This window comes from Actinomadura sp. RB99, assembly GCF_014706005.1.
Lineage (GTDB): Bacteria > Actinomycetota > Actinomycetes > Streptosporangiales > Streptosporangiaceae > Spirillospora.
In genome coordinates this window covers 1-56,341 of the sequence record NZ_JABMCA010000022.1, presented here as the reverse complement: position 1 = coordinate 56,341, position 56,341 = coordinate 1, and the positions used below count along the sequence as shown (strand labels likewise).

Below are 56,341 nucleotides of genomic sequence, written 5' to 3'. Positions count from 1 at the left end.
ACGCCGCTCCGGCACATCGGAACCCGGTCGGGACCCGCCCGTCCGACCGTGCTCCGAGACCGCGCCGCCGCATCGGACCCAGGTCTGACGTCCGCCGGCACGACGCGCCCGGCCGCACCGTCCGGCTACCGTCGTGACGTGCACGAATCCGAGCCGGCCTCCCCGCACGCCCGGCGGACCGGCCCGCGGCGACCGATCCGCCTGGACATCGCGGTCGCGGTCCTCTACACGCTGTTCCTGCTGCTGTTCTCCGGCGGGCACGAGACGTCGGCGCTGCTCGCCGTGCCCGTCGCCGCCGCGATGGGACTGCCGCTCGGCGCCCGGCGGATCCGGCCCGTCCCGGTCTTCGGCGCCGTCCTCGCCGCGTCCACCCTGGCCCTAGTCCTCGACCTGCCATGGGACTTCTACATCGGGGCGGCGTACGCGCTCTACCCGCTCGCGCTGGAACTGCCCCGCGTGCGCTTCGTCCCGACACGGGCGATCGGCGTGCTGAGCGCGATCGTCATCTTCGGCGGCGCCCTCATCGGGCCGAAGAACTGGCAGGCCGAGCAACTCGGCCGCGTGCTGCTCGGCATCGCCGTCCTCGGCGCGTCCTGGGCCCTCGGCCGCGCCGTCCGCGACCGCCGCGCCTACACCGCCCAGGCCGCCCGCCGCCTCGCGGAGACCGCCGTCGGCGAGGAACGCCTCCGCATCGCCCGCGAACTGCACGACATCGTCGCGCACAGCATGAGCCTCATCGCCGTCAAGGCCGGCGTCGCCGTCCACGTCGCCGAGGCCCGGCCGCAGGAGGCCCTCGACGCGCTGCGCGTCATCGAGTCCACCAGCCGCGGCACGCTCGGCGAGATGCGCCACCTCCTCGGCGTCCTGCGCGCCGACGAGCCCGGCCTCGCCCCCTCACCCGGCCTCGGCTCCCTGCCGGGGCTGGCCGAACGCGCCGCCATGGCCGGGGTCCACGTCGACCTCGACGTCCGCGCGGGCGACCTGCCGGAGAGCGTGGCGCTCGCGGCCTACCGGATCGTCCAGGAGGCCGTCACCAACGTCGTCAAGCACGCCGCGCCCGCCCGCTGCCGGGTCCTGGTCGAGGCCGGCGGCGGACGCGTCCGCATCGAGGTGGACGACGACGGCCCCGGCGTCCGCGTCCTTCCCGGCGCCCCAGGCCACGGTCTCATCGGGATGCGCGAGCGCGTCATGATGTACGGCGGCGACTTCACCGCCGGCCCCCGCCCGGAAGGCGGCTTCGCCGTCGCCGCCGCCTTCCCCTACGAAGCCTAGGAGTGCGTTGGAACTGCGCGTCCTCGTCGCCGACGACCAGACCCTGGTACGCGGCAGCTTCCGCGTCCTGATCGACACCGCGCCGGGGCTGCGCGCCGTCGGCGAGGCCGGCACAGGCGCGGAGGCCGTCGAACTCGCCGAGCGCGAGCGGCCCGACGTCGTCCTCATGGACGTCCGGATGCCCGAGATGGACGGCATCGAGGCGACCCGGCGCATCAGCCGCGACCTGCCGGACGTCCGCGTCCTCATCCTCACGACGTTCGACCTGGACTCCTACGTCTACGCGGCGCTGCGGGCCGGCGCCAGCGGCTTCCTGCTGAAGGACACCCCGCCCGCCGACCTGCTGTCGGCGATCCGCGTGGTGGCCTCCGGCGAGTCGCTGCTCGCCCCGACCGTCACCCGCCGGCTGATCGCCGAGTTCGTCCGCCGGCCCGCCCCCGCGGGCCCGCCGCCCGCCGGCCTCGGCGCCTTGACCGACCGCGAGCGCGAGGTCCTCGCCCTCATCGCCCGCGGCCTGTCCAACACCGAACTCGCCGAGCACCTGCACCTCAGCCCCGCGACGGTGAAGACCCACATCGGCCGTCTCCTGGCCAAACTCCAGGCCCGCGACCGGGCCCAGCTGGTGATCGCCGCCTACGAGACCGGCCTGGTCCGCCCCCGCTGACGGCTCACCGGCGCTCCGCCCGGACGCGGGCCGCGGGGTCAGTCGTTCAACAGGTACGGGGCCAGGCGCTCGAACTGGTCGGCGGACGAGGCGAGGTCCGGCTGGAACACCGTCACGCACACATGGTCGGCCCCCGCCTCCAGATAGGCACTGACGTCCTTGGCCACCGCGGCTTCGTCCCCCCAGATGAAGCAGGCGTCGATGAGCTCGTCGGAGCCGCCGTCGGCGAGGTCCGCGTCCGAGAAGCCGAGCTTCTTGAGCGCCCCGATGTAAGGGGACCCCGGGAGCGAGAACGCTCCGGCCTGGCGGGCGATGCCGCGCGCCTTCTCCGGATCGGTCTCGAGGATCACCGGCTGCATGGCGATCAGCAGCTTGTCCGGGCCGAGCAGTTCCCGCGCGCGGCGCGTGTGCTCGGCGGGCATCATCGCGGGCAGCATCCCGTCCGCGCGTTCGGCGGCCAGTCCCTGCATCTTCGGCCCCAGCGCCGCGAGCAGCCGAGGGAAGGGGACCTCCGGTGCCGGTGCCTCCGGCACGGCGGCGTCCATCCCGTCGAGGTAATCGCGCATGCGGGCGATCGGGCTGCTCCACGTCTGGCCGCTCCGCTCGACGACCGCGCCAATGCTGACGCCGATGCCGAGCGCGAGCCGTCCGGGGTAGGCGTCGGCCAGCACCGACGCGGCCCCCTGCATCGTCGCCGGATGCCGCGCCCACAGGTTCGCGATCGCCGACCCGAGCACGACCCGCTCGGTGGCCGCGAGCATCACGCCGAGCTGCGTGAACACCTCCCGGCCGCCGATCGCCTCGTTCACCCAGATCGATCCGTAGCCGGCGTCCTCCACCCGGCGGGCCGCCCGCCGCCACTCGTCCGCCGGCGCGAGCGGTGTCACCAGCGCCGCCCCGATCCGCCCCAGCCTCCGCCTCGCCTCGCGCACCGCGTCCTCGCCCATGCCGTCTCCTTCGGCCGTACAATCGGAACTGTCAACCCGCTTAGGACATTACCGGAACGATCGCCCCGTTTGTCAAAGGACGAGCCGCCCGTGCCCGACGATCCGCCCCGCCGCGCCAAGCCCGCGCAGCGCAGCCGCACCAAGGCCGAGCCGCGCCGCGGCACCGAGGCAGAGCCGCGCGGCGCGGCCGCGGCCAAGCCGCCCCCTAGCGCCGAGACCGAGCCGCCCCCTAGCGCCGAGACTGAGCCGCGCGGCCGCACTGAAGTGGAGTCGCGCCACGCGGAGGCGGCCAAGCTGCCCCCTAGCGCCGAGACCAAGCCGCCCCCTAGCGCCGAGACCGAGCCGGCCCCTAGCGCCGAGACCGAGTCGCGCCGCCGCGCTGAGGCGGTGTCGCGCCGCCGTACCGCGGCCGAGCCGCGCCGCGCGGACGCGCGCCGGAACCGGACCCGGATCCTCGAGGCCGCCCTGGAGGCGTTCGCGGCCGAAGGGCGGCTCGTCCCGCTCGACGACATCGCCCGCCGCGCCGGCGTCGGCGCCGGAACGGTCTACCGCAACTTCCCGACCAAGGAGGCCCTGTTCACGGCCGTCATCACCGAGCGCTTCGAGAGCATCATCGAGGAGGCGAGGTCACTGGCCGACGCGGACGATCCGGGCGAGCGGTTCTACGGATTCCTGATGTGGGTCGTCGAGCGCGCGATGTTCAACCACGCCATCTGCGAGGCGCTGGCGCTGGAGGAAGGCATCAAGGCGTTCGCGGCCGGCGTCGAGGAGGAGTTCAACGCGGCCCTCGGCGCGCTGCTCCAGCGGGCCCAAGCGGCCGGTGACGTGCGCGCCGACATCGACCTGCGCGATGTGCGAGCCCTGATGGCCGGGTGCGTGGTCACCGAGCGGATGCGGCGCGCCGACGGGCCGCCCGGCCGCATGACCGCACTCGCCTGCGACGCGCTCCGCCCCGCCGCCGTAACGAAACTTCGTGACGAAAGTCCGACGATGTCACGTAACGAAAGCCGTTGCGAGGTCTGCGGTACCCCGCTGGCGGCCGCACGTACCGGCCGCCCGGCGCGGTTCTGCGGCGCCGCCTGCCGGCAGAAGGCCCACCGCCGCAGGTCCGCGGCCGCGAAATCCGGTTGAACCGGACGCGCGCCCTGCGGCACCGTGGCGGCACCATGCGCACACGTGAGATCCGCGCCGTCCATGACCGCGAGTCGATCACCGTCTACCAGGCATACGGCCCGGACATCGGCGGCCCGGCGGCGCGGCACGGCACCTTCGTCCCTCCGTTCTCGCGCACCCGGATGACCTGGATCAAGCCGTCGTTCCTGTGGCTGATGGCCCGCAGCAACTGGGCCCGCAAGCCCGGCCAGGAGACCGTCCTCGCCGTCCGGATCACCCGCGCGGGCTGGGAGGAGGCCCTCGCCCAAGCCGTCCCGACCGACCCGGACCGCCGTGTCTTCCGCAGTTCCGACGAATGGCGCCGCCGCTTCGCGCACGCGCACGTCCACGTCCAGTGGGACCCCGAGCGCTCGATCAACGGCAGCAAGCGGGAAGTGCGGAGCATCCAGGTCGGCCTGAGCCGCCATATCGTGGACCGCTACGTCGACGACTGGATCCTCGCCATCGATGACCGGACGCCGCTGGTCCGCAAGATTCACGGACTCCTCCAGGCCGGCCGGACCGCGCAGGCCAAGGCCCTGCTGCCCAAGGAACGCCTCTATCCCCTCCCTCCCGCCCTCGCCCACAACATCGGCGCCGACTGACCACCACCCGTTCCACCCACCGCCAAGCCGGCATCCCCACCCTCCATCGGCCGCACCAGCCCGCCCAAGCGGCCGGGGCCGCCTCCCGGACCGATCGGGCCGCTATCACTGGGTGCGCCGGCTCGGTCGCTTTCGGCAGGCTCGACGGGCTCGGCGGGTCCGGTGGCAGTGTTACGAAACCTTCGAGCCGATGTTCCGGATCCGGTGCTCCTCCAGCCGGTCGGCGAGCTCTTTGGGTCGGCTGAGCGCGACGAGGTGACCGCCCGGCAGCTCGTCGACCGGGATGTTCAGGCGCTCGCGCACGACCCTGCGCTGGAAGGGCAGGGGGAAGAGCCGGTCGTCCCGGCCCTGGAGGAACACGGTCGGCGTGTCCGGCCACGAGTCCAGGGGCCAGGGCTCCTCGAAGGGTTTCTGCGACTGCGGCTGCTCGCCTCGAGCCAACATTTCGCTGGTCACCTCTGGTGGGACGTCGTGGAAGAAGGTGACCTCCGGGTCGAACTCGGCCGGCATCGGCCGCCCCTCACGAGCCGCCTGTTCGGCCATGGCCTCCGCCTGACGGGTGTTGGTCCACCATTCACCTCCGGTCTCGCCCGGCGCAGGGACCATCGCGTTGAGCAGGACGAGCAGCGCCACCGGTACGCGCGTGCACACGAGCGGTGCGGTGAGGCCGCCCATCGACTGGGCTACCAGGATGATCCCGGTGCGATCGCCGATCGCCTCGACCACGGTGTCCGCGTACTCCGTGAGCCCGGCCGATTCATCGGCCGCGGGCAGGTCGACGGCGATCGCCTCATGCCCGCGGGCCTGGAGTTCGGGGACGAGGAGGTGCCAGTACCAGGCGCCTCCACCCGCCCCCGGAACGAGGACGTACGTTGCCATTCTCGTGCTCCTCTTCTCGTGGCCGCCCTGGCCGACGCTATCGGCGGCCACTGACAAATCAGCAGTGCGGACTCCTGAATTAGGAGCTTCACCTACCATTCCGGCATGACGGGACGAAGGCGGTATGACGATCCGTGCGGCATCGCCCGGGCGCTGGATGCCGTAGGGGAGCGGTGGGCGCTGCTCGTCGTCCGCGAACTCCTGTTCGGTCCTAAGCGGTTCGCGGCACTGAGCCGGGGCCTCCCGGGCATGAGCCAGAACGTCCTCTCTCAGCGGCTGCGCGACTTGGAGGAGGGCGGGATCGTTCACCGCCGCACCCTGGGCCCGCCCGCCAGCACGCGGGTCTACGAACTGACCCCGCGCGGCCGCGAACTCGAACCGGTCCTGCTCGCCCTCGCGGAGTGGGGCCGCAAGAGCCCTCTCGGTGCCCACGACACCGAGATGAGCGTCGATGCGATGATGCTCGCCCTCAGAACGACCTTCGACCCGACTGCGGCCCAGGGGCTGGACGTTCGCGTCGCGCTCCGCTTCGACGACCATCTGTTCGTGGCCGAGATCCGCTCCGGCCACCTCCACGTAGCCCGGGCGGACGAACCCGTCCGCGCGGACGCCACCTTCGACACCGACGTCGCCACTCTGAGGTCCCTCGTGTTCGGCCGGTCCTCCCTGCCTGCGAACTCTCCCTTCCTCCAGGGAGCCCCCGACCTGGCCGCTCGTTTCCTGGCTTGCTTCTCTGGGCCGCAACCCGCCGCCCCCGCAGACACTTCGCAGTGACACGGACGGTCGGCCCGGCTTTGCTCGAACACATGTTCGGGCTAGGGTCTGGTCTCGTGCTGATCGACGAACCCGTCTCCGCGGAGACCACCCCGGCGGGCCATCCTTTCCAGATCACCGGTGCGCGCGGCTGCTTCCAGGTGCGCCGGGTGCTGGAGCAGTGGCAGGAACCCGGCGAGGCCCGTTTCTACCGGCTCCAGGTCACGACGCCGGACGGTCCGGCGATCGCCGAGGTGGTCGGACCCGCCGGCGGCGGCGCCGGTCCCTGGACCCTCCGCCGAATCTGGCCCTGAACCCCTCCCTCACCGGACCAGCGCACCAGCCCGCCCCACGCCACCCCACGCCGGGCCGAGGCGCCAGCCCGCGCCCGGGCCATCGCGAGCCCACGCCAAGGCCAGCGCGCCAGTACGTACCAGAGCCATCGCGTCAGCCCGAGCCGGGGTCCTCGCGCCGGCCCGCGCCAAGACCCTTGCGCCTCCGCGCCGCGGCCATCGCGCCAGCCTTCGCCAAGGCCATTGCGCTGGCCTGCGCCAGGGTCAGCGCGTCAGTCCGAGCCGGGGCCACCGCGTCAGCTCGTGCCAAGGCCATTGCGCCTCCGCGTCGGGCCTTTGCGTCGGCCTGTGCAGAGAGCCTCGCGCCAGTACGTGCCAAGGCGACTACGCCAGTACCTACCACGGCCATCGCGCCGTCCTGCGCTGGGTCATTGCGGCAGCCCGCGGCGGCGGAGGTCGCGGCTACGGTTGTAGCCGCAGCACGATGCGCCCGGAGAAGCCCCCTCTTTCGGTGTGCTTCGCGGAGCGGCTCGCCTCCAGGTCGGCGGGACTCATGCCGTGGAGCGCGGCTAGCGCGTGGACGACCTCCAGGAGATCGGCGAGTTCTGCGGGATCGCCGCTCGCCACGTACTCGCCGGCCTCCTCGTAGAGCTTGGCGCGCAGGAGCGACGCGTACTCCCCGGGGGCGGCGACCCGGGTCTCCGGTCGCCGGCCGGTGCTCCGAACGAGGTCGGGGATGCGGTCGCGGACCAGCTTCTCGGTGCGCCCGCCGCCCTCCTTGGGACGATGCTCGGTCGCACCGTTCCGGCGGTCCAGCGACTGGATCCATTTCACGGCCACGGCGGCCGTCTGCACCAGTTCGTTCCGCAGCGGCGCGGGTTCGGTTTCGGCGAGCGCCTCGTGGAACTCTTCGGCGAGCACGTGCCGCCATGTCAGCTCGCCGCGCGACCATGCGTCGGCGCAGTCGTCCTTGGCTTTGTCGGCCTCTCCGGCGAACGCCGGGCCGCTGCCGTCCGGAAACTCCTGGACGCCCCACGTCCGGTCCTGCGCGGCACGTTCCGCGGCGATGTCCGCGAGGACCTTCTCCAGGGAGCCCGGCTCCTGTTGGTTCCGCATGCCGAACGACGTTAACCGGCGTGCTGCGGCCGTGCGGGCGGCCCGGCGGTGACGGCGCCCGGCCGCTCAATCCGGATCGGCGTTGTCCGGCTCACAGCTCAGATAGTGATGGAGAACGGGCGGCAATTCGTCCCAGAGCCACTCGTTGAGAGAGCCCGGGAAGTCCTCCGGTGCCTGGATCGAGAGACGACGAGGCCCGGTCTGCACGAGACGCACGGGAATCGGGCCGTCATCCCAGACCTGCTCCCGGCTGCCCCAGAACGCCGAGAAATCGGCGCTCGTCAGCACGAGTTCCGAATGGAGGACGTGTTCGCCTCGGTGCCTGCCGAGGGGCAGCAGCCTTTGGGCGGTCGTCCGGAGGACGTTCAGCGCGGCGAGGTCATGGGGGCAGGCCACGCCGGTGATCTCCAGTTCGGGGAGACCGAAGCGGCGCAGGCCCCGAGTGGTGATCGCCACGCAGGAGCAGCCGTCGATCTCGTCCTCGTCGGCCGTGCACCGGCCGGCGTTCCGGTAGGGCGGGAGCACGGCGCCGGTCCAGTCGTCCGCGAGCACGAACTGCTCCTGGCGGGGGACGGGCAGCGGGTGCACGGCCTGGTTCATGTCGACGTCGACGGGGACGCCGCCCAGCGATTCGGCCAGCACCTCGGCCGCGGTGCGGCTGATGTGCGGGCCGACCGGGAGATCGGCGACCTGCAGTACCGAGGTCACTCCGACGTGCCAGTCGCTGCGGCGGGCTCGTTCGGCATCCTCCGGATCGGTGCTCGCCACCGACCGCAGATCCCACGGCGACACCTCGGCCTTGTGCGCGGCGACCATCAGGGCGGGCGTGCCGAGCCGTTGGAGCGTCGCGGCGCCGAGTCTGCCCGGCAGGCCTTGCCGGAGTGCGGTGGCAACGTCGTCGGGAGTCCGGTCGGCGGCGACGACGAACCGGGTGATGGTCTCCTCGGGAACGGTGATGGTGATGGACAAAGGAAGCCCCCTTCGGGCCCTGACGGGTTCTCGTGACGTCGTCAAGCCTCGGGGGGACGCGGCCGAAACGGGACCTGAACATGGTTCTGTGGATAAGGGCCGCCATTTGCCGCCGAAAGCTGGAGAAATGTCCGACGATCAGGCCCTTCGAGGCGCTCATCGCGGCCGCCGCCGCACGTCTCGCCCTGGCGTGGGAGGCTGAAAGCATGAATGCGACAGGACGTCTGGGGATCGGCTTGGCGGCGGTGGGTCGTCCGGCCTATATCAACGTGGGCAGGACGCAAGAGTTGCCCGAGGACCGTGGTGTCGAGCAGATGCGCCACGCTACCTGGAGCCTTCTGGACAGTGCGTACGCGGCAGGGATCAGGTGGGTGGACACCGCGCGGTCGTACGGGCGCGCTGAGGAGTTCCTAGGGGAATGGCTAGCCGCCCGTATGCCGGACGATCTGACCATCTCCAGTAAGTGGGGCTACACGTACGTGGGGGACTGGAGGATCGACGCCCCCGTGCACGAGGTCAAGGAGCACAGCGCCGATCGTTATCGTGCCCAGTACGCGGAGACGCGCGCGCTTCTAGGGGACCGCCTTTCGGTCTATCAGGTCCATTCGCTCACGCAGGAGAGCCCGCTCTTCGACGACGCGGGGCTTCAGGAGACCTTGGCCGAAGCGGCCGCCCAGGGCGTTCGGGTCGGGTTCTCGACCTCCGGTCCTGGACAGGCCGACACCATCCGCCGTGCCTTGGAGCTCGAGGTCTCCGGCAAGCGGCTGTTCAGCACCGTGCAATCGACCTGGAATCTCCTGGAGACGTCCGCCGAAGCGGCGCTAGAAGAGGCTCATACGGCCGGTCTGCACGTCCTGCTCAAGGAGGTGCTCGCGAACGGCCGCCTCGCCGTACGGCCGCCGAGCGCGTTGGCCGCCATGGCGTCCGAGAAGGAGGCCACCGCCGACGCGCTGGCCTTGGCCGCCGCGCTGAGCCGCCCTTGGGCGGACACCGTCCTGATCGGAGCCGTCAGCCCAGGCCAGTTGGAGACCAACCTGGCGGCGACGCGGGTGTCCCTGAGTGAGCAGGAGGCGGACGTGCTGGCCCGCCTGAGCATCGCGCCGGATCGCTACTGGCGGGAACGGAGCGAGCTGCCCTGGGACTGACCGGCTGGAAGGGGGCCGCCCGTGGCACGATGAAGCCGCGCCCACCATGATCGGATTCATCGCCCATGCAGCCTGAAGCACCCCGGATGATCGGCCCCTACCGTGTGGTCGCACGGCTCGGCTCGGGCGGGATGGGCGAGGTCTTCCTCGGCACCTCACCGAGCCGGCGGCTCGTCGCCGTGAAGGTCATCAGAGAGGAGCTGCTGGGCGATCCGCGCTGGCGGGCGAGGTTCCGCCGCGAGGTCGTCTCCGCCCAGGCGGTCAGCGGCTTCTACACCGCGGCCGTCGTCGACGCGGACCCCGACGCGGAGAGGCCGTGGCTCGCGACGCAGTACATCCGCGGTGTGAGCCTGGCCGATGTCGTCCGGGAGAAGGGACCGCTACCTGAGCAGGCGGCATGCAGACTGGGAGCCGGCCTGGGGGAGGCGCTGATCGCGATCCACCGTGCGGGGATCGTCCACCGGGACCTGAAACCCTCGAACGTCCTGCTGGCGTCGGACGGTCCGCGCGTCATCGACTTCGGCATCGCCCGGCCGCTGGACGCACTGCCGCTGGCGCGTTCGGAGATCCTGGGCACGCCCGCCTACATGTCGCCCGAACAGGCGCTCGGCGAGCCCGTCACCTCCAAGAGCGACGTGTTCTCGCTCGGCGCCACGCTCGTCTACGCGGCGACCGGTTCCGCGCCGTTCGGCACCGGCCACAAGGTGCGGGGACGCATCGTGTACGGCCGTCCCGACCTCGACCGCCTGCCCGACCCCATGCGCGGGCTCGTGACACGCTGCCTGGTCAAGGACCCGGAGGAACGGCCCTCACCCGAGCAGGTCCTCACCGCACTGTCCACGCTCCTCGACGCCGTCTACGGAGAGGACGAACTGACGGACGGCATAGGGGACCTCATCGACGTTCAGGAACGGACGTTGATCGAAGTGACCGCGGAGCAGCCCACCCTGGTCGAACCACCCGAGCAGGCATGACTCCCCGGCCGCGCCTTGAGCGGCGTCATGCCCGCGATATAGAAGGCCGGTCAGGGCAGATCGTCCACCAGCGCATCCCAGAAGGCGGTCTCGTACGCGTGCAGGAGGCGGGCCGCGCGGGATGCCTCCACGGGGTCGTCACCGGAGGCCAATCCTGCGGCCATCACTTCGAGCGCCTGCTCCTCGAAGCCCGGCGGCGACTCGGCGAAGAACGAGAAGAACCCCACGGCCTCCTCATCGAATCCATAGCGCTCGCGAAGCGCCGTGGCCGTACGGGCGCAGTAGGCGCCCCACTCCTCCAGGTTGGCCAGCATGGCCAAGGCCACTTCCGTGGACGTGCCGAAGGCGGCGCGCTGCGCAACGTAGGCGGGATACGCTTGCGCGAGCGGAAGAGGCTCATGGGCTCTGAGATTCTTCTCACTTTCGCCGAGGGCGGTGGCGAAACGACCGAGCAGCCGGAGCGCCTCCGCCTCGCCCTGCGCCAGCCCAAGGAACAACCCACCCGCCGGCGGTACCGGGAAACGCGCCGCCAGCAGCGCGAAGCTGCGCTGATCGCTACCGACGATCCGATACTCCTCGGCGGCCAGCCGGACCAGGCGTTCCCGGGGCAGGTCGCCTGTTTCGAGCAGGTCCAGGAAGCGGTTGCCGGCCGCCTTCGCCGCGATGTCCGCGCGCGCTCGGGCGACCAGCCCCGCGGCACTGTTGTCGGTCATGTACTCAGCGCAACATCCGCACGGTCGCGGCGTCAACGAGATGGCCGCCGATCAGGCCATATGATCACCTCGATACGATGAAGAACTGGAACGTCTACGCAGGTGTGGACGGAGTTGGGAGCGAGCGCATATGTCGGATTTCGAACTCAACCACGCGGGCGGCCGGATGCCCCTCGAGGTAACGGAGTCGACGGAGGGCCCTTCGGGCCTGCGGGTGGGAAGCCTCATGAAGGAGACGGGGCACGTCACACTCGACCCCGGTTTCACCAACACCGCGTCCACCACATCGGCGATCACCTATATCGACGGTGAGGCGGGCATCCTCCGCTACCGGGGTTATCCCATTGAGGAGCTGGCGGAGAAATCGTCCTTCCTCGAGGTGGCCTACCTGCTGATCTACGGTGAGCTGCCGACCACCGACCAGCTGGACGAGTTCACCGACAGCGTCCGCAAGCACACGCTGCTCGACGAGAAGTTCCGCGCCTTCTTCTCCGCCTTCCCGCGCCGCGCCCACCCGATGGCGGTCCTGTCGTCGGCGGTCAGCGCGCTGTCGACCTTCTACCAGGACAGCCTGGACCCGTTCGACCCCGAGCAGGTCGACCAGTCCAGCATCCGGCTCATCGCCAAGCTCCCCACCATCGCGGCCTACGCGTACAAGACCTCCAACGGGCAGCCGCTGCTGTACCCCGACAACTCGCTCGGGTACGTGGAGAACTTCCTCCGCATGACGTTCGGGCTGCCCACGGAGCCGTACGAGATCGACCCCGAGATCGTGCGGGTGCTAGACATGCTCTTCGTCCTGCACGCCGACCACGAGCAGAACTGCTCCACCTCCACGGTGCGGCTGGTGGGCTCCAGCCAGGCCAACCTGTTCTCGTCCGTCTCCGCAGGCGTCGACGCCCTGTTCGGGCCGCTCCACGGCGGCGCCAACCAGGCCGTCCTGGAGATGCTGGAGCGCATCCACGAGAACGGCGACAACATCGAGTCGTTCGTGGAGCGGGTCAAGAAGAAGGAGCCCGGCGTCAAGCTCATGGGCTTCGGGCACCGCGTGTACCGCAACTACGACCCGCGCGCCGCGGTCGTGAAGAAGGCCACCAGCAAGGTGCTCGGGGCGCTCGGCAAGTCCGACCCGCTCCTCGACCTCGCCATGCGCCTCGAGGAGGTCGCCCTCAGCGACGACTACTTCGTCGAGCGGAAGCTCTACCCGAACGTGGACTTCTACACCGGCGTCATCTACAAGGCGATGGGCTTCCCCACGAACGCCTTCACCGTGCTGTTCGCGCTCGGCCGGCTCCCCGGCTGGATCGCCCAGTGGCGCGAGATGATGAACGACACCACGACGAAGATCGGCCGTCCCCGGCAGGTGTACGTGGGACCGGGCGAGCGCCACTACGTGGACCCGTCCGCGCGCTGACCGGCCTCGGTCACATCACCGGCCCGCGAGGGGGAGTCTTCGCTCCCCGCCAGTCGGCTGCATCGTCCCAAGTGACGACATAGTGCGCAGCGGGCGGGCTCGCAGCCCGCCCGCGCGCGCTTCCGATACACGTCCCTTCCTTCCCTGTAGCGCAGGGCGTTCGACTGATCGCATTCCGGAGACCTCCGCGTTAGCCTGTGGACGGCGATTCCCCGGCGGAAGGCGGCCCGGTCGATGCCCTCCCTTGTCGAGACGCGACTGTCCAGCCTGGACTTCTGGGCGGCGTCCCAGGCCGAACGCGACGAGGTGTTCGCCGGCCTGAGATCCGCGAAGGATCCCGTCTACTGCCCCTTGCAGGACGAACCCGGCTTCTACGCCCTGACCCGGTACGAGCAGGTCGCCGAGGCCAGCCGCCGTCCCGAGGTGTTCAGCTCGCAACCCACGGCGGTCAGCCTCGTCGACCCGCCGGAGGCGATCGCCGAGTACTCCGGCTCGATGATCAGCATGGACGACCCCCGGCACGCGCGGCTCCGCCGGATCGTCTCCCGCTCGTTCACCCCGCGCATGGTCGAGCGGTTCGCCGGGGACGTCACCGTCCTCGCCCGCCGGATCGTCGACGAACTCGCCGAGCGCGGCCCCTGCGACTTCGTCGAGCACGTCGCGATGCCGATGCCCCTGCGGATCATCTGCTCCATGATGGGCATCCCCGACTCGGAGTACGGCGGGGTCATCGACGCCACCAACATGATCCTGGCGATCGGCGACCCCGACTATGTCGGCCCGGCCGGCGAGGACCGCATCACGACGCTGCGCGACAAGTTCGCCCACTTGCACGAGCTCATGGGCGAACTGGGGCGGCTGCGCAGCGAAGAGCCGGCGGACGACCTCGTCACTGCGCTGACCCACGCGAACGTGGACGGGGAGTCGCTCACGACCGTGGAACTGGCCCGCTTCTTCACTCTCCTGGTCGTCGCGGGGAACGAGACGACCCGCAACGCGCTGTCGCATGCGCTCGCCCTCCTCACCGAGCATCCGGAGCAGCGCGCGCTGCTCGTCGCCGACGTGGAGGGCCGCCTTCCCGGAGCGGTGGAGGAGGTCGTTCGCTATGCGACACCGGTGACGTGGATGCGGCGCACGCTTTCGCAGGACTACGAGCTGTGCGGCTACCTGTACAAGGCCGGCGAAAGGGTGGTGCTGTACTACAACTCGGCCAACCGCGACGACGCCGTGTTCCACGACCCGCACGCGTTCGACATCACGCGCTCGCCGAATCCCCACGTCGGATTCGGGGCGCCTGGGCCGCATTTCTGTCTCGGCGCCCATCTCGCCCGCCGCGAGGTCACGGTGCTGCTGCGGGAGCTCTACACGCGCCTTCCCGACCTGCACGCCACCTCCGCCCCCGTACGGCAGCGCACGAGCTTCATCAACGGGATCAAATCCCTTCCCTGCGCCTTCTGAAGGTCGCGAACCAGGACATTAGCCACGAGTTTCTTCGGCTTGTCCACAGAATGGCGTTCCACTATTGCGGCGGGCCACCGTGGGCGAGGCTGTTCCGCGTCACATCCCGAACACGGAAGGCGCGACCATGCCCGCACAGACCACAGGCCGAGACCTCGGACCGAACCAGCTCGCCGCTCGGCTCGGACTGACCCGATGGCAGCTGCGCCTCGGCCGGGAGCACGGCCTGCTCCCCGAACCCGACCTCGAAGGCGAACGGTGGTCGGCCCGGCTCGTCGACGAATGCGCGAACCGGTCCGGCCAGGTGGTCGCACGGTTCGGCGAGGACCCTCCGGTCGGAGCGATCCGCGCCGCCGCGCGGCTGGCCGTGCGCACGGGCCTCGACGTCGAACGCCGCGACGTCGAGGTGCTGGTGGCCCGGGACGGCCTCGATGTCGTCAGCAGCTTCCGCGGACATCCGCTCTACCTCCTGCGCGACCTCGACGCCCTCGATCCCGCCGCGGTCCGCGAGGTCGTCTCCGCCCGGAAGGGGCCGCTGTTCGACAGCGTCGACCCCGGTGGGGCGGTGACGATCCTCGGCTGGCCACGGAAGACCTTCGACCGGATCGCCGGCGAGCGGAACCTGGAAACCGACCGCTTCGGCCGCTACGCGCTCGCCGACATTCACGCTCTCGCCGCCGACGAGACGCTCGCGGCGGAGGTCCGTGAGGAGAAACTCCGGCGGGCCCTGGCCAGGGCGAGACGGGCCGAGACCGACATCGAGGACGTCGTGCGCGGATGGATGCTGCGCTGCACCGCCTACCTCGACCGCGATGCCGACCAGCCCCCGGACCCCGCCGTCCTGGGGCGCGCGATCCGCAACCTGGTCGGGACCAGGGCCGAGAGCGCCAGGTACGAACGAGAGGCGCTGTGAGGCCCTCTCGATGTGAAACGTGGATCGGCGGTCTCGCAGCCTTCGACGGCGGCGCAAGATCGGCGCCTCGCCTGTCCGGTGACCGGCGGGAGGTCACGTCCGCCGCGAGTTGTGGCGCCGCCCCGGTGGACGCCTCCCCTCATCGCTCTGGCGGGCGATCGCGGCGTGGAGCCGGTCGCGGGCTTCGGTCCGGGACATCGCCGGGAGGCGCTGGGGGAGATGGGCCGCCAGCGCGGAGGGAGCGTCGACCAGGCCGTCGCCGTCCACGACGGCCTGAGCGCCCGGCCATGGACCGAGAAGCAAGGCGGACAGCTCGCCCGGGTGGCGGTCGATGAGCGCGGCGATCCGACCCGCCTCCTCCGCGCAGTCGGCCACCAGGAGAAGCCGCCGGGTGGCGGCCGTCCCGGTGGTCCGCCGGATCGCGAGTTCGGTCTCCAGATAGGCCAGCGCGGCATCGAGGTTGCCCGGGATGAACAGACCCGGGGCGTTCTCGTCGAGCAGTTCGTCCTCGGCGAGCCCGAACAGCCTGCCGGCATCGGGCCGCGGGATCACCACCAGAGAACTGTCTCCGTGCTCGTCGAGCGCGGACAGGGCGAACACCCGCGCGCTGTCGACCGCACCGCTTCCCGCGAGCGCCAGCGCGGGCACCGCGAACGGGTCGAGGGAGGGCCGGTAGGTGAACGGTAGGGGCCGCGAGTCGGATCCGCCGGTGGACGCGGAGAGCACCGGCATTCCCGCGGTCGCCGCCGCGAGGATCCGGTGCCGGAACGGGTAGCAGATCGCGACGGCAGCCGGGAGGAGGAGGCCGAGCAGAAGAACCGGTTGCATCGGACGCACCCGCGGCTCATCGTCGGCCTGTTCTCGCAGGCGCACGGGGGCCTGGCCGCCTCCTCCGCCCCACTGAGTCACCGTCGGGACCGGTGTCGGAACCGGCGCCTGAGGAACGCCGTCCGGAGCCTGCGATGCGGGACGGGGATCCGGCTTGTCGAGCGGTTTCGGCGGCGCGGGCCGCCGACGCCCGGCCTTCGGTTCCTTCTCGGGCCGTCCCCGCCTGCGGGCCGCGTCGCCCCCGAGGCCCGGCGCCCTCCTCCGTGAGCCGTCGAACATCGCCAGCCAAGCCGCCCTGCACAGTTGCGAGGTGTACCAGTCACGGTCGAGGCTCTGCCGGCAGGGGGCCGGCAGAGATCTTCGCGGCTCCGGCCGAGGTCCGGACGCCGCATCGGCGGGCGCCGCGCTGAAGGAGATCACGCCCGCCACCGCGGTACAGCCGAGCAGCCCGCAGGTACAGCGGACGATCTCGCCGAATATGTCTGTCATCCTGGGATCTGCCAGGAAACGGGTCATCTTCGCCCCGGGGGATCGCGTTGGTCACCGTCGGAATGCCGATCGTAGTCAATCCGGCTACGGAGCGTTGACCATTGCTCGCACTCGACCCACCGATCATCCGGTCACCACTCCGGCGAAATGCGCTGCACATCCTTAATTGTCTGAATATAACCGTCGTCATCGGGCGCCCTGAGGGCAGCCACACTTGACCAACGCGAAGGTTCACCCATGCGAACCGGAAAGTAAGGTCCCCCGATCTCGACACAACACATCCATCCCAAAACACCAATAAATGAACATGTAGCCGCCAAGCTCATCGGATCGCCTTCAATACCGACAAACCCCCACAAGTGTCGCCCCGCCTGGCGATCCAGGAGATAGCAGCACTCCGGGAAGACTCGCCATCGGACCGTACGCAGGCACACCTCGCCACCCGCGCCCGCACAAGTCCCTGCAGCCCCTACACAACGGGGACCCAACCCGAAGGGTCAGCACGCCGAAGGACAGCGGGCCAGAACGTCCGGAGCCGCCCTCACCACCTCGCCCACGCTCCAACGCCACACCCCACACGCTCCAACGCCATGCGGGCAACTCGGCCGGCGTCCAAGCGCGCCCAAGGGCCTCGAGGCAATGGAGGGCCACCCTCGGGGTGGTGCCTGCCAGTGCAAGCGAGCGAACACCGCGCATCGCTTGGCGGCCTGCGTGCTGGCTGTCGAGAGCCCGAGCGGCGCGCATTGCTGGGTGTGGCGAGGCCAGGGCAGGCCGCGCCGCCAGCCTCCAGTGCCGCGCTGGGAAACTAAACGGGACATGCGGCGTACTTCCGTGCAATTGGAGACCGCCTGCAGTGCACCGCATGTAACGCAGCCCGCTTCGGTGCAACGAAGGTCCACCGCGTGCAAGGTTCAGCGCCCCGCGGCATCCGCCGCTAGGCGCGGAAGCGGAATCTGGATGGGGCTTGTGGCGCGAGTGTGCTTGACCTGTCGAGGGGCGCCTTACGTGATCGGCGGCCCCGAGCCAGTCTTCCGAGCAACCTGGAAGCGCATGCAATGCTGCGCCTCGGGTGATGCTGCGCGCGTCGGTGCGGCGAGCGGCCACCGCGCGCTTGGCGCAGCATGTGCCGGGCCCCGTCAGTGCTGGTCTCTGCGTGTGCCGGTGTCGCGCAGGCATGATGTCGTCCAGGATGCTGAGCGTCGCCCATGCGGTGTCGCGCTTCCGGGCGGCGCGTGTGTTGCCGGGCGTCGCGCCTGCTGCCTGGGCGGTGGGTGTGTTGCTGGCGTCGCGGCCTGCCGCTGGCATCGTGGCCTGTTACTGGGCATCGCGGGTGCTGCCTAGGCATCACGGCGTTGCGTGGGCGCCGCACGTGTTGCTGGGTGGCCCCATGCTGCCTGAGTGTGCCCAGGATGCTGCTCGGTGCGCGTTCTGCTGGGTGTCTCGTGTGGGGGTTGGCAAGCCGTCGGTTTCTGGCGTCGCGCGGAAGCGTAAGCACAACGTGCCTAATGGTGTCGCGGGTGTGTGCCTGGGCATCGCGCCTGTTGTGCGGGCGCCGAGCGTGTTGCCTGCCATGTCGCGAGGCACCGTACGTGCTTGACGAGGCCGAAGTGGATCGCCAGCAGCATGAGATCGCATGTCTTGAATTGCATGCAGCGCTGCCTGGGCAGCGCGGCACGCCGTGGGGCGCTACCGCCTGTGGGTAGCCCCGCATGCGCTGGGTGTCGCCAGGGTTTGGGCCATGTGTGCTTGGTGCCGCGCGTGCTTGGTGTGCGTGGGTTGGTGTTGTTGGTGTGCTCGGGGTTGCGTGCCTTGGGTCTGGGTGTTGGGGGTGGGTGTGCTGGGGGCGTTTGTCTTTGGCGGCGGGTGGGCGTAGCTGCGGCGCTGCGCGGGGCGGCGCCGCAGGTCTTTGTCGCCGCGCGTGGAAGGTGAGCGGGGCAGCCGAACGTGCCTTGCGTGTGCTGGGGGTGGGTGGGCGTGCTCGGGGGGGGGGGTTAGGCGGCTTGGGGGGTGGCGGGGGAGTGGATGACGTCGTACATGCCCAGGGGGAGTGTGTCGCCGTAGAGCCAGTCGTTGACGGTGCCGGTGAAGTCGTCGGGTGGGGCCACGGCGAGGAGGCGCTGGGTGAGGAGGGTGAGGCGGACCCGGAAGGGGTTCGGGGGAGTGAGGTGGACGCGACGGCCGGTGCCCCAGAAGGCGCTGAAGTCGGACTCGGCGAGCGGGAGGTCGGCGTCGATCTCGCGGGTGCGGTCGGCGGGGCCGGTGGACAGCCAGGACCAGTGGTCCGTCAGGAGGCTGCGGGCGGTGGTGCGCAGGACGTTCAGGGCGGCCAGGTCGTGCGGGCAGGCGACGTCGGTGATCTGGAGTTCGGGCAGGCCGAAGCGGCGCAGGCCGCGGGTGCGCAGGCGGACGCAGGCGCAGCCGTTGACGCCCTCGGGGTCGCGGTCGGGGTCGGGTCCGGTGCAGCGGCCGTTGGCGCGGAAAGGCGGCAGCACGTCGCCGAGCCATTGGTCGGCCAGGACGAAACGGGTCCGTTCCTCGGCGGGCGGGGTCAGGACGTGGCCGGTGACGAGGTCGGCGGGGACGCCGCCGAGGGCGGCGGACAGGTGGAAGGCGGCGGCGCGCGCCACCTGGACGGCGCGGGGCTGGTCGGTGATCGGGGCGCAGGCGGTGACGACGGCGAACTCGGGAGCGTCCTGGAACGCGCGTTCGCGGTGGCGATCCTCGGGGCGGGGCGCCTTGATCCCGCGCGGGTCCCAGCGGAGGCAGGTGACGTCCTCGCGGACCACCTCCAGTTGGGGTGATCCGAGACGGCCGGCGATGTGCGCGGCGTAGGGGCCGCTCGCGTCGCGGAGCAGGTCGGCGAGGTCGTGCGGGACGTGTTCGGCGGCTACGGCGAACCGGGTGGTCGTGGTGGCGGGGACAGAGAAGGCGATCATGGTTTCTCCTCGCTGGAGGGGGCGACGCCGACCAGCCTGCGGCCCCGGCGGAACAGACGGCACCCGAACAGCGTTCTGTGGATAACCAGGTCAACGCATGGGCAGTGCGACGTAAAATCGATTCGCGGCAGCCATCGTCGGCTGCCCGATCGTGATCCGGTGGAGTGCCGCGGCCGGGTGCGCCTGACAAGGCCCCTGCCGGCCGGACCGCCGCGATGGAGCGGGATCCCCGATCGTCTGGCCGGAATCGCCGGACGCCCGATGCAACGTTGGGTAAAATCGCCATCACTCGCAGTTATGATCTTCCTCTCGCGCCGCCGAACGGGGACCCGGGGCGCGGGATCACCCTAGATATCGAAAGGCGAACGGCATGTGCCGACTGTTCGGGATGAGCACGGGCGGGCCCCGCGTCAGGGCGGCTCACTGGCTGCTGGACGCGCCGTCCAGCCTGCGGGCGCAGAGCCACCGGATGCCGCACGGCGCGGGTCTCGGCTGGTTCTCGCTCGGCGGTGAGCCCGTCCGCGACCGGGCGCCGCTGGCCGCCTTCGAGAACGCGGACTTCGACCTGCACGCCCGCAACGTCCCGTCGCACACGTTCGTCTCCCACGTCCGCGACGCGTCGGTCGGCGGCCTCACCGTGCACAACTGCCACCCGTTCGTCATGAACGACCGCCTGTTCGCCCACAACGGAGTGGTGAAGGGGCTCGACACGCTCCGGACCTGGTTGAGCGACGTCGAGCGCGCGCACGTCGCGGGCGAGACCGACTCGGAACTGGTGTTCGCCCTCGTGACCGCGGAGATCCGGCGGCACGGCGACACGACGACCGGGATCATCGAGGCGGTGCGGCGGATCGGGGCCGAGCTGCCGGTGTTCGCCGTCAACCTGCTGATCGCCGAGGCCGGGCGGCTGTGGGCGCTGCGCTACCCGGAGAGCAACGAGCTCTGGGTGCTGTCGCCGGACAAGGGCGGGTCGAGCGGACGCGACGGCGCGGCGGTGCCGGCCGTGGTGATCGCCAGCGAGCCGATGGACGACCAGCCGGGGTGGCGGCTGCTGGAGCCCGGTGAGCTGCTCGTCGTGGACGGGTTGACCGAGACCTCGCTGTTCCCGTTCGCGCCGCCCAGGCATCCGCTGCGCCGTGCCGACCTGTCGGCGCGGGAGGCCGCGTCGCAGCAGACGGCCGTCGCCGAGGAGCCCGTTCCGGGCGTGAAGATCGCCTCGCTCCGGGGCGCGACGGCGGGCGCCGGCGCGCAGGCGGTTCCGGTCCGCGGCCCGCTCGCGTCGCTGATCCTGCGGAACGCCGAGGCGAAGGCGGTCCGGGGCCCGTCTGTCTAGTTCCGACACGCCGTTGACCACGGAAAAGACCAGCTTCGGCCGATTTCGCGCGGAATAGTGTCGCATCAGGGGCGGATTCGGGGGGAATGTGTACGTTAGGTAGATCAACACTGCTGTGAGCTGCGGGGACGGCCCCGCCGCCCAGCTCTGGGAACAGGAGGTCCCCGTGACCCGAACGCTGTCGAGGGGCACCCGCGTCACCGGTGCCGAACGCACGCAGCTCGCGGCCGAGCTCGCGCCCCGCTACGCGGGCGGCGAGAGCATCCGCGACCTGGCCGCCGAGACGGGCCGGTCGTACGGGTTCATCTACAACGTCCTTAAGGAGGCCGGCGTCCCGCTGCGCGGCCGCGGCGGCAACACCCGGCGCAAGAAGGACTGACCCAGCTCCCTAAGCGGACACAGCCGAGCACGAGCAGAAAGAGCAGAACATGGCCGGACGTCCCCCTCGCCCCCCGGGGGGACCCCGCGCGCTAGGACCGGCGGGACGCCCCGGAGACCTCGGAGCGCCCGTTCAGGCTGGCGAGATCGGCCGCCGCGCGGCCGGCGACCCAGCCCTCGTAGTTGGACACCGAACCCGCCCGGCCCTTGGCCAGGTTGGGGAACATCGCGTCGACGGCCTTCTCGACGGCCATGTCCCGCGCGGCCAGGACGGGAAGCAGATCCTTCCCGCCGGCGTCCGCGGCCGCCCGGTTCGCCGCCTCACCGGCCGCGTCCCGGAGGCGCTCCCCGATGCGCGCCGCGTAGGCGTTGAGGAAAGCGTGGCGGAACGACCGCGTCCGTGACCGCCCGCGCGCGTCGCGGCGAGGCCCGGCGTGCACCATCGCCGCCGTCGCCTGCACGAGCAGCGATGTGAAGAGCATCTCCACCGCCGCGAGATCGGCGGGGAACCCGAGCACTGTGGAGAAACCCAGTTCCCTGTGCCAGACGGCACGGCAGCGGTTGGCGTCCGCCACCACGGTGAGGAGCACCGCCTTGGGCGCGTCGTAGGGATTGTCCACCGCGACGCGCCGCCCTGCGGGGCCTCCGAGGTCGCCGGTCTCGGCGGCGAGCAACGCGTGGTCGATGCTGTGCCGCGCTATGAGCTCCTGGGCGCGCGCGCTGAGCGCCTCGGCCTCCTCGGGGAACTCAGTCGACTCCGCCTTCGCGAGCAGGGCGCGGACCTTGCCGAGCATGCGCTGGTCAACGCCCTCGAACCCGTCCCGGACGGGCGTCTCCCGCAACGGCGTCCCCGGAGGCGGGCCGATGCTCGCCAGCTTCGGCAGGCATTCCAGCAGGTGGACGAGTTCGGCGCCGCAGGCGACGAACTCGGACCGGTCGATGCCTTCGCGCTCGCACCAGGCGTCCGGGTGCTCATCGTCGTCCTCCCACCAGACCTCGGCGCCGATGAGGGCGAGCTGCTCGCGCCACTGCGCGGCGACGGTGGCGGCGGAGTACGCGCGCATCTCGGCGGCGATCGCGTCGGTGGCGAGGCGGGCGTGCCTGGCGGTGCGGCGGCGGGCCGCGTACCGGACGACGTCAGCGGGCTGCCAGCCGCGCTCCCAGGCGAGGGCGACGCCGCGCTCCAGCCGGGTGGCGAGGCACCGCGCGGTGACGAGGGGCCAGCCCGGCACGTCCGGCCGGTCGGCCAGCGCGGCCACGAGGACGCCGAACGCGTCGTCGTCGCCCCGGGCCAGCGCGCGGACGGCCTCGGACGTCAGCGCCTCGGCCTCGTCCAGCGGGGACGGCCCGGGGCCGCAGGGCCCCGCATCGGAAGAGGACTCAGCCTGCCGTGGCCGCCACCACGCCTTCCGCACCGGTACTCCCGTCGTCGTCCGAGGCTCCGTCACCTGACCACGAGGCATACTGCCACGCACGGACGGGTGCCCGGGCATGGACATCCGTGCGAAACGGAGATTTCACCGTCGGTGCACCGCGACGGTACGGGTTACCGGCTCAGGTCCTGTCCGCGCATCTCCTCGACCACCACGCTCTGGTAGGCGCGGGTGGTGTCCGGGACGTAGCTGAGCCGTGCGAGGGCCTTGCCGTCGTGGTCCCTGATCTCGAAGTGGTAGCCCTCGGCGACGTCGCCGACGTGCGCCACCGCTTGGTCATGACGGAGCCGGCACATGGTGTCGACCTTCTCCAGCGCGACTTTCAGGCTGCCCGCGTCGCTGATGAGCCGTGCCGGCTCACTCGTCTCCCAGATCTCGAACATGGTCGCGTCCTGTCGGCGGTGGGTGGGAAGGAACGGGCGGGGCATTCCAGGCATCGGAGACAGCTTGCGCTGATTTGATGGATCTTTCAATCAGTACAGGTCTCGGATTGATCACTATTCGGAGCCGTCCACGGGCATAGCGTCATGTTCCCACGTGAGGCAAGTGTGTGCTTTCGTCTTCGTGAATCCGATCGGTAAGGTCGGAGGCGCAGAACCGAATCTGATTCGGAAGGGGCCGGAGTGGACTACCGCGTCGTGTCCATCGTCCGCGACCACGCCCGGGACCGGGGCGACGCCCCCGCCATCACGGGCGACGGCCGGACGATCAGCTACGCCGAGCTGGACGAGCGCTCCAGCCGGGCCGCCCGCGCGCTCCTGGCCGCCGGGCTCGGCGCCGGGTCGCGGGTCGCCTACGTGGGCAAGAACGCGCCCGAGTTCTTCGACCTGCTGTTCGGCGCCGCGAAGATCGGCGCGGTGGCCGCGCCGGTGAACTGGCGGCTGACCCCCGCCGAGATCGCCGCGATCGTCGCGGACGCGCAGGCGCCGGTGACCGTGGTGGACGCCGAGTTCGCCGCGCTCGCCGGGACGCTCCCCGGCCGGGCGGTGCCGACCGGCCAGGAGTTCGAGGCATGGCTGGCGGGGCATCCGGCCGACGACCCCGGATTCGTCGGCGAGCCCGGCGACGTCGTCGTGCAGCTCTACACCTCCGGCACGACCGGCGTGCCGAAGGGCGTGCAGCTCAGCAACGCCAACTTCGAGGTCGGCGAGCGGATGGCGCGGCGCTGGCGGCTGGACGGGTCGTCGGTGAGCCTGGTGCCGATGCCGCTGTTCCACATCGGCGGGACCGGCTGGGCGCTGGCCGGCCTGTACGCCGGCTGCCGCCAGGTGCTGGTCCGCGACATCGACCCGGCGGCGCTGGTCGACACCTTCGAGCGCGAGCGGATCACCAACGCGTTCATCGTCCCGGCGGTCCTGCAGTTCATGTGCCAGGTGCCGGGCGCGGCGGACCGCGACTACTCGGCGCTGCGGGCGATCACCTACGGGGCGTCGCCGATCACGAGCGAGGTGCTGCGGCGCTCGCTGGAGACCTTCAAGGCCCCGCTGTTCCAGCTGTACGGGATGACCGAGACGACCGGAGCCATCGTCCAGCTGGAGCCCGAGGACCACGACCCGGACGGCCCGCGCGCGCACCTGATGCGCTCGGCCGGGCGGCCCTACGCCTGGGTCGAGGTGAAGATCGTCGAGCCGGGAGAGGGCGCGGAGCGCGCGCCGGGCGAGGTCGGCGAGGTGCTGGTGCGGTCCACGCAGAACACCCCCGGCTACTGGAACCGGCCGGAGGAGACGGCCCGGCTGCTGGCCGGGGACGGCTGGCTGCGCACCGGCGACGCCGGGTACGTCGACGCCGAGGGCTACCTGTTCCTCACCGACCGGATCAAGGACATGATCGTCACGGGTGCGGAGAACGTGTACCCGATCGAGGTCGAGGAGGTCCTCGCGGCGCATCCCGGGATCGCCGACGTCGCGGTCATCGGCGTGCCCGACGAGCGGTGGGGCGAGACCGTCAAGGCCGTCGTCGTCCCTGCGCCCGACGCGGTGCTCACCGAGGACGAGATCATCGCCTACGCCCGCGAGCGGCTGGCGGGGTTCAAGCGCCCCCGCTCGGTCGACTTCGTGGACGCGCTGCCCCGCAACCCCAGCGGCAAGATCCTCAAGAAGGACCTGCGGGCGCCGTACTGGGAGGGCCTCGGCCGGACGATCGCCTGACCACCGCCCCGGGGAGGTCAGTCCTCGGCGACGGTGACGACGGTGTCCTTGGCGTCGGGCTCGGTGAAGCGCAGGAGGGCCTCGCCCTCGGCGGTGAGGCCGTCGAGGGCGGCCTGCGGGAGGGGTTCGAAGGGGCGCAGGCGCAGGGTGGCGACCTTGCGCTTGTACTCGGTCTCCCAGACGCCGCGTGCGAACCCGTCCCAGAGGAACACGGCGCGGACCCGGAGGTTCTTCGTGGTGAGCGACGGCCGGTGCGCGTCGGCGATGATCCGGCGGCGGTCGGCGTGCGCGAGGACCAGGCTGTCGAACTCCGGGAGGAACCGCGCGGGGGCCGGGACGTCCTCGTCCGGGCGGGGCGCGCCGGGCAGGTCGAACAGCTCCCGGCCCTTGTCGTCGGCGAAGACGGCCAGGCGCGGCCGCAGCCGTTCCAGGGTCTCGCCCGCCGAGCGCAGTCCCGACCAGGTCTGCGCGTCGGCCGCGGACGCAGGCCCGAACGCCTCCAGGTAGCGCAGGACGAGATCGTCCTCGGCGGCGCCGGCGGACGGGGCGGCGCCCAGCCAGCCGTCGGCCGACGCGAACTCGGCGGAGCGGGGAAAGCCCCACCTGTCGTCGGTCGGGACCATGACCAGCGGCACGCACATCCGGACGGCGTAGCCGAGCGCGCGGTCGTTGACGTCCGGGAACCGTTCCTGCAGGAGGGCCCGCACCTCGTTGAACGTGCGCGGGCGCTCGTCGAGGAGGGAACGGGCGGCGGGGACGACCTGTTCGAGGTCGAGGCCCTTGGCGCGGTCCCCGAGGACGCGCATCGCCGCGTCCAGCATCGGCTGCATCGACGTGCGGAACGCGAGGTAGTCGGACGCGGTCATCAGGTGCAGGGTCGCGCGCATCATGGTCGCGCGGACGAGCGTCCGGTCGTGAAGGGCCGCGTGCAGGTCGGACGCCTGGAAGCCCTCCAGCCGCGACCACAGCCCGATGAACGGCGGTCTGGGCTCCTGCGCCTGGATCCCGAACAAGCGGCCCACGGCGTCGGCGACCGGTACGCGCTCGCGCGCCAGAAGCAGTTGCCGGGCCAGCGTCGCCCTGTTGAGGGCCCGGACGCTGAGAGTGTCCGCCATCGTGTCCGCCTTCTCGCCGGCCCCGGCGGCACCCGGACGGTGCGGCGGGGATGGTCAGGGATGCCGACACTACCCAGGCCCTAGGACGCTCCCTGCACGTCGGCCACGCCCGCCACGTCGGCCACGTCGGCCACGTCGGCCACGTCGGCCACGTCGGCCACGTCGGCCACGTCGGCCATGCCCGCCACGTCGGCCACGCCCGCCACTTCCGCGATCGTTTCGCGGACGCAGCCTCGCAGCCACGCGTGCGCGGGGTCGGCGTCGTAGCGCGCGTGCCAGGCCAATGACAGCCGCAGGGGCGGCATGGGCAGGGGGATCGGGATCCGCACCAGCCCCAGCCGCTCCACCAGGGGCCTGTGCAGCCGTTCCGCCGCGAACCCCATCAGGTCGGTCTCCCGGACGACGAGCAGCGCGGTGCTGACCGTCGGGACGGTCCCGGCCACGCGCCTGGACCGTCCCATCCCGGCGAGGAGTTCGTCGATGGGCCCGGCCAGGCGGCCGCGCCGCGTGTTGGTCAGCTGCGTGGTCGCGCACCATTCGTCGAGCGTCACCTCCCGGCCCGCGAGCGGGTGCCCGGGGCGGACGACGGAGGAGAACCGGTCCTCCAGGACCGGCTCGACCCGGGTGTCGGTCGCCTCGGCCGTGATGATGCCGATCTCCAGGTCGACGGAGGCGCGCCGCAGGAGATGGGTGTCGCGCGGCCCCTCGCCGAGGAAGCGCAGGGTGACGCCCGGGGCGTCGCGTGCCATCCGCGCAAGGAGCGGCCCGGACAGGACGGCGATCGTGCCCTCCTCCGCCTGCAGGGTGAAGGTGCCCTCCAGCGTGCGCGGGGAGAAGGCGTCGTCCGCGGAGAACAGCGTGTAGGCGCGCTGGACGAGCTCATGCACCTCAGCGCGCATCGCGAGCGCGCGCGGGGTCGGCACCATGCCGCGGCCCGAGCGCACGAGCACGGGGTCGCCGAGGGCCTTGCGGATCCGGCCGAGGGTGCGGCTCATCGCGGGGCTCGACAGATGCAGGCGTTCGGCCGCCCCGGCGACGCTGCCCTCGTCCAGCAGGACGTCGAGCGCGACGAGCAGATTGAGATCCAGTGTGGATTGCACCGGACGCACTCCTCATGTGCAAAAGATGCATTTGAAAGCAAGTCACCGCAAGCCTACGTTGGAGATCGCGGAGGCGGCGCGCGCGGCCGGATCCCCGCCCCCACCTGTCGGCTCAGCCCTTTCCGGCGTGCCCGAGGCACGCCCGCGAGTGACTTCGAGGAACCCCTCATGACGATCGATGCCGTCCGCGCCGCCGCGCCTCCGGACCGGGGACGCGCCGCCCGGCGCGCCGTGCCGCCGCTGATGTCGGCGTGCGTGGTCCTGGTCGTGGCGATGGTCGCGGCGATCAACCTCTCGATCCCCAAGCTGTCGGCGAGCGGCCTGCACCCGTCCGCCACCGGCCTGCTGTGGATCGTCGACTCCTACGTCCTGGTGTTCGGCTGCCTGCTCATCCCGGCCGGCGCCGCGGGCGACCGGTTCGGGCGCAAGGGCGCCCTGCTGGCCGGCCTCGGCGTCTTCGCCGCCGGCTGCCTGCTGTCGGCGGCGGCGCCCGCGGTCGCCGTGCTGCTGGCGGGCCGGCTGGTCACCGGGGTCGGCGCGGCGCTCATCATGCCCGCGACGCTGTCGCTGCTGATGCAGGTCACCGAGCCGGCGCGGCGCCCGCAGGCGATCGTGGCCTGGACGGCCGCGACCGGCGTCGCGGGCGCCGTCGGCAACCTCGCCGGGGGAGCGGTGCTGGAGTGGCTGCCCTGGCAGTGCCTGTTCCTGGCCGGCGCGCTCGCCGCCGGTGCGCTGGCCGCGCTGACGGCCTGGCTGGCCCCCGCGGGCGAACGGCACCGCGCGGACCTGGACGCGCCGGGCGCCGCGCTGCTCACCGCGGCCCTGTTCGCGCTGCTCTTCGGGATCATCGAGGGATCCGAGCGCGGCTGGACGTCCGCGCCGGTGCTGGGCGGGTTCGCGGGCGCCGCCGTCCTGCTGGCGGTGTTCGCCGTCCACGCGACGCGCGCCGCGCACCCGCTGCTCGACCCGTGGCTGTTCGCCCGCGCCTCGCTGCGCAGCGGCGTGCTGGGCATCGGGGCGGCCTTCTTCTGCCTGTTCGCGCTGTTCTTCGTCAACGCCCAGTACCTGCAGTACGCCAAGGGGTACTCGCCGCTGGTCACCGGCGTGGCGGTCGCTCCGGTCGTGGTCGGGATGATCGTGGTCTCCCGGCGGAGCGTCGGCCTGGCCCGCAGGTTCGGGAACCGCGCGGTCATCACCTCGGGGCTGCTCGTCCTCGCCTGCGGGCTCGGGCTGCTCTCGCTCGCCGACGCGGCCACGCCCTACCCGCTCTACGCGGTGGATCTGCTGGTCATGTCGGTCGGCATGGGACTGTGCGTGCCGCCGCTGTCGGTCGGCGTCATGTCCGCGCTCCCGCCCGGGCGCGCCGGGCTGGGGTCCGGGCTGAACAGCGCGGCCCGCGAGATCGGCAGCGCGCTGGGCGTCGCGGTCCTCGGGACGGTGCTCACCGGCCGTTTCACCGGCGCCCTGCCGCCGGCCCTGGCGGACCACGCCCGCTCGGCGGGCGAGGCGATCGCCGCGGCGAACGCCTCCGGCGCCGGCGCGGGGACGCACGCCCAGGTCGTCTCGGCCTTCACCGACGCGATGTCGGCGGGCTTCCGCGTGGTCGCGCTGATCGCCTGCGCGGCGGCGCTGCTGGTCGCTCCCGGCCTTTCCCGGGCCGACCGGGCGACGAGGGCTGGTCGCTCCGATCAATGAGATATATCGTGTCCTTCCGAATATGAGATATAACTCGATGACCAGGAGGCGGCGATGGGCGTGGCGGAGAGCCCGCGCGGTGTCCGCGGCAGGCTGCTGGACCGGATGTTCGTCCGGGGACGCGTCGAGGACGTCCGGCCCGGGCCGGGCCGCATGCGGTGGATCGCCATCGGCGGCGTTCCCGGCCTGGACTGGACGCCCGGGCAGCACGTCCGCGTGCACATGGCGGACGTCACGTCCGCGCGGACGTGGGTCAGCGGCAAGGTGCGCGACGCGCTGCGCACCTACTCCGTGTGGGACTACGACGCCGCCTCCGGCGTGCTGGAGCTGTGCGTCATGGACCACGAGGGCGCCGGGCCGGGGGCGCGCTGGGCCCGTTCCGTCCGGCCGGGGGAGGAGGTCGTCTTCAACAAGCCGGAGGGCTCGTTCGTGCTGCGCCCCGCTCCGTACCACCTGTTCGCGGGCGAGGAGACGGCCTCCGTCACGTTCGGCGCGATGCTGCGCGCCGCCGGGCCGGACGAACCCGTGTACGGCGCGGTGGAGGTCGCCGAGCCGGAGGACCGGTTGCCGCTGCCGCGGAGCGAGGAGCTCGCGTGGTGCCGTCGCGGTGCCGCCTCGGCGGCGTCGTCGGAGATCCTCGTCGACGCGGTCCGCCGGCTCGATCTTCCCGGCGAGCCGGGGTTCGCGTACGTGGCCGGGGAAGCACGCACCGTACAGGCCGTGCGCGCCCATCTGGTCCGGGAGCGGGGCTGGCCGCGCAGATCCGTGCAGGTCAAGCCCTACTGGACGCCCGGAAGGCGGGGGATGGACTGATCGCCAACGAGCGTTGGAGGCGGGGGTTACGGGCCGATATTTCGCAAAATGCACGTGCATCAGCCCTTGCACCTGCACGCCATTCCTAGCAGGATTGCCCCGGACCCCCGCACGTGAACTCGCCGGAGATCGCGATGACCGCACACTTGAGCGACAGTGACCGACAGGCGCTGCGGCTGGCCCAGGATCTCCGCGAGGAGATGCGGGCGGCGCTGCCCCAGCTCCCCTCCGCGCCCTCGGTCTCCCCGTTCGTCGACCAGGGAGGGACGCCCAGCGTCCTGCTCCGGATGGACGCCGACACCGCCCGCGCGCTGATGGCCGTCCTGGCCGAGCGCCGCACGGATCGGACGGCTCCTCCGCTGCCCGAGCCGCGCCGGGCCGACGGCTCCCACGTCCCGCCGCCCGTGCCGCCGCCGGGCGCCCCCCAGGCGGCTCCCGCGCCGTACCAGCCGATCGTCGCCGCCGCGCCGTTCCCGGAGCCCGCCTACGCGCAGGCCCCCTTCGCCGAGGCGCCGGCGGTCAACCCGGTGTTCGCCGGCGGGACGGGCCCGACCCCGCTGGTGCCGTCGGTCTACCCGACGCACTGACCCGGGTCCCCACGTCCTCCCCCGGACCGCCGCGCGCGGTCCGCGGCCCGGCGCCGCCGTCATGGCCGCCGCCGGGCCGTCTCGCGGTTCACGGCCGCCCGGCGGCCGCCTCCGGTATCCACCCGGCCGGTACGTCCGGCCGGGTTTTCTTGTGCGCGCGCCCCTTCCGCGTATCGGTCTCACGGGCTCGCCGAGCCGATGTCGATCTTCAGTTCCGGGCCGCGCCCGCCGGCCGTCCGGCCGCATAAAAGATCATTTCCCTGGACATAAAGATCGTTCTTTAAGATCTTTCCGATCAGGGTGCCGACCTGCGCGTCCGCCCGGATCCCCTGCGGGAAAGGGGATCCCGCAGACCGGCCGAGAAAACGATCTATGTGGCCAAAGGTAAAGAAATCGCCCATTTGGCCCAAGTGCGGCAATGAGGGATATAGTCAACGCCAGGTCAAGGTCAAAGCACCGTTGACCTGGCCAATCGCATAGCCGTCGCCTCCCGCCCGCCAGGCGGGAACCCTCAGCCGAACCACGGCCGCACCATGCACCGGCCGTGACCGCGCAGGGCCCAGTGAGCCCCCGGTCGGCATCCTCTCCCGCTTCATCGAAGCCCGCGTCGCGCGCATGCCCGCAGATCGGCAGCGCGGACGGACGCGAGCTCGGCCCGTCATGTCCGCGGGCCGCCCATGCGGGGTCCTTTCCGCGGCGGCATTTCCGAGTCCCGAGTCTCGGAACCCCGTTCCGCATGCCCGGATCCCCTGTGCTCCGGCGCCGGAACGGCTGTCCTGTACGCCGAACTAAGGATTTTCATGCAGCAGCGGACGATCAATCGCGTGTTGACCGGTGTCACCGGCGCGGCTCTTGCCGGGATGCTGGTGGGCGGCGTGGCGGCCGCCAGCCACGACGACTCCGCTCCCAAGCCCGACAGGCTTCTGGCGCAGCAGCAGGACATGGCCGCGCTGAAGCAGAAGGCCCCCGAGAAGAACACCTCCTCCGAGACCCTGGCCGAGTCCAGTTCGAAGTCCGCCTCCAAGAAGCCGGACGCCAAGAAGCCGGACGCCAAGGCCTCCACCTCCAAGGACGCCAGGAAGAAGGCCGACAAGGGCCCGAAGGCGATCCTCAGCGGCACCACCACCGCGTCCTACTTCTGGGACGACGGTTCCGGCATCAACGGCGACACCGGCGCGCCCGCGAGCGGCAAGCCGATGCAGAAGGGCCTGTTCGCCAGCCCGAGCTGGCCCATGAACACCAAGGTCAAGGTCACCTACAAGGGCCGCAGCATCACCGGCTTCATCGGCGACCGCGGCCCGGGCGCGCCCTCGCACGACGGCGTCATGCTCGACCTCGACACCTACACCTTCCGGTACCTGCTGGACGGCGGCAAGCCCGACAGCAAGTACGACGCCGGCACCGGCGAGGGACACCTCCAGGGCGTCAAGTGGGAGGTCCTGTCGTGGGGCTCGGGCGCGGGCACCAAGGGCGAGCCGCAGCCTCTGGGCTGACCGTTCGCGAGCGGATTCACGGGCCACTTCTCAGCGACGGTTCGTGAGCCGCGCCGCACGACCCTCTCCGGCGTGACCGCCGGAACGCATGGAACGGGAACGCCCCGGCGAGTCGAACGATCGCCGGGGCGTTCTCCTGCATGAGCGGCGCCGGTCTCAGGCGGCGCCGTCCGGCCGGCGCGCGGCCAGCAGGCGGTACAGCGCCTCCGCGGCGGCGCCGACGCGCGCGACCGAGCACGTCTCGTCGGTCACATGCGCCTGCTCGGAGTCGCCCGGCCCGTAGATCACCACGTCCGGTCCGCCGAGCAGGCCCGCGAGGACGGACGCGTCGGTGAAGTAGGTCGCGTACTCCGGGACGGCCCCGGAGGAGCCGGGGGCGAGCAGGTCCAGGACCTCCGGCATGCCCGGGGCCGCCGGGTCGGTGGCGACGCCGGGAAGGTCCACGAGCCGTTCGAGCTCGACCTCCTCGCCGCACAGCCCGGAGACCACCGCGACCGCCTCGTCCGCGCCGAAACCGGGGACGGTGCGGACGTCCAGCCGCATCTCGGCGCGGTCGGGCACCAGGTTCGGCTGCACCCCGGAACGGAAGGTGCCCACGTTGACCGTCGCGGGCCCGTGCGTCGGGCTCACCGGCCAGTCCGCGTGCGCGTGCACGCGGACCGCCGCGGCGGCCAGCGCGGCGAGGGCGTTGCGGCCGAGCTCGGGCCGGGAGCCGTGCGCGGACACGCCCCGCGCCGTGGCCTTCAGCCAGAGCGTGCCCTTGTGGCCGAGGACCGTCCGGTTCCCGGTCGGCTCGGCGACGATCAGCAGGTCCGTGGCGGCGAGGGCGGCCGGGTCCAGGACCGCCGCGCCGTCGCACCCGGTCTCCTCGCCGAAGGTGAACACCATCTGGGGCGCGGGCAGCCCGTCGCGGACCGCCCGGACGGCCGCCTCGACCTGGCAGGCGACGCCCGCCTTCATGTCGCTGCTTCCCCGCCCGAGCAGGCGCCCGTCCCGGACGTCGCCGGACAGCGGGTCGAACGACCAGCCGGACGCGTCGGCGGGCACGGTGTCGAGGTGCCCGGTGAACGTGACCGGGACGCGCGGCGCCTCGGGCCCGTACCGGGCCACGACGTTCGCCCGCCCCTCGGCGGGCTCGTCCACCCGGACGGCGAATCCCGCGCCGTCCAGCACGTCCGCGACGAGGTCGGCGGCCCGCCGCTCACCGCCGCCCCGGGTGTCGATCCGCACCAGCCGGCGCGCGAGCTCGAGCGCGTCGCCCATCTCCTGACCTCCCTCTCCGGGCCCGGCCGGGCGGCCGGGACGTCTCAGGCCCGTGCCCGCGTGCTCTCCCGGACCACCAGGGTCGGGACGAGCGCGATGTGCGCCGACGGCCCGCGGTCCCCGTCGGCCTCGCCGGCGGCCGCGGCCAGCAGCCGCACCGCCTCGGTCGCGATCCGGTCGCGCGGCTGGTCGACGGTGGTGAGCGCGGGCTCGCTGAGCCGCGAGAACTCGATGTTGTCGTATCCCGTGACCTGGACCCGGCCCGGGACGTCCACGCCGTGCGCCCGGCAGGCCCGGGTCACGCCGAGCGCGATCAGGTCGTCGGCGCACACGATGGCGTCGGGCAGGTCGCCGGCGGCGATCAGCCGCGCGGCGGCCGTCTCGCCCCATTCCACGCTGTAGTCGCCGAGCAGGATCTGGTCCGGGTGCACGGCGATGCCGAGGTCCTCGGACCGGCGGCGGAACCCGGCGAAGCGCTGCTCGGTGGAGGAGTTGGTCAGCAGCGAGCCGGCGAACGCCGCCGACCGCGCCCCGCCCGCGTGCAGGTGGTCCATGACCTGGCGCATCGCGGCGACGTCGTCGACGCCGACCCAGTCGGTGCTGGTGCCGCCGACGAACCGGTCGAGCTGGACCAGGGGGAGCCGCCCGGCGGTCTCCTGGACGGCGGCGCCGCTGAGCGTGCCGTGGCTCGGGCTGACGATGATGCCGTCGACGTTGCGGGCGACGAGGGTGGCCAGCCGCCGCGCCTCGACCTCGGGGTCGGACCGCGCGTCGCAGAGCAGCAGCTCCTTGCCCTCGCGGCCGAGGGCGTGCTCGACGCTCTCCACCAGCGAGGTGAAGAACGGGTTGGAGATGCTCGGCACGACCATGCCGACGGTGTCGGTGCGGCTGTTGCGCAGCGCCCGGGCGATGGAGTTGACCTGGTATCCGAGGTCGTCGGCGGCCTTCCTGACCTTGCGCTGGACGGCCGCCGACACGGGCCCGCGGCCCGACAGCACGCGCGACACCGTGGCGGTGGAGACCCCGGCGCGCTCGGCGACCTGGGCGATCGTGACCCGCTGCAATCGTTTACCTCTCCAGCTTGGCGAAAGCCCGGGTGCTGGGCAGATCAACAACAGTCGACCCGATCATACCCCCTTGACGGCCTGCGGGATCCGTATCTACGGTGCAGGGCAACACGACTGCAATCGATTACACAGGAGGCGACATGGTGAGGGCGACGGGGAGCGAGCGGGCACTGGGCGTGTTCCCGCCGAAGCCGAACGCCGTCGAGGAGCTGTTCGGCACCCCCAAGGTCGTCATCGGCGCCGTGCACCTGCCGCCGCTGCCGGGCAGCCCGCATTACGAGGGCGTGCCGCTCGACGAGATCTGCACGTTCGCGATCGAGGAGGCGCGGGCCTACCTGGACGGCGGCGCGCACGGCGTGATCGTCGAGAACCACTGGGACATCCCGTTCCTCAAGCCGGGCGAGCACGGCTACGAGACCGCCGCCGCCATGGCCGTGGTGACCGACCGGGTCCGGCACGCGACCTCCGGGCGGGTCGGCGTCAGCGTCCTGTCGAACGCCGCCGAGTGCTCGATCGCCTCCGCCTGGTCGGGCGGCGCCGGCTTCGTCCGCGTCAACCAGTGGGCCAACGCCTACGTCGCCAACGAGGGGATCATCGAGGGCCAGGCCGCGCACGCCACCCGCTACCGCAGCCGGATCGGCGCGAACCCCGTCAAGATCTTCGCGGACGTGCACGTCAAGCACGGCGCGCACGCGATCGTCGCCGACCGGACCCTCGCCGAGCAGACCGAGGACGCCGAGTTCTTCGGCGCCGACGTGCTGATCGCCACCGGCTCGCGGACCGGCGACGCGGCCGCGCTGGACGAGGTCGAGGGCATCGCCGCGCACACCACCCTGCCGGTCGTCATCGGCTCGGGGATCAGCGCGGGCAAGGTCGGGGAGCTGCTGCCGGCCTGCGACGGCGTGATCGTCGCGTCCTCGGTCAAGGACAACGGCCGCTGGTGGGGCCGGGTCGACGCCGCCAAGGTGCGGGAGCTGACCGCCGCCGCCGCGAAGGCGGGCGTGGTCCTCCCATGATCGTGTTCTGCGGCTACGCCAACGTCGACCTCACGGTCGCCGTCCCGGTGCTGCCGGGGCCCGCCGCCCGCGTCCAGGCCACCGCGGTGCGCCGCGGCGAGGGCGGGATGGGGGCGAACGCGGCGGTGGCGGCCGCGCGGATGGGCGCCGACGCGCGCTTCGCGGGCGTCGTCGGGCCGGACGCGGCGAGCACCGCGTTCCTCGACGCGCTCGCCGCCGACGGCGTCGGCACCGAGTGGACGTCCCGGACCGGCGTCCTCACGACCGCGGTCGTCCTGCTCACCCCCGACGGGGAACGTTCCATCATCAGCCAGGACGACCAGGTCACCACCGAGCACGTCGCCGCCGTCGCCGCGCAGGCCCGCGCGGCGGGCGCGGACTGGCTCTACCTCGACGGCTACCGGTTCCCCGCGGCGGCCGGCGTGCTCGGCGACGGACCGCCCGGGGTCGTCGTCGACCTCGACGGCTGCGACGGCGCCGCGGCGGCCCGCGCCGCGCTCGCCGCGGCCGACCACGCGGTCGTCGGCCGCGCGCAGGCCGCCGTGTTCCTCGGCGACGACGACGCGCTCGCCTCGACCGCTGCCGAACATCGGGTAAACCTGGTGGTCACGGACGGTTCCCGGGGCTGGACGCTGTTCACTCCGGACGGCGGCCGGCACGCCGGCGCGGCGATCGAGGTGACCGCCGTGGACGCCACCGGCGCCGGGGACTGCTTCGCCGGCTCCTACTGCGCGGAACTGGACCGGGGCGCCGGCCCGCTGGAGGCGGCGCGGGTGGCCGCGGTCGCCGCGGGCCTGTCCTGCACCCGGCCCGGGGCGCGCGCGGGACTGCCGCATCGCGAGGACGTCCTCGCCTATATCGACTCCGCCGGAGCGCACCCCGCCGAGGCGAGCACAGCTCAAGCACATACGGCCCCCACGGACACGGTTCGTCCCGGAACCGGTCCGGACGCGTCCCCCGCGCTCGCGCGGCGCCATGGAGAGGAGACATGATGCGACGCACGGTGACGGCCGCGGTCGCGCTCGGCCTGCTGCTGACGGCGACGACCGCCTGCGACGTCCAGGCCCGCAAGGAGATCGCGGCCGAGAAGAAGGCGACCGAGCAGGGCCCGCCCCCGCCCCAGCGGATCGCGCAGGCCTGCAAGGTGCAGGGGCGCGCCCCGAAGATCGGGCTCGTCCCGATCAACCTCCAGGCGCTGTTCTTCAACCAGATCAACACGGGCGCCAAGACCGTCGCGGGCAAGGCCGGCGCGCAGGTGCAGGTCGTCAACGGCAACGACGACTCCACCACGCAGGCCAACGCCATCGACGACATGGTCGCGGGCCACTACGACGCGATCATCGTGGACGCGGTGGACACCGAGGGCATCAAGCCGGCGATCCGGCGCGCCAAGGACGCCGGCATCCCGGTCGTCGCGGTGGACGCCACCGTCGACGACCCGGCGGTGTCCACCCAGGTCGGCACCGCCAACGCCGAAGGCGGCAAGCAGCTCGCCGACGCGCTGCTGAAGATCTCCGGCGGCAAGGGCGACATCGGCGTGGTCGGCGCCCTCAACAGCACGATCCAGAACGAGCGGCAGAAGGGCTTCTCCGACGAGGTCACCGCGCACGGCATGAAGATCAAGAACGTCGTGGACGGCCGCAACATCCAGGAGAACGCGCAGACCGCCGCGGAGAACCTGCTGACCGGCAACCCGGACCTGCCCTACGCCTACGCCACCGGAGAGCCCGCGCTCATCGGCCTGGCCGCCGCCGTGGTCAGCCAGCAGCGCACCAAGGACCTCCAGGTCGTCGGCTGGGACCTGTCCAGCCAGGCGGTCGACGGGCTGAAGGCCGGCTGGATCAAGGGAGTCGTCCAGCAGAACACCTTCCAGTTCGGCTACGACGCGATGAACGCCGCGATCGACCTGGCGTGCAAGCGGTCCGCGCCGAAGGACGTCCCCGTCCCGACCCAGATCGTCACCCCCGCCAACGTCGGGGACTACCTGTACTACCTGGAGAAGTGATCATGGGCGATCAACCGCTGGTCACGCTGAAGGGCATCACCAAGTCGTTCGGCGCGGTGCAGTCGCTGCGCGGCGTCGACCTGACCCTCGCGCCCGGCGAGGTGCTCGGCCTCGTCGGCGACAACGGCGCCGGCAAGTCCACCCTGATGAAGGTGCTGGCCGGGGCGGTCCAGCACGACGCCGGCCAGATCACGATCGACGGCCGGGAGGTGCGGTTCGCCAGCCCGGCGGACGCGCGCCGCGAGCGGATCGGCATCGTCTACCAGGACCTCGCGCTGTGCGACACCCTCGACGTCGCGAGCAACCTGTTCCTCGGCCGCGAACCGCGCAAGGGCCCGTTCATCGACCGGCGCGCCATGCACGACAAGGCCGCCGAGACGCTGTCGGACCTGCACGTCCGGGTCAAGTCGACCTACCAGGAGATCGGGCACCTGTCCGGCGGGCAGCGGCAGGCCGTGGCGATCGCCCGCGCCGTGTCGTTCAAGCCGCGGGTGCTGATCCTGGACGAGCCGACCGCCGCGCTGGCGGTCGCCGAGGTCCGCCAGGTGCTCGCCATGATCAAGGACGTGGCGGCGCAGGGCGTCGGGGTCATCCTGATCACCCACCGGCTGCAGGACCTGTTCGAGGTCTGCGACCGCATCACCGTCATGTACGAGGGCCGCAGCGTCGAGGACGAGCCGGTGTCCGCGCTGGACATCGAGCGGCTCGTCGCCATGATCACCCGTTCCGGCAGCGAGCACACCGAGGAGGTGGCCTGATGAGCGTGCAGGCCCCGCCCGCCCCGACCGTCCTGGCGAAGACCCCGAGCCGCTGGGAGCGCGCCAACAAGGCGACGCTGGCGATGCTCGGCGTCACCGTCGCGCTGTTCGTCGGCTTCGGCATCGGCGCCGACAACTTCCTGAGCTTCGACAACATGTCGAACCTCGCCACCCAGGTGGCGATCACGCTGATCGTCGCGGTCGCGATGACCTTCGTGATCACCACCGGGCAGATCGACCTGTCGGTGGGCTCCACGGTCGCGTTCGTCGCGGTCGGCACGGCCGAGATGCTGAAGGCCGGCTGGGACTCCTCCCTCGTGATCGTCGCGGCCCTCGCGGCCGGGCTGTTCTGGGGCGCGGTCAACGGCTGGCTCGCCGCCTACCAGAAGATCCCGCCGTTCATCGTCACGCTGGCGACGATGTCGGTGATCCGCGGGCTCGCGCAGCTGTGGACCAAGGGGTTCTCGGTGCCGATCGACCGGCGGCTGTACGTCGCCAAGATCGGCGAGGCGAAGTTCCTCGGCTTCTCCGCGCTGGCGTGGATCGCGCTGGCCACCGTGGTGGTCGGCGGGATCCTGCTGGCCAGGACGCGGTTCGGCAACTACGTCAACGGCATCGGCTCGCAGGAGGAGTCGGTGCGCCGCGCAGGCGTGAACACCGCCCGGATCAAGATGGTCACGCTGATGCTGGCCGGGCTCGCGGCGGGCGTCGCCGGGCTGCTCACCGCGGCGCGGCTCGGCTCCGGCTCGGCCAACTCCGGGCAGGGCTTCGAGCTCACCGTGATCGCCGCGGTCGTGCTCGGCGGCACCGACCTGTTCGGCGGCCGCGGCACCATGATCGGCAGCATCATCGGCGCCGTGATCACCGGGGTGATCGCCAACGGGCTGACGCTGCTCGGCGTGAGCCCGTTCCTCACCCCGATCGTCACCGGGCTGGTGCTGCTCGCCGCGATCTGGCTGAACCTGCGCGGCCGCACGCTGTCCGAGCTGGGCGCCAAGCTGCTGGGACGGACATGACCGTGCCGTACCCCGGGCCGGGCGCTCCGCCGGGAGGCTCGCCGGGCGCGGTGCCGGTGATGACGGTGGCCGGGCCCGTCGCGAGCGACGGGCTCGGGCTCACCCTGACCCACGAGCACCTGCGCAACGACGTCCGCAAGGCGGTGAAGCCGGCCACCGACCCGGCGCTCGCGTTCCTGCGCGACGCCCGGACGACGCCGGGCCTGGCGTGGCTGCTGCGCGAACGTCCGTACGACTGCCTGGACCACTGCACGCTCGACGACGACGCGGCGATGCTGTCCGACCTGCGCGCGTTCGCCGCGACGGGCGGCGGCACGGTCGTGGACGTCACGCCCGGCGGCCTCGGCCGCGACCCGGAGGCGCTGCGCTCGCTCGCCGAGCGCAGCGGCCTGCGGATCGTCATGGGCTCCGGCTGGTACCTGGAGCAGTACCACCCCGCCCGCCTCGCGGACGCGGGGGAGGAGCGGATGGCGGCCGAGCTGGTCGCCGAGTTCGCCGGCGGCGCGGACGGCACCGGTATCCGGCCCGGCGTGATCGGTGAGATCGGGGTGTCGCCCGACTTCACCCCGGCCGAGCACGTCGCGCTGCGGGCCGCCGCCCGCGCGCAGCGGGAGACCGGCGTCCCCCTGTACGTCCATCTGCCGGGCTGGCAGCGCCGCGCCCACGAGGTGCTCGACATCGTCCTGGACGGGTACGGCGTGCCGCCGGGCGCGGTGGTGCTGTGTCACATGGACCCGTCCGGTGGCGACGTCGGCTACCAGCTGTCGGTCGCCGACCGGGGCGTGTGGCTCGAGTTCGACATGATCGGCATGCCGTTCCTGTATCCGGGCGAGGGGCAGTCGCCCGCCCCGGACGAGACCGCCCGCGCCGTCGCCGGGCTGATCGCGCGCGGGCACGGCGGGCGGCTGCTGCTCAGCCACGACGTGTTCCTCAAGAGCATGCTCACCACCTACGGGGGCAACGGCTTCCAGTACGTGCCGCTGCTGTTCGCGCGGCGGCTGGCCGCGCTCGGCGTCGCCCCGGAGACCGTCGACGGCCTGCTGCGCGGCAACCCCGCCCGGCTGTTCGAGTCCGCGGCCTGACCGGCCGCCGGCGCTCCGTGCCCCCACGTTTTCCCCATCCGAGAGAGAGGATCGATAGTGAGCCGCGTCCTGATCGCCGGCGAGAGCTGGGTCTCCCAGTCCACCCACATCAAGGGGGTGGACTCCTTCACCACCAGCTCCTACGTGACCGGTGTCGAGCCGCTGCGCCGGGCCCTGGAGAGCCGGGGCCACGAGGTCGAGCACATGCCCGCCCACCTGGTGCCGGCCGACTTCCCCGGGGACGCGGACGCGCTCGGGCGCTACGACGTGGTCGTGCTGTCCGACATCGGCGCGAACTCCATCCAGCTCGCCCCGCAGGTGTTCGAGCAGGCCGTGCCGGGCACGGACCGGCTCGGCGCGCTGCGCGCGTGGGTCGCGGACGGCGGCGGGCTGCTGATGGTCGGCGGGTACCTGTCGTTCACCGGCTTCGAGGGCAAGGCCGCCTTCCGCAACACGGCGCTGCACGAGGCGCTGCCGGTCGAGCTGCTCCCCGAGGACGACCGCGTCGAGCTGCCCGGGGGCGCGACCGCCGAGGTCACCGCCGCCGGCCACGCCGCGCTCGGCGGGGTGGAGGGCGAGTGGCCCGCGCTGCTCGGCTACAACCGGGTCCGCGCCCGGCAGGGCACCGACGTCCTCGCCACGCTGAACGGCGATCCGCTGGTGGCCGTCGCCGGGTACGGGAAGGGGCGGTCCGGGGTGTTCACCTCCGACTGCTCCCCGCACTGGGCGCCCAAGCCGTTCTGCGAGGAATGGGACGGGTACGCCCGCGTGTTCGGCGGCCTCGTCGAGTGGCTCGCGCAGTGACCCGCTCCCGGCGACTGCTCGACGCCTGCTCCGCGACGATGGAGCGGGCGCTCGCCATGCGCTTCGTCCGGGAGGTCGAGACGGGGGCCATCGGCGACCAGGAGTACGCCGACTACCTGGAGATCGAGGCTTCGTTCGTGGCGACGGCCGCCCGACTGCACGGGCTCGCCGTGTGGGACGCGCCGGACTGGACGGCGATGGAGCGCAACGCGCGGGCCGTCCACGCGCTGACCACCGAGCAGGCGGACTACTTCCGCGCCGCCCGCGCGGCCTGGCCCGTGGAGGCGCGGCCGGACGCCGTCGAGCGCGCCCGGATCCTGTCCGACTTCGCCCTGGCCGCGGCCCGTGAGGGCGGCTACGGGGCGGTGACGACGGTGCTCTTCGCCGCCGAGAGCCTCTACCTCGCCTGGTGCACCCGCGCCCACGCGGGGGGCGGCGCGCCGTCCGGCCCGATCGCCGACTGGGTCGCGCTGCACGCGACCGCGGCGTTCCGCGAAGGCGTGGACGCGCTGGCCCGCCAGGTCGACGCCCTGCCCGAGAGCGTGGCGGACGACCTGCTGGTCCGCTGGTTCGGCGGGATGCTGGAGGCGGAGATCGCCTTCCACGACGCCGTCTACGCCTGACGGCGGCCCGAAGGCCCCCGGCGCGCTCGCGCCGGGGGCCTTCGCCGTCCCGGAACGGCGTTTAGCATTCTCTTATATTTCTCTTCGCCGCGTTTCAGTCCGGTCTATGAATTGTCATCGGATCGGGCCGGTAAGTTCATTTCTGCAAGGCCGCGGAAGTGGCGAGAGAAATATGAAGGGAAGCCCGCATGAGCTTCAAGAAGATCGTTCCCAAGCCCCGCAAGCGCCCGGCCAAGCCGGTCCCGCCGAAGAAGCACCGCCGCAAGCCCGTCCGGCGGCCGCACGCCAAGTAACCGGCGGCGGTCGAGCCGGACGGGAGCCGGCGGGGGGAGAGAGCGGACTCGCCCCGCCGGCTCCCGTCCCTTTTCATGCGCGGGAACGCGCGAAGTGATAGGAGGGGACGTGGCCCGCACATCTCTGCCGGAGGCCGCGCCCGTCGTGTCGGTGCGCACGACTTTCCGGCATTTCTGGCCGCTGATGCGCGGCGACCGGCGGCTGCTGCTGCTCGGCGGCGCGCTCGCCGTCGCCGCGGCGGCCTGCGAGGTCGCGGCGATCCGGCTGTTCGGCGTCATCACCGACCGGGCGCTGGCCGCCCGCGACCTGGACGCCTTCTGGACGCCGGCCGCCGAGTGGCTCGGCATCGCGCTGGCGGCCGCGCTGATGACGTTCGCCGGCGACTACGCGACGACGCTCGCGGGCGAGCGGTTCCTGCTGCGGCTGCGCGACCGGGTGTTCGCGCACGTCCAGACGCTGTCGCCGGAGTTCTTCGACCGGGGGCGGCTCGGGGACCTGATGGCCCGGCTGACCGACGACATCGAGGCGATCGAGGAGCTGGTCGCGTCCGGGCTGGTCCGGCTGGTGACGGCGGTGGTCAGCGCGGTGTTCTTCGCGGCCGCCGCGTTCGCCGTCCGGTGGGACCTGGCGCTGGTCGCGTGCGCGCTCGTCCCGGTCTTCCTGCTGGTGACGCGGGGGTTCTCCGGTCGGTTCCGGGCGGCGGCCGGGCGGGAGCGGCTCAGCAACGGCGCGCTGGCCGGCACCGTCGAGGAGAGCCTGTCGAACCAGCCGCTCGTCCAGGCGTACAACCGGCAGGAGGCGCAGGCGCGGCGGCTGCACGACGAGGGGCGCGCCTGGCTGGCGGCGAAGATGGCCGAGACCCGGCTGTCCAGCCTGTACGGGCCGCTGGTCGAGGTCGTGGAGACGGTCTGCGTGCTGGTCGTGCTCGGCGTCGGCGCGTGGGAACTGCAGGAGCACCGGATCACGCTCGGCGGGCTGCTGTCCTTCGCCGCCTACCTCGGCTACCTGTACCCGAACGTGCAGAGCCTCGGGGAGCTGGCGCTCACCGCGTCGGAGGCGGCGGCGGGCGCCGACCGCGTCCAGGAGGTGCTGCGGACCCGCCCCGCTGTCGCCGAGCCTCCGGCGGCGCGCACCCGGATCGCGCGGCGCGGGCGCGTCGCCTTCGACCACGTCACGTTCCGCTACCCGGGCGCCGACCGGCCCGTCATCGAGGACCTCACCTTCCAGGCCGGTCCCGGCGAGCTGGTGCTGCTGGCCGGGCCGAGCGGCGCCGGGAAGTCGACGGTCACCAAGCTGCTGCTGCGCTTCTACGACCCCGACTCCGGCGGGATCCGGCTGGACGGCGTCCCGCTGCCGGAGCTTTCGCTGGCCGCGCTCCGCGGCACCGTCACCGTGCTTCAGCAGGAGACGCTGATGTTCTCCGGCACCGTCCGCGACAACATCGCCTACGGACGGCCCGGCGCGACGGAGGCGGAGATCGTCGCCGCGGCGGTCGCCGCCGACGCCCACGACTTCGTCACCGCGCTGCCGGACGGCTACGACACCGAGATCGGGCAGCGGGGGCGGCTGCTGTCGGGCGGCCAGCGGCAGCGGATCGGGATCGCCCGAGCGATGGTGCGGGACGCACCGGTCCTGGTGCTCGACGAGCCCACCACCGGCCTGGACGCGCGGACGGCCCGCAACGTCCTCGGCCCGCTGCGCCGGCTGATGGCCGGCCGGACCACCGTCCTCATCACCCACGACCTGCGTCTGGCGCCGAAGGCGGACCGGATCGTGCCGATCGGCCCGGCGGGTTCGCGGACGCTTGCGGCGTTCCAGGAAGGCGCAGGCGCATGAGCGCGCCGCCCTCGGGCCGGTTGGACGCCGACACGCCGCCGCCGTGCTGCTCGGCGGTGTGCCGGACGATCGCCAGCCCGAGCCCGGAGCCCGGCAGCGCGCGGGCCTCGGGCGCCCGGTAGAAGCGCTCGAAGACGTAGGGGAGCGTCGCCTCGGGGATCCCCGGCCCGTCGTCGGCGACCAGCAGCTCCCCGTCCCGCAGGGCGATCCGGACGGTGCCGTCCGGCGGGCTGAACTTCACCGCGTTGTCCAGCAGGTTCGTCACCGCGCGGACGAGCGCCGGCTCCGAGCCGCGCACCAGCCACGGCTCCAGCCGCGTCTCGAACGTCGCCGCCGGCGCCCGCAGCCGGACCCGCTCGACCGCGAGCGGGACGACCCGGTCCAGCCGGACCTCGGTGCGCACCGCGGCCTGCTCGTCGTCGCGGGCCAGCTCGACCAGGTCCCCGACGAGGTTCGTCAGCTCCCGCAGCTGCGCCTTCACGTCCCCGAGGAGCGCGTCCATGCTGCCGTGGGGGAGCGTCCGCTCGGGATGGGCGCGCGACTGGATCAGCAGGTCGATGTTGGTGCGCAGGCTGGTCAGCGGGGTGCGCAGCTCGTGCCCGGCGTCGGCGACGAGCCGCCGCTGCCGCTCCCGGGACCGGTTCAGCGCGGCGAGCATCGCGTTGAAGCTCCCCGCCAGCCGGCTGATCTCGTCGTCGCCCGACACCCGGATCGGCTCGGTGTTCAGGTCCTGGGTGCGGGCGATCGCGGCGACCGCGCGGGTGAGCCGCCGCACCGGCTGCAGCCCGGCGCCCGCGACCGCGATGCCCGCGCCGGCCGCCAGCACCGCCGCGCCCGCGCCGACCATGATCGTCATGTACTGGAAGCCGGTGACGGTCTCGTCGACCATCGTCAGCGAGCGGCCCAGCACGATCACGGTCCCGTCCTGCGCCCGGACGGTGATGACCCGCATGTGCACGCCGCCCGACTCGCCGTCCGCCAGCACGAACGGCGGCCCGCCCGCCGTGGAGACCCTCCGCACCGCGCCTTGGTCGACCGGCGGCGGCGTCCGGGTGCCCGGCGGCGAGACCGCCCGGCCGTCCCGGACCGTCGCGACGCTCATGTCCAGCGCCGCCAGCAGGTCGCCGTCGTGCCGGTCGCCGGGCCGGCCGTTGACGTTGTCGGCGAGCGTCCGCGCCTGCCCGATGAGGTTCTGGTCGATCTCCTTGCGCAGCCGCCCGGTGAACATCGTGAACGACACCACCGACGTCGCCACGATCGCGGCGATGACCGTCCCGGCGGCCAGCAGCGCCACCCGCGCCCGCAGCGACGGCCCCTGCCACCGCGACCGCCACCGGACCCTCATACCGGACCCTCCCGCAGCGCGTAGCCGACGCCCCGCACCGTGTGGATCAGCCGCGGCCCGCCGTGCTCCTCGGTCTTGCGGCGCAGGTAGCCGATGTAGACGTGCAGCGAGTTCGACGAGCGGCCGAAGTCGAACCCCCACACCTCCTCGTGGATCCGGGCCCGCTCCAGCACCCGCCGCGGCCGCCGCATCAGCAGCTCCAGCAGGTCGAACTCGGTGCGGGTCAGGTGCAGCGGCCGCCCGCCGCGCCGCACCTCCCGCGTGTCGACGTTCATCACCAGGTCCGCGAACCGCAGCACCTCGTCGCCGCCGGGCTCCGTCCCGAACCCGCGGGAGCGGCGCAGCAGCGCGCGCAGCCGCGCCGTCAGCTCCTCCAGCTCGAACGGCTTGGCGATGTAGTCGTCGGCGCCCGCGTCGAGCCCGGCGACGCGGTCGTCCAGCTCGTCCCGCGCGGTCAGCAGCAGCACCGGCAGGTCGTCGCCGCGGCCGCGCAGCATCCGGCACGTGCCGATCCCGTCCAGGTTCGGCATCATCCAGTCCAGCACGACCGCGTCCGGGGCGGCCCGGTCGATCGCCTCCAGTGTCTCCAGCCCGTCCGCCGCGAGCTCCACCTCGTAGCCGTTGAAGCGCAGCACGCGCTCCAGCGCCGACCGCACCGCCGGGTCGTCGTCGGCCACCAGTATCCGCGGCGCGCCCGCGCCCGCCTCCGTCATCCGCGCTCCCTCGGTCGGTCCGGGCACCACTGTGGGCCACCGATGATGAGCGGAGGGTGAGAGGACGCTTAGACGCCGCTCAGGAGCTTCTTAACCGCGGCGGCAGCGGGCTCGCGCCGTCGCGGGCGAGCTCCCGCGACAGCGACAGCGCGGCGGTCGAGGACGGGCGCGGCGACGGCGGACACCCCCGCCTCCGACTACTCCTGGTTCAGCAGGCTGAGCCCGCGCGCCGGCACCGACCTCGGCGTACCGGGCGATCGGTGGCCCGCTTCCGGCGCGGAGGTCCATGCGCCGATCGTCACCGTGATCGCCGCGCCCCCGGCAAGGGGCCGCGGCTCGCCGCTCACCGGGGCCCCGTGTCGGACGACGGGGTGTGCCCGGTGATCGGGGCCTCGATCAGCAGCGGTGCGTCCAGGTCCCGCACCGACGCGACCGCCTCGGCCAGCTCCGCCGCCGACCCGGCGCGCACCGCGGCGATGCCGAACAACCGCCCTGCGGCCTGCCAGTCCAGCGCCGGAGGGGCGAGGTCCATTCCGATGTAGCGGCCCTGCTCGGCGGACGCGCCGCCGCCCTCGTCGAGGGTCTCCTTGAGCGTGCGGTACTCGCCGTTGTTCATCACGACGAACGCGACCGGAACCCGGTAGCGGGCAGCGCTCCACAGCCCCTGCACGCCGAACATCGCGCAGCCGTCGCCGAGGACCGCGACCACCGGGCGGTCGCCGCGGGCCATCCGGGTGCCGACCGCGGCGCCGATGCCCCAGCCGAGCCCGCCGCCGACCGTGTGCACGTACGAGCCGGGCCGGTCCTGCCGCAGCACCGCGCGCAGCCTCAGCCCGGTCGTGATCGCCTCCTCGACCACGATCGCGCCGTCGGGCAGCCCGGCCGCGACCGCGTGCGCGGCGGCGCCCGGGTCCATCGGCGCCGGACCGTAGGCGGCGCGCGCCCGCTCCTCCGTCTCCGCGCGGGCACGGGCGTGCGCCGCGCCGAGCCGCTCGGTCCGCTCCTTCGCGGCCGGCACCCGCCCGTCCAGCGCGGCGGCGAGCGCGGCCAGCGTCCCCGGAAGGTCGCCGGTCAGGCCGTGCCGGACCGCGAAGTTGCGGCCGATCTCCGCCGGGTCCTCGTCGATCTGCACGATCGCCAGCCCGTCCGGGACCGCCGGCCCCGGCGTGTAGTGGTGCGGCATGAACGCGTGGCACCCGGCGATCAGTGCCGCGTCGTGCGCGGCGAGCGTCTCCCGGATCACCGCGTTGCGCGGCGGCAGCATCCCCGCGTACAGCGGGTGGCCGGTGGGGAAGTCGACGCCGTCGTTCATCGGCTGGTGGTGCACGACCGCGCCGATCCGTTCGGCGACCGCGACCAGGTCCGCGACGGCGCCCGCGCGCCCCACCCCGTCGCCGGCGATCACGACCGGACGCTCGGCCGCCGCGAGAAGCGCCGCCGCGTCCGCGACGTCCGCCGGTCCCGGGCCGGTCACCGGGGAGCGCGCCGGGACCGCGACGTCGCCGTCCTCCTCCAGCAGGTCCATCGGGACCGACAGCAGAACCGGTCCCGCCGGCGGACGCGCCGCCAGCGCGAACGCCCGCCGCAGCAGTACCGGCAGGTCCCGGGCGTGCTGCACCTCGACCGCGCTCTTGGTCGCCGCCGACGCCAGCCCCACCAGGTCGCCCGACAGCATCGGGTCCTGGACGAGGTGCCGCCGGTCCTGCTGCCCCGCGACGACCACCATCGGCGTCCGCGACCGCAGCGCGTTCAGCATCCCGATCAGCCCGTTCGCGACGCCCGCCGCGACGTGCAGGCTGACCATCGAGGTACGGCGCGCCGCCCGCGCGTACCCGTCGGCCATCGCCACCACCGACGCCTCCTGCAGCCCCAGCACGTACCGCAGGTCCGGCGCCGCCGCGAGCGCGTCCATCAGCAGCAGCTCGGTCGTGCCGGGATTGCCGAAGATCCGCGTGACGCCCTCGTCGCGGGCGATCTCCAGCAGCGCCTCGATCGGCCTCATGTCCTGCCTCCCCGGCGGTCGGTGCTTCGCGTAGCCGCCGTCGACGTTGATGCTCTGCCCGGTGTTGAACCCGCTGCCCTCGTCGACCACGTATAGCAGCGTCGACAGCAGGACGCGCGGCTCCTCGATCGCCGGACCACCTGCAGCTCACGGACGCGGCCGAAGCCGCCGTCCGCGCCCGCCGTCCGCGCGACGGTCGCCCCCGCCCGCAGGTGGGGGAGCGCGGGCGCGCGAGGCCAGGAGCGGGCCGTCCAGGTTCACCCGCATGGGGGTGCGTCAGGACAGGTGCGCGATGACGGGCGCGAAGGCGTCCATCGCCTCGTCGGACACCTGGTAGTAGGTGAAGCCGTAGCGGTCGCGGCGGGCGAGCATCTGCTCGGCGATGTGCTCGGGCGGCCCGACGAACTGCGACGGCATCTCCAGCACCAGGTCGGTGGACGCGGTGCCCCAGCCGCGGGTGACCGCGACCTTCGCGGCGGCGCGGCGCGGATCGGGGCCGAAGGTGGGCGTGACCATCATGCTCAGCTCGACGTCGCGCCCGGCGGCGGCCTCCCGGACCCAGCCGACCTTGCGCTCGATGGTCTCCGGGAGCCGTTCGCCGATCTCCTCGGAGATCGTCCCGTCCGGGAGGGCGCGGGGCAGGATCCCGACGGTGTCGGCGAGCCGCCCCGCGATGCCGAGCATCCGCCGGCTGCCCGCGCCGACCACGAGCGGCGGGCGGCGCTCCGGGCGCGGGAACACCGTCAGGCCGTCGATCCGGTAGTGCTCGCCGGTGAAGCTCGTCTTCTCGCCCGACAGCAGGCCCCGCAGGATCCGCAGCGACTCCTCCATGCGGCCGACCCGCACGCCTGCGGCGTCGAACGGCATTCCGGCGGCCTCGTACTCCTCGCGGAGCCAGCCCGCGCCGAGGCCCAGCTCGAAGCGGCCCCCCGACAGGTGGTCGAGCGTCGCCGCCTCCTTCGCGAGCATCACCGGGTGCCGGTAGTCGTTGCAGAGCACCATCGTGCCGACCCGCAGCGTGCTCGTCGCGGCGGCGGCCGACGCCAGCGCGACCATCGGGGCGAGCTGGTCGCCGAACGGCTCGGCCACGAAGTGGTCGCGCAGGATCAGGGTGGAGTACCCGAGGTCCTCCGCGCGCCGCGCCGTCGCGAGCAGGTCCGCGCCGGAGCGGACCGACTCGCCGACCACGCCGAAGCGGAACGGGCGGCGGGTCGGGCCGGTGCTGGTCCGGTCCTTGCGGGCTTCGTCCATGAGCCGAGGATGCCGTGCGCGTGGACCGTTCCGCTGGCGGGAAAACGACACAGGGCTCGACTTGGTCAACAAATGGCCCCGGGACTGGTGCCGGCGGTTCGAAGATCGCAATATTGCGGGGGCGAGAATCGCCCCGGCCGCTCGTTCCCCCGGCCCATGGAGGTCATCCGTGAGTGATACGTCCCCCGCCTCTCCGCCCCCTCCCAGCCCGTCCCTCGCACGGAAGGCGGTGGCGGGCGTCCTGCTGGTCGTCCCCTTCGCCGTCTACCTCGCCGTGCCGACCTACGCCAAGGACGGCCCGCACGTGGCCGGCTTCCCGTTCTTCTACTGGTGGCAGCTGCTGTGGGTGGTGCTCACGGCCGCCTGCATCGGAAGCGCGCACCTGCTCACCCGCAAGCGGGGTGAGGCGAAGTGAAGGACGTCAACGGCGTCGAGCTGACCATCTTCATCGTCTTCTTCGCGGTGGTGACGGTGGTCGGCTTCGCGGCCGCGCGCTGGCGGCGCGGCCAGACCATCATGCACCTGGACGAGTGGGGCCTCGGCGGCCGCAGCTTCGGCACGTTCGTCACCTGGTTCCTGCTCGGCGGCGACCTCTACAGCGCCTACACGTTCATCGCCGTGCCGTCGGCGGTGTTCGCGGGCGGCGCGATGGGCTTCTGGTCGGTGCCCTACGGCGCGATCGCGTACCCGATCGTGTTCCTGATCGGCCCGCGGCTGTGGTCGGTCGCGCAGCGGCACGGCTACGTGACCGCGGCCGACTTCGTCCGCGGCCGGTACGGCTCCCGGTCGCTGGGGCTCGCCATCGCGCTCACCGGCATCCTGGCGATGATGCCGTACATCGCGCTCCAGCTCGTCGGCATCCAGGCCGTCCTGACGGTGATGGGCGTGTCCGGGTCCGGCTGGGCGAAGGACCTGCCGCTGTTCATCGCGTTCGCGCTGCTGGCCGCCTACACCTACACCTCGGGGCTGCGGGCGCCGGCGCTGATCTCGTTCGTCAAGGACGCGCTGATCTACCTCGTCATCATCGTCGCGATCGTCTACATCCCGACCAAGCTCGGCGGCTGGGACGGCATCTTCGACAAGTCCGCCGCCGCGCTCGCCAAGCCGAACCCGGCGACGGGCAAGCCCGCCGGCTCGCTGTTCACCAATGACATGACGCACTGGGCGTACGGAACGCTGGCGCTCGGCTCGTCGCTCGCGCTGTTCATCTACCCGCACAGCGTGACCGGCGCGCTCGCCGCCGGGCGCCGCGACGTGATCCGCCGGAACGCGGCGCTGCTGCCCGCGTACTCGCTGCTGCTCGGGCTGCTCGCGCTGCTCGGCTACATGGCGCTCGCCCACCCCGGCGTGGTCGCCGCCGTGAAGCACGCCGGCAACCCGCAGCTGGCGGTCCCGGAGCTGTTCGACCAGGTCTTCCCCGACTGGTTCGCCGGCGTCGCGTTCGCCGCGATCGGGGTCGGCGCGCTGGTGCCCGCCGCGATCATGTCGATCGCCGCGTCCAACCTGTTCACCCGCAACGTCTACACCTCCTTCATCCGGCCGGACGCCTCGCCCGAGGAGGAGACCCGGGTGTCGCAGCTGGTGTCGCTGCTGGTGAAGCTGGGCGCGCTGGTGTTCGTGCTCGGCTTCGACAAGTCGCTGGCGATCAACCTGCAGCTGCTCGGCGGCATCTGGGTCGTGCAGACGTTCCCCAGCATCGGCATCGGCCTGTACACGCGGTGGCTGGACCGGTGGGGCCTGCTCGCCGGCTGGGCCGCGGGCATGGCGTACGGCACCTACACCGCCTACGACCAGGCGTCGCCGACGCAGAGCCACTTCGGTTCGCCGCTCGCCGACATCCCGTTCATCGGCCACACCGGCTACATCGCGCTGACCGCGTTCGTGCTGAACATGGTCGTCGCGGTCGCGGTCACGGCGCTCGTCCGGGCGTTCAAGGTGCCGGCGGGGCCGGACGAGACGAGTCCCGACGACTACACCGCCGACGCGGGCGACAGGCTGGCCGCGCCGGAGGACCCGGCGGGCGAGCTCACCGGCCAGTCCGCCTGAGGACCGGCCCGCTCCAGGTGCGGCCCGCCCGAGGACCGGCGGTGCCGGAGGGCGGCGCAGACCGGCGGGACGGGGCGAGCGGCTCGGTCGCCGTCCGTGCGGCGTAAGGGCGTCACCGACTGCCCCGATCCCGCCGGTCCCTTCCAGACTGCGCCCCGCCCGCCGCGATCCGCAAGGCGGGCGGGGCTCAGCCCGCGGCGTCGACGCGCTGCGACAGCACCTGCCCCGGCCAGTCGCCCACCTTGAACTCGGCGACCGTCGCGAACCCCTGGCGCCGGTAGTACTCGACGAGCCGCCCGTCCCCGCCGCCATAGCAGTCGACGCGCAGCAGCCCGGCGCCCCGGGCCCGCGCCAGCCGTCTCGCCTCGCCGATCAGGGCGGCGCCGACGCCGCGGCCGGCGAACGCCCGGTCGGTCACCAGCAGCGTGATGTACAGCTCGGGCTCGTCGGCCGCGCCGACGTAGGACGGCGGGCCCGGCGCGACGGCCATGACCCCGGCGGGACGGCCGTCCGCCTCCGCCACCAGGATCTCGTCGTCGCGGGCGATGCCGGTGATCCGCTCGACCCGGCGCGGGTCGCGCGACCAGGGCTCGGCGCCCCACTGGCCGGTCCGCCCGTTGCTCGCCAGCCAGGCGACGGCGCCGTCCAGCATCGCCATGATCACGGGTACGTCGTCCGGTCCGCCGCTGCGGATCTCCATCGCGGCACCTCCCACCCGTGATCATCGCATCAGCGCGGCACCGGGCGGTGCTCCTTCTCCTCGGAACGCTCCAGCTCCCCGCCGGCGAACAGCCGTGCCAGCGGCCCGCCGGACGGCCTCGGGACCGCGGTCCTCGCCCGGAGCCGCTCCGCGGCCTCCGCCGGGAGGGGCCGGGTCCGCTCGCCGAACCCGCCGGAGGGGGAGCGGACGATGATCCCGGTCTCGACGCCGTGCTCCAGAAGCAGCAGGTCCCGGCGCTGGAGGCCGAGGCACAGCCGCCGCGTCACCGCGAACGCCAGCGGCGGCCCGGCGAGGAGCGCGACGCGGAAGAACCAGGTGGTCGCGAACAGCGACACGTCGAACCGGTCGGCGATGACGTCGTTGCCGGCCGCCGCCCACAGCACGCCGTAGAAGACGATCCCGGCGGCGCCCAGGCCCGTCCGCGTCGCGGCGTCGCGCGGGCGGTCGAGCACATGGTGGAACGCCGTGTCGCCCGTCGCGCGCCGCTCGATGAACGGGTAGAGCGCGAGCACCGTGAAGAACACGGTGATGACCAGCAGCGGGACGAGGATGCCGAAGGAGAGGGTGTGCCCGGCGACGGTGACGTCCCAGCCCGGCATCAGCCGCAGCGCCCCGTCCCCGAACGCCAGGTACCAGTCGGGCTGCGACCCGGCGCTGATCGCGCTGGGGGAGTAGGGGCCGTACTGCCAGACCGGGTTGATCTGCAAGAAGGCCGCCAGCAGCACGGTCACGCCCGCGGTGAACAGGACGAACGCCGTGGTCTTGGCCATGAAGACCGGGTAGAACGGCTTGCCCTCGACGGTCCGCTCGGTGCTGCGGCCGCGCCGGAAGTCGGTGTGCTTCTGCACCCACGGCAGCACGATCGCGTGCAGCGGCACCAGCGCCGCCATCAGGCCCGGCACCAGCAGCACGTGCACGACGTAGAGCCGCGGGATGAGGTCGGTGCCGGGGAACTGCCCGCCGAGCAGGAAGAACGCGAGGTAGCTGCCGACGAGCGGGATCGCCTGCGCGGCGCCGAGCACCAGCCGCAGCCCGGTGCCGGACAGCAGGTCGTCCGGCAGCGAGTAGCCGGTGAACCCGTTGGCCATCGCCAGCGTGAACAGCACGATGCCGAGCAGCCAGTTCAGCTCGCGCGGCTTGCGGAACGCGCCGGTGAAGAACACCCGGAGCATGTGCGCCAGGATCGCCGAAAGGAAGATCAGCGCGGACCAGTGGTGCACCTGCCGCACGAGCAGGCCGCCGCGCACGTCCATGCTCAGGCGCAGCGTCGAGGCGTACGCCTCGCTCATCTCGACGCCGCGGAGCGGTGCGTAGGAGCCGTGGTAGACGACCTCGGACATGCTCGGCTTGAAGAAGAAGGTCAGGAAGACGCCGGAGGCGAGCAGGACGAGGAAGGAGTAGAGGGCGATCTCGCCGATGAGGAAGGACCAGTGGTCGGGGAACGCCTTGCGGGCGGCGCGGCGGGCGAAACCGGTGGTGCCGAGCCGGTCGTCCAGGGCGTTCAGGGCTTGTTCGGCCGTCGAAGCGCGCCGTTCGGTCAGGGACATGCGCCACTCCCAGGGGGGTCGGTCGCCGGTGACCTGTACGACCGAACGTAGTACGACGCGTCGTAGTTCTACAAGAGGTAGTTCTACGACGGGTAGTACTTGGGAGCGGGCGTCCGGCGAGGGCGCCCGGGGCGCGGGGCGCGGGTCAGGAGGCGATGAACGCCTGCGCGCGGCGGAACAGCCCGAGCGTGATGGCGTGCAGCAGGTCGCCGGTCTCCTTCGGCGCCTTCCCGGCGAACGCCCGCGCGTGCGTGCCCTCCAGGACGATCCCGAGCTTGAAGCAGGCGAGCACCGCGTACCACGTGATGGACGACAGGTCGCGGCCGGCGACGGCGTCCGCGCGCTCGGCGTAGGCGGCGACCAGCTCGTCCGTCGTCGGCAGGCCCCCGGCCGCGCCCAGCGGCCCGGCCAGCTGCGCGCTCTCGTCGCCGTGCTGCGGCCAGGTGGCCAGCAGCCAGCCGAGGTCGAGCAGCGGGTCGCCGATCGTGCACATCTCCCAGTCGACGATCGCCGCCACCTCGGGGCCGTCGAAGGAGTACATCAGGTTGGCCAGGTGGTAGTCGCCGTGCAGGACGCCGGGCCGCCATGTCGCGGGGCGGTGCTCCTCCAGCCAGCGCGCCACGTCGTCCAGACCCGGGATCTCCGGCCCGGGGTAGCCGTCCAGCGTGCTGTAGGAGTCGAGTTCGGAGAGCCAGCGGCTCACCTGCCGCTCCAGGAAGCCCTCCGGCTTGCCGAAGTCCGACAGCCCGACGGCCTCGTGGTCGACCGCGCCCAGCGCGGACAGGGCGCGCGCCGCGTTCAGGCCCATCGCGTGCCGGACGGACGCGTCCCCGGCGTGCAACTCCGGCAGGGACACCGAGGCGTTGAAGCCCTCGACCGGCGTCATCAGGTAGAAGACGGCGCCGTTCATGACCGACTCGTCCGGGCAGGCGGCGATCACGCGGGGCGCGGGCACGTCGGTGCCGTCCAGCGCGGCGAGCACGCGCGCCTCGCGGCGCAGCACGTCGTTGGTGCGGGCGCGCAGGTGCGCGGGCCCGCGCCGCAGCACGTAGTCCCGGCCGCCGCGGCGGAAGCGGACCAGCGTGTTCTGCGTCCCGCCCGTCAGCGGCTCGACCCCCTCGAACGCGCCGCCCGGCAGGCCCTGCCCGTCCATCCACGCCGCCAGGACGGCGAAGTCCACCAGCGCGGGGTCGATCTGCTCAGGCTGCACGGCGGTTCCTTTCGGGTACGGCGGTCTGCCGGAGAGTAACAGTCATGCACTTGCATTATTCATTGAGATGGCTCGATTATTCACGGGACGGAGCGCACCGACCGCAGGAGGCTCGCCATGGCCTGGGACTTCGAGACCGACCCCGCCTACCAGGAACTTCTCGACTGGGCGGACGCCTTCGTCCGCGACGAGGTCGAACCCCTCGACCTGGTGCTGGGCGACCCGTACGACAAGTCCGACCCCCGCTACAAGACGATGGTGCGGCCCCTCCAGGACCAGGTCCGCGAGAAGGGCCTGTGGGCGTGCCACCTCGGCCCCGAACTCGGCGGCCAGGGCTACGGGCAGGTGAAGCTCGCGCTGCTGAACGAGATCCTCGGGCGGTCCCGGTGGGCGCCGTCGGTGTTCGGCTGCCAGGCCCCCGACTCCGGCAACGCCGAGATCATCGCCCATTTCGGCACGCCCGAGCAGAAGGAGCGCTACCTGCGCCCGCTGCTGGACGGCGAGATCTCCTCGTCCTACTCGATGACCGAGCCGCACGGCGGCGCCGACCCGACCCTGTTCACCACCCGCGCCGTCCGCGACGGCGACGGCTGGGTCATCAACGGCGAGAAGTGGTTCTCCTCCAACGCGCGGCACGCCGAGTTCCTGATCGTGATGGCCGTGTCGAACCCCGACGTGTCCGCCTACGAGGGCATGTCGATGTTCATCGTCCCCGCCGACACGCCGGGGCTGACCACCGTCCGCAACGTCGGCGTCGGCGGTGAGCGCGAGGGCTCGCACGGCTACCTGCGCTACGAGAACGTCCGCGTCCCCGCCGAGAACCTGCTCGGCGACGAGGGCGGCGCGTTCGTCATCGCCCAGACGCGCCTCGGCGGCGGCCGCATCCACCACGCCATGCGCACGATCGCGCAGGTCCGCAAGGCGTTCGACATGATGTGCGAGCGCGCCGTGTCCCGGCGGACCCGGTTCGGGCCGCTCGCCAAGATGCAGATGACCCAGGAGAAGATCGCCGACAGCTGGATCGAGATCGAGCAGTTCCGGCTGCTCGTGCTGCGCACCGCCTGGCTCATCGACAAGCACAAGGACTACAAGAAGGTCCGCAAGGACATCGCCGCGGTCAAGGCCGCGATGCCGAAGGTGTACCACGACGTCGTGCAGCGCGCGATGCACCTGCACGGCGCCCTCGGCGTGTCGAACGAGATGCCGTTCGCCGCCATGATGATGGGCGCGCAGGCGATGGCCATCGCCGACGGCCCCACCGAGGTCCACAAGATCACCGTGGCGCGGCAGCTGCTGCGCGACGCCGAGCCCGTCGAGGGCCTGTGGCCGTCCGGGCACCTGCCGACCCGCCGCGAGGCGGCCCGCGCCCGCTTCGCCGACGCCCTGGAACACGCTATAGGTAACGAATGAACGAGACGCGGGAGCGGTTGCTGGACGCGGCCGAGCGGCTCTACGCCGAGCGCGGGATCGACGCCGTCAGCCTGCGCGAGATCGTGCAGGCCGCCGGCGCCCGCAACGCCACGGCCGTGCAGTACCACTTCGGCGACCGGGCGGGGATCGTGCGCGCGATCCTCGCCCGGCACGCCCCGGAGATCGAGGCGCGCCGGCACGCCCTGCTCGACGCCTACGAGGCCGACGGCGTGCCGGGCGGGCGCGCGCTCGCCGCCGCGCTCGTCCGCCCCATGGCGGCCTGCCTCGGTGACGCGTCGGGCCGCGCGTTCCTGCAGATCTGGGCGGACGTGGTGAACCGGCCGCGCCCGCTGCTCCCGTCCGTGCTCCTCGACGACCAGGCGGAGGCGGGCGAGGCCGGAGTCGGGGGAGCGGCGCACCGGCCGAAGCCCGACAGCCTGTGCCGGTGGCGCGACCTCGTGGAACCCGTCCTGGAGGAGGATGCGGCGCGGCTGCACCGCCGGTTCACCGCGATCCTCTACGCCGCGACCGAGCTGGCCCGGCGCGCGCGCTCGGGGCCGCGCACCGACGACCGGCTGTTCACCAGCTACCTGATCGACGTCGTCGCCGCGATCCTCGGCGCGCCGGTCTCGGACGAGACGCGCCGCCTCGCCGACGAGCGCGACGCCGCCCGCCGCTGACCCGCGCCGGCGCCGGCGCCGCGCCCGCGGAGGGCACC

Annotated in this window: 52 protein-coding genes; 31 read left to right on the top strand and 21 right to left on the bottom strand. The window is 72.5% G+C overall.

Annotation, left to right across the window (positions count from 1 at the left end):
• Positions 1-138: 138 nt before the first annotated feature.
• Positions 139-1,272 (top strand): sensor histidine kinase, encoded by a 1,134-nt coding sequence (locus amrb99_RS52525; RefSeq protein ID WP_206700035.1) that lies wholly within the window; start codon positions 139-141, stop codon positions 1,270-1,272.
• A 7-nt stretch (positions 1,273-1,279) separates the two neighbouring features.
• On the top strand, positions 1,280-1,936 hold the full coding sequence (locus amrb99_RS20845; RefSeq protein WP_241755747.1) for a response regulator transcription factor: 657 nt from the start codon (positions 1,280-1,282) through the stop codon (positions 1,934-1,936).
• A gap of 38 nt (positions 1,937-1,974) precedes the next feature.
• On the opposite strand, the gene amrb99_RS20840 is transcribed toward amrb99_RS20845, so the two are convergent.
• Entirely contained in the window at positions 1,975-2,883 is a 909-nt protein-coding gene (locus amrb99_RS20840; protein WP_190858413.1) for a TIGR03620 family F420-dependent LLM class oxidoreductase, read from the bottom strand.
• 90 nt (positions 2,884-2,973) lie between these two features.
• Between amrb99_RS20840 and amrb99_RS20835 the strand changes: the two genes are divergently transcribed.
• Together amrb99_RS20835 and amrb99_RS20830 are read left to right on the top strand one after the other, a co-directional pair.
• Entirely contained in the window at positions 2,974-4,014 is a 1,041-nt protein-coding gene (locus amrb99_RS20835) for a TetR family transcriptional regulator (protein ID WP_347256770.1), read from the top strand.
• Between the two features lie 35 nt (positions 4,015-4,049).
• Positions 4,050-4,640 (top strand): DUF4291 domain-containing protein, encoded by a 591-nt coding sequence (locus amrb99_RS20830; RefSeq protein ID WP_190858409.1) that lies wholly within the window; start codon positions 4,050-4,052, stop codon positions 4,638-4,640.
• A 171-nt stretch (positions 4,641-4,811) separates the two neighbouring features.
• Here the strand turns inward: amrb99_RS20830 and amrb99_RS20825 are convergent, their stop codons facing one another.
• Positions 4,812-5,570 carry an alpha/beta hydrolase gene (locus amrb99_RS20825; protein ID WP_347256769.1) on the bottom strand — a complete coding sequence of 253 codons (759 nt, stop codon included), beginning with the start codon at positions 5,568-5,570 and terminating at the stop codon, positions 4,812-4,814.
• Positions 5,571-5,624: 54 nt separating this feature from the next.
• On the opposite strand from amrb99_RS20825, the gene amrb99_RS20820 reads away from it, so the two are divergent.
• Entirely contained in the window at positions 5,625-6,293 is a 669-nt protein-coding gene (locus tag amrb99_RS20820) for a winged helix-turn-helix transcriptional regulator (RefSeq protein WP_190858405.1), read from the top strand.
• A 56-nt stretch (positions 6,294-6,349) separates the two neighbouring features.
• Positions 6,350-6,586 (top strand): hypothetical protein, encoded by a 237-nt coding sequence (locus amrb99_RS20815; RefSeq protein ID WP_190858402.1) that lies wholly within the window; start codon positions 6,350-6,352, stop codon positions 6,584-6,586.
• Between the two features lie 441 nt (positions 6,587-7,027).
• On the opposite strand, the gene amrb99_RS50130 is transcribed toward amrb99_RS20815, so the two are convergent.
• On the bottom strand, positions 7,028-7,681 hold the full coding sequence (locus tag amrb99_RS50130; RefSeq protein ID WP_206700034.1) for a nucleoside triphosphate pyrophosphohydrolase: 654 nt from the start codon (positions 7,679-7,681) through the stop codon (positions 7,028-7,030).
• 66 nt (positions 7,682-7,747) lie between these two features.
• Positions 7,748-8,650, bottom strand: a complete 903-nt coding sequence (locus amrb99_RS20805) for a hypothetical protein (protein WP_241755745.1) — start codon at positions 8,648-8,650, stop codon at positions 7,748-7,750.
• An 80-nt stretch (positions 8,651-8,730) separates the two neighbouring features.
• Here amrb99_RS20805 and amrb99_RS20800 point away from each other — a divergent pair, with 80 nt between their 5' ends.
• Positions 8,731-9,795, top strand: a complete 1,065-nt coding sequence (locus amrb99_RS20800) for an aldo/keto reductase (RefSeq protein WP_241755744.1) — start codon at positions 8,731-8,733, stop codon at positions 9,793-9,795.
• A 65-nt stretch (positions 9,796-9,860) separates the two neighbouring features.
• Entirely contained in the window at positions 9,861-10,769 is a 909-nt protein-coding gene (locus amrb99_RS20795) for a serine/threonine-protein kinase (RefSeq protein WP_190858396.1), read from the top strand.
• A 50-nt stretch (positions 10,770-10,819) separates the two neighbouring features.
• On the opposite strand, the gene amrb99_RS20790 is transcribed toward amrb99_RS20795, so the two are convergent.
• Positions 10,820-11,482, bottom strand: a complete 663-nt coding sequence (locus amrb99_RS20790) for a transcriptional regulator (RefSeq protein ID WP_190858394.1) — start codon at positions 11,480-11,482, stop codon at positions 10,820-10,822.
• Positions 11,483-11,612: 130 nt separating this feature from the next.
• Between amrb99_RS20790 and amrb99_RS20785 the strand changes: the two genes are divergently transcribed.
• The 3 genes from amrb99_RS20785 to amrb99_RS20775 all read left to right on the top strand — a co-directional run bounded on the left by amrb99_RS20785 (position 11,613) and on the right by amrb99_RS20775 (position 15,267).
• Positions 11,613-12,896, top strand: a complete 1,284-nt coding sequence (locus amrb99_RS20785; RefSeq protein WP_190858390.1) for a citrate synthase — start codon at positions 11,613-11,615, stop codon at positions 12,894-12,896.
• A 234-nt stretch (positions 12,897-13,130) separates the two neighbouring features.
• Positions 13,131-14,354: a cytochrome P450 gene (locus amrb99_RS20780; protein WP_190858382.1), complete on the top strand. Its 1,224-nt coding sequence runs from the start codon at positions 13,131-13,133 to the stop codon at positions 14,352-14,354.
• A 127-nt stretch (positions 14,355-14,481) separates the two neighbouring features.
• Positions 14,482-15,267, top strand: a complete 786-nt coding sequence (locus tag amrb99_RS20775) for a hypothetical protein (protein WP_190858380.1) — start codon at positions 14,482-14,484, stop codon at positions 15,265-15,267.
• 93 nt (positions 15,268-15,360) lie between these two features.
• On the opposite strand, the gene amrb99_RS20770 is transcribed toward amrb99_RS20775, so the two are convergent.
• The gene (locus tag amrb99_RS20770) at positions 15,361-16,095 is read right to left on the bottom strand and encodes a hypothetical protein (protein WP_190858378.1); all 735 of its coding nucleotides are present in this window, start codon (positions 16,093-16,095) and stop codon (positions 15,361-15,363) included.
• A 2,480-nt stretch (positions 16,096-18,575) separates the two neighbouring features.
• Positions 18,576-19,520, bottom strand: a complete 945-nt coding sequence (locus amrb99_RS20765) for a hypothetical protein (protein WP_190858376.1) — start codon at positions 19,518-19,520, stop codon at positions 18,576-18,578.
• A 370-nt stretch (positions 19,521-19,890) separates the two neighbouring features.
• Here amrb99_RS20765 and amrb99_RS20760 point away from each other — a divergent pair, with 370 nt between their 5' ends.
• Both amrb99_RS20760 and amrb99_RS20755 read left to right on the top strand, forming a co-directional pair.
• Entirely contained in the window at positions 19,891-20,853 is a 963-nt protein-coding gene (locus tag amrb99_RS20760; protein WP_190858374.1) for a class II glutamine amidotransferase, read from the top strand.
• 166 nt (positions 20,854-21,019) lie between these two features.
• A complete protein-coding gene (locus amrb99_RS20755; RefSeq protein ID WP_151538805.1) occupies positions 21,020-21,232 on the top strand; it encodes a helix-turn-helix domain-containing protein in 213 nt (70 codons plus the stop codon).
• A gap of 91 nt (positions 21,233-21,323) precedes the next feature.
• Here the strand turns inward: amrb99_RS20755 and amrb99_RS20750 are convergent, their stop codons facing one another.
• A complete protein-coding gene (locus tag amrb99_RS20750; protein ID WP_190858372.1) occupies positions 21,324-22,646 on the bottom strand; it encodes a DUF2786 domain-containing protein in 1,323 nt (440 codons plus the stop codon).
• Positions 22,647-22,777: 131 nt separating this feature from the next.
• A complete protein-coding gene (locus amrb99_RS20745) occupies positions 22,778-23,047 on the bottom strand; it encodes a hypothetical protein (RefSeq protein WP_190858371.1) in 270 nt (89 codons plus the stop codon).
• A 240-nt stretch (positions 23,048-23,287) separates the two neighbouring features.
• Here amrb99_RS20745 and amrb99_RS20740 point away from each other — a divergent pair, with 240 nt between their 5' ends.
• The gene (locus amrb99_RS20740; RefSeq protein ID WP_190858369.1) at positions 23,288-24,811 is read left to right on the top strand and encodes a long-chain-fatty-acid--CoA ligase; all 1,524 of its coding nucleotides are present in this window, start codon (positions 23,288-23,290) and stop codon (positions 24,809-24,811) included.
• Between the two features lie 17 nt (positions 24,812-24,828).
• Here the strand turns inward: amrb99_RS20740 and amrb99_RS20735 are convergent, their stop codons facing one another.
• Together amrb99_RS20735 and amrb99_RS20730 are read right to left on the bottom strand one after the other, a co-directional pair.
• The gene (locus amrb99_RS20735; RefSeq protein WP_190858368.1) at positions 24,829-25,926 is read right to left on the bottom strand and encodes a winged helix DNA-binding domain-containing protein; all 1,098 of its coding nucleotides are present in this window, start codon (positions 25,924-25,926) and stop codon (positions 24,829-24,831) included.
• A gap of 80 nt (positions 25,927-26,006) precedes the next feature.
• A complete protein-coding gene (locus amrb99_RS20730; protein WP_206700033.1) occupies positions 26,007-27,026 on the bottom strand; it encodes a LysR family transcriptional regulator in 1,020 nt (339 codons plus the stop codon).
• A 168-nt stretch (positions 27,027-27,194) separates the two neighbouring features.
• Here amrb99_RS20730 and amrb99_RS20725 point away from each other — a divergent pair, with 168 nt between their 5' ends.
• The 3 genes from amrb99_RS20725 to amrb99_RS20715 all read left to right on the top strand — a co-directional run bounded on the left by amrb99_RS20725 (position 27,195) and on the right by amrb99_RS20715 (position 30,121).
• Positions 27,195-28,721 carry an MFS transporter gene (locus tag amrb99_RS20725; protein WP_206700032.1) on the top strand — a complete coding sequence of 509 codons (1,527 nt, stop codon included), beginning with the start codon at positions 27,195-27,197 and terminating at the stop codon, positions 28,719-28,721.
• Between the two features lie 54 nt (positions 28,722-28,775).
• Positions 28,776-29,534: a siderophore-interacting protein gene (locus amrb99_RS20720; protein WP_190858363.1), complete on the top strand. Its 759-nt coding sequence runs from the start codon at positions 28,776-28,778 to the stop codon at positions 29,532-29,534.
• Between the two features lie 146 nt (positions 29,535-29,680).
• Positions 29,681-30,121, top strand: a complete 441-nt coding sequence (locus amrb99_RS20715; protein WP_190858361.1) for a hypothetical protein — start codon at positions 29,681-29,683, stop codon at positions 30,119-30,121.
• Positions 30,122-30,300: 179 nt separating this feature from the next.
• On the opposite strand, the gene amrb99_RS20710 is transcribed toward amrb99_RS20715, so the two are convergent.
• Positions 30,301-30,522: a hypothetical protein gene (locus amrb99_RS20710; protein WP_190858360.1), complete on the bottom strand. Its 222-nt coding sequence runs from the start codon at positions 30,520-30,522 to the stop codon at positions 30,301-30,303.
• Between the two features lie 423 nt (positions 30,523-30,945).
• On the opposite strand from amrb99_RS20710, the gene amrb99_RS20705 reads away from it, so the two are divergent.
• Positions 30,946-31,614, top strand: coding sequence for a hypothetical protein (locus amrb99_RS20705; RefSeq protein ID WP_347256768.1), 669 nt, complete (start codon positions 30,946-30,948; stop codon positions 31,612-31,614).
• Positions 31,615-31,770: 156 nt separating this feature from the next.
• On the opposite strand, the gene amrb99_RS20700 is transcribed toward amrb99_RS20705, so the two are convergent.
• Both amrb99_RS20700 and amrb99_RS20695 read right to left on the bottom strand, forming a co-directional pair.
• Positions 31,771-32,877 (bottom strand): M20 family metallopeptidase, encoded by a 1,107-nt coding sequence (locus tag amrb99_RS20700; protein WP_190858356.1) that lies wholly within the window; start codon positions 32,875-32,877, stop codon positions 31,771-31,773.
• 44 nt (positions 32,878-32,921) lie between these two features.
• On the bottom strand, positions 32,922-33,941 hold the full coding sequence (locus amrb99_RS20695; protein WP_190858354.1) for a LacI family DNA-binding transcriptional regulator: 1,020 nt from the start codon (positions 33,939-33,941) through the stop codon (positions 32,922-32,924).
• Positions 33,942-34,084: 143 nt separating this feature from the next.
• On the opposite strand from amrb99_RS20695, the gene amrb99_RS20690 reads away from it, so the two are divergent.
• The 9 genes from amrb99_RS20690 (at position 34,085) to amrb99_RS20650 (ending at position 43,378) form a co-directional block, all read left to right on the top strand.
• The gene (locus tag amrb99_RS20690; protein WP_190858352.1) at positions 34,085-34,960 is read left to right on the top strand and encodes a BtpA/SgcQ family protein; all 876 of its coding nucleotides are present in this window, start codon (positions 34,085-34,087) and stop codon (positions 34,958-34,960) included.
• On the top strand, positions 34,957-35,952 hold the full coding sequence (locus tag amrb99_RS20685; protein WP_190858350.1) for a carbohydrate kinase family protein: 996 nt from the start codon (positions 34,957-34,959) through the stop codon (positions 35,950-35,952). Before amrb99_RS20690 ends, amrb99_RS20685 begins: the two co-directional genes overlap by 4 nt.
• Positions 35,949-36,965, top strand: a complete 1,017-nt coding sequence (locus amrb99_RS20680; protein WP_206700031.1) for a substrate-binding domain-containing protein — start codon at positions 35,949-35,951, stop codon at positions 36,963-36,965. Before amrb99_RS20685 ends, amrb99_RS20680 begins: the two co-directional genes overlap by 4 nt.
• A 2-nt stretch (positions 36,966-36,967) precedes the next feature.
• Positions 36,968-37,723, top strand: coding sequence for an ATP-binding cassette domain-containing protein (locus tag amrb99_RS20675; protein ID WP_190858348.1), 756 nt, complete (start codon positions 36,968-36,970; stop codon positions 37,721-37,723).
• Positions 37,723-38,739, top strand: coding sequence for an ABC transporter permease (locus amrb99_RS20670; protein ID WP_190858346.1), 1,017 nt, complete (start codon positions 37,723-37,725; stop codon positions 38,737-38,739). Before amrb99_RS20675 ends, amrb99_RS20670 begins: the two co-directional genes overlap by 1 nt.
• Positions 38,736-39,821 carry a phosphotriesterase gene (locus amrb99_RS20665; protein ID WP_190858344.1) on the top strand — a complete coding sequence of 362 codons (1,086 nt, stop codon included), beginning with the start codon at positions 38,736-38,738 and terminating at the stop codon, positions 39,819-39,821. The genes amrb99_RS20670 and amrb99_RS20665 overlap by 4 nt, the downstream gene beginning before the upstream one ends.
• 57 nt (positions 39,822-39,878) lie before the next feature.
• Positions 39,879-40,625: a glutamine amidotransferase gene (locus tag amrb99_RS20660; protein ID WP_347256767.1), complete on the top strand. Its 747-nt coding sequence runs from the start codon at positions 39,879-39,881 to the stop codon at positions 40,623-40,625.
• A complete protein-coding gene (locus amrb99_RS20655) occupies positions 40,622-41,248 on the top strand; it encodes a TenA family protein (RefSeq protein WP_206700030.1) in 627 nt (208 codons plus the stop codon). The genes amrb99_RS20660 and amrb99_RS20655 overlap by 4 nt, the downstream gene beginning before the upstream one ends.
• A 402-nt stretch (positions 41,249-41,650) precedes the next feature.
• Positions 41,651-43,378, top strand: coding sequence for an ABC transporter ATP-binding protein (locus amrb99_RS20650; protein ID WP_347256766.1), 1,728 nt, complete (start codon positions 41,651-41,653; stop codon positions 43,376-43,378).
• Here the strand turns inward: amrb99_RS20650 and amrb99_RS20645 are convergent.
• The 4 genes from amrb99_RS20645 to amrb99_RS20630 form a co-directional block, all read right to left on the bottom strand.
• Positions 43,275-44,723 carry a HAMP domain-containing sensor histidine kinase gene (locus tag amrb99_RS20645; RefSeq protein ID WP_190858340.1) on the bottom strand — a complete coding sequence of 483 codons (1,449 nt, stop codon included), beginning with the start codon at positions 44,721-44,723 and terminating at the stop codon, positions 43,275-43,277. The genes amrb99_RS20650 and amrb99_RS20645 overlap by 104 nt on opposite strands.
• Positions 44,720-45,436, bottom strand: a complete 717-nt coding sequence (locus amrb99_RS20640) for a response regulator transcription factor (RefSeq protein ID WP_190858338.1) — start codon at positions 45,434-45,436, stop codon at positions 44,720-44,722. Before amrb99_RS20640 ends, amrb99_RS20645 begins: the two co-directional genes overlap by 4 nt.
• 343 nt (positions 45,437-45,779) lie before the next feature.
• Positions 45,780-47,528 carry a thiamine pyrophosphate-binding protein gene (locus amrb99_RS52520; RefSeq protein ID WP_206700029.1) on the bottom strand — a complete coding sequence of 583 codons (1,749 nt, stop codon included), beginning with the start codon at positions 47,526-47,528 and terminating at the stop codon, positions 45,780-45,782.
• A 186-nt stretch (positions 47,529-47,714) separates the two neighbouring features.
• Positions 47,715-48,689: a TIGR03621 family F420-dependent LLM class oxidoreductase gene (locus amrb99_RS20630; protein ID WP_190858335.1), complete on the bottom strand. Its 975-nt coding sequence runs from the start codon at positions 48,687-48,689 to the stop codon at positions 47,715-47,717.
• 169 nt (positions 48,690-48,858) lie between these two features.
• Between amrb99_RS20630 and amrb99_RS51265 the strand changes: the two genes are divergently transcribed.
• Entirely contained in the window at positions 48,859-49,104 is a 246-nt protein-coding gene (locus tag amrb99_RS51265) for a DUF3311 domain-containing protein (RefSeq protein ID WP_347256765.1), read from the top strand.
• Positions 49,101-50,735, top strand: a complete 1,635-nt coding sequence (locus tag amrb99_RS20620; RefSeq protein ID WP_190858332.1) for a sodium:solute symporter — start codon at positions 49,101-49,103, stop codon at positions 50,733-50,735. The genes amrb99_RS51265 and amrb99_RS20620 overlap by 4 nt, the downstream gene beginning before the upstream one ends.
• Before the next feature lie 187 nt (positions 50,736-50,922).
• On the opposite strand, the gene amrb99_RS20615 is transcribed toward amrb99_RS20620, so the two are convergent.
• The 3 genes from amrb99_RS20615 to amrb99_RS20605 form a co-directional block, all read right to left on the bottom strand.
• Positions 50,923-51,435, bottom strand: a complete 513-nt coding sequence (locus amrb99_RS20615; RefSeq protein WP_190858330.1) for a GNAT family N-acetyltransferase — start codon at positions 51,433-51,435, stop codon at positions 50,923-50,925.
• Positions 51,436-51,464: 29 nt separating this feature from the next.
• On the bottom strand, positions 51,465-53,003 hold the full coding sequence (locus amrb99_RS20610; protein ID WP_190858328.1) for a ubiquinol-cytochrome c reductase cytochrome b subunit: 1,539 nt from the start codon (positions 53,001-53,003) through the stop codon (positions 51,465-51,467).
• Positions 53,004-53,148: 145 nt separating this feature from the next.
• Complete coding sequence (locus amrb99_RS20605) at positions 53,149-54,213, bottom strand: phosphotransferase family protein (RefSeq protein ID WP_347256764.1); 1,065 nt, start codon at positions 54,211-54,213, stop codon at positions 53,149-53,151.
• Between the two features lie 117 nt (positions 54,214-54,330).
• Between amrb99_RS20605 and amrb99_RS20600 the strand changes: the two genes are divergently transcribed.
• Positions 54,331-55,623, top strand: a complete 1,293-nt coding sequence (locus tag amrb99_RS20600) for an acyl-CoA dehydrogenase family protein (protein WP_190858326.1) — start codon at positions 54,331-54,333, stop codon at positions 55,621-55,623.
• Positions 55,620-56,303 carry a helix-turn-helix domain-containing protein gene (locus amrb99_RS20595; protein ID WP_190858324.1) on the top strand — a complete coding sequence of 228 codons (684 nt, stop codon included), beginning with the start codon at positions 55,620-55,622 and terminating at the stop codon, positions 56,301-56,303. Before amrb99_RS20600 ends, amrb99_RS20595 begins: the two co-directional genes overlap by 4 nt.
• Positions 56,304-56,341: the final 38 nt, after the last annotated feature.

Bases quoted from the DNA above. Each gene is read 5' to 3' on its own strand.
- amrb99_RS20685 (WP_190858350.1), top strand. From the start codon at position 34,957: ATGATCGTGTTCTGCGGCTACGCCAACGTCGACCTCACGGTCGCCGTC.
- amrb99_RS20790 (WP_190858394.1), bottom strand. From the start codon at position 11,482: ATGACCGACAACAGTGCCGCGGGGCTGGTCGCCCGAGCGCGCGCGGAC.
- amrb99_RS20735 (WP_190858368.1), bottom strand. From the start codon at position 25,926: ATGGCGGACACTCTCAGCGTCCGGGCCCTCAACAGGGCGACGCTGGCC.
- amrb99_RS20675 (WP_190858348.1), top strand. From the start codon at position 36,968: ATGGGCGATCAACCGCTGGTCACGCTGAAGGGCATCACCAAGTCGTTC.
- amrb99_RS20615 (WP_190858330.1), bottom strand. From the start codon at position 51,435: ATGGAGATCCGCAGCGGCGGACCGGACGACGTACCCGTGATCATGGCG.
- amrb99_RS20800 (WP_241755744.1), top strand. From the start codon at position 8,731: ATGGTTCTGTGGATAAGGGCCGCCATTTGCCGCCGAAAGCTGGAGAAA.
- amrb99_RS20710 (WP_190858360.1), bottom strand. From the start codon at position 30,522: ATGGGCGATTTCTTTACCTTTGGCCACATAGATCGTTTTCTCGGCCGG.
- amrb99_RS20665 (WP_190858344.1), top strand. From the start codon at position 38,736: ATGACCGTGCCGTACCCCGGGCCGGGCGCTCCGCCGGGAGGCTCGCCG.
- amrb99_RS50130 (WP_206700034.1), bottom strand. From the start codon at position 7,681: ATGCGGAACCAACAGGAGCCGGGCTCCCTGGAGAAGGTCCTCGCGGAC.
- amrb99_RS20630 (WP_190858335.1), bottom strand. From the start codon at position 48,689: ATGGACGAAGCCCGCAAGGACCGGACCAGCACCGGCCCGACCCGCCGC.
- amrb99_RS20760 (WP_190858374.1), top strand. From the start codon at position 19,891: ATGTGCCGACTGTTCGGGATGAGCACGGGCGGGCCCCGCGTCAGGGCG.
- amrb99_RS20725 (WP_206700032.1), top strand. From the start codon at position 27,195: ATGACGATCGATGCCGTCCGCGCCGCCGCGCCTCCGGACCGGGGACGC.
- amrb99_RS20720 (WP_190858363.1), top strand. From the start codon at position 28,776: ATGGGCGTGGCGGAGAGCCCGCGCGGTGTCCGCGGCAGGCTGCTGGAC.
- amrb99_RS20640 (WP_190858338.1), bottom strand. From the start codon at position 45,436: ATGACGGAGGCGGGCGCGGGCGCGCCGCGGATACTGGTGGCCGACGAC.
- amrb99_RS20785 (WP_190858390.1), top strand. From the start codon at position 11,613: ATGTCGGATTTCGAACTCAACCACGCGGGCGGCCGGATGCCCCTCGAG.
- amrb99_RS20820 (WP_190858405.1), top strand. From the start codon at position 5,625: ATGACGGGACGAAGGCGGTATGACGATCCGTGCGGCATCGCCCGGGCG.
- amrb99_RS20700 (WP_190858356.1), bottom strand. From the start codon at position 32,877: ATGGGCGACGCGCTCGAGCTCGCGCGCCGGCTGGTGCGGATCGACACC.
- amrb99_RS20830 (WP_190858409.1), top strand. From the start codon at position 4,050: ATGCGCACACGTGAGATCCGCGCCGTCCATGACCGCGAGTCGATCACC.
- amrb99_RS20840 (WP_190858413.1), bottom strand. From the start codon at position 2,883: ATGGGCGAGGACGCGGTGCGCGAGGCGAGGCGGAGGCTGGGGCGGATC.
- amrb99_RS20670 (WP_190858346.1), top strand. From the start codon at position 37,723: ATGAGCGTGCAGGCCCCGCCCGCCCCGACCGTCCTGGCGAAGACCCCG.
- amrb99_RS20680 (WP_206700031.1), top strand. From the start codon at position 35,949: ATGATGCGACGCACGGTGACGGCCGCGGTCGCGCTCGGCCTGCTGCTG.
- amrb99_RS20795 (WP_190858396.1), top strand. From the start codon at position 9,861: ATGCAGCCTGAAGCACCCCGGATGATCGGCCCCTACCGTGTGGTCGCA.
- amrb99_RS20690 (WP_190858352.1), top strand. From the start codon at position 34,085: ATGGTGAGGGCGACGGGGAGCGAGCGGGCACTGGGCGTGTTCCCGCCG.
- amrb99_RS20610 (WP_190858328.1), bottom strand. From the start codon at position 53,003: ATGTCCCTGACCGAACGGCGCGCTTCGACGGCCGAACAAGCCCTGAAC.
- amrb99_RS20745 (WP_190858371.1), bottom strand. From the start codon at position 23,047: ATGTTCGAGATCTGGGAGACGAGTGAGCCGGCACGGCTCATCAGCGAC.
- amrb99_RS20765 (WP_190858376.1), bottom strand. From the start codon at position 19,520: ATGATCGCCTTCTCTGTCCCCGCCACCACGACCACCCGGTTCGCCGTA.
- amrb99_RS20645 (WP_190858340.1), bottom strand. From the start codon at position 44,723: ATGAGGGTCCGGTGGCGGTCGCGGTGGCAGGGGCCGTCGCTGCGGGCG.
- amrb99_RS20775 (WP_190858380.1), top strand. From the start codon at position 14,482: ATGCCCGCACAGACCACAGGCCGAGACCTCGGACCGAACCAGCTCGCC.
- amrb99_RS20770 (WP_190858378.1), bottom strand. From the start codon at position 16,095: ATGCAACCGGTTCTTCTGCTCGGCCTCCTCCTCCCGGCTGCCGTCGCG.
- amrb99_RS20600 (WP_190858326.1), top strand. From the start codon at position 54,331: ATGGCCTGGGACTTCGAGACCGACCCCGCCTACCAGGAACTTCTCGAC.
- amrb99_RS20595 (WP_190858324.1), top strand. From the start codon at position 55,620: ATGAACGAGACGCGGGAGCGGTTGCTGGACGCGGCCGAGCGGCTCTAC.
- amrb99_RS20780 (WP_190858382.1), top strand. From the start codon at position 13,131: ATGCCCTCCCTTGTCGAGACGCGACTGTCCAGCCTGGACTTCTGGGCG.